Here is a 49,539-nt window from a genome sequence, read left to right on the forward strand (position 1 = left end):
TGATCGGAACAGCAGTGGAAACTCACCACATTTTTTTCCAGCGTGGTAGAATCATACCCGTTTATTAACAATGAATACCCTAGTTATAGTGAGTATATTATTATTCTATAATATTAACTTTGGTATTTTGAACACTAAGAACAATAAGGAACTGCTATGGGTTTCATGACCGGCAAGCGCATTCTAATCACTGGCGTCGCCAGTAAACTGTCTATTGCCTATGGAATTGCTAAGGCAATGCACGATCAAGGTGCTGAACTGGCTTTTACCTACCAAAATGACAAATTGAAACCTCGTGTCGAAGAATTCGCTGCTTCATTGAATTCGAATATCGTTCTGCCATGCGACGTGGCTAAAGATGAAAGTATCGACACATTGTTCGCTGAACTAGGTAAAGTATGGCCTAAATTCGACGGTTTTGTTCACTCTATCGGCTATGCACCTGCTGAACAACTTGACGGTGATTATGTCAATGCCGTCAATCGCGAAGGCTTCAAAATTGCACATGATATCAGTGCATACAGCTTTGTTGCGTTGGCAAAAGCCTGTCGCAGCATGCTGAACCCTGACTCGGCCCTGCTTACCTTAAGCTATTTAGGTGCAGAGCGTGCAATCCCTAACTACAACGTTATGGGATTAGCAAAAGCATCTCTGGAAGCAAACGTACGTTACATGGCAAACGCTATGGGTGCTGAAGGTGTTCGTGTTAATGGTATTTCCGCAGGCCCAATCCGCACTCTGGCCGCGTCTGGTATCAAAGACTTCCGTAAGATGCTGGCACACTGTGAATCTGTCACGCCTATCCGTCGTACCGTTACCACAGAAGACGTGGGTAATGCTGCTGCATTCTTGTGCTCTAATCTGGCTGGCGGTATTACTGGTGAGATCCTGCATGTTGATGGTGGGTTTAGCATCGCAGCCATGAATGAACTGGAATTGAAATAATTTCGGTAATTTGTTGATATAAAGAAATAAGTTCAGAGGGGGTATTATCTCTGAACTTATCTCTTCTTTCCTATTACTACAGCCGCAAGGAGAAATATTCTATTATAGTTTCCGTATGAGGGTACTATAATATCAATCAACAAATTGTTGTCATGATCAACCCTTCTATTGACTTCCTGCTGCAATATATTCTGTCATTATTGTATGATTCACAGCATATTTTGTCTGCCATGCTTTCGGATTGATCAAATAATGTTGCCGGAAACGTTTAGAAAAATGGCTTGGACTGGAATAACCTACCGCTGTAGCAACTTCAATAACACTCATCCCTTTTTTCAATAAATCTTCTGCTGTGGTCATACGAACATTTTCCAGATATTGATGGAAGGTACGAAAAACAACCGCTCGGAACCCCTCTTTTAATTTCCGCTCATTCAAACCTACTGCTCTTGATAATGATTTTATTGTCCAGGGATAATGATAATCGCTATTAATTATTTTTATTGCATTGTAAACAGCACGACGCTGTAAGTTGTTAATTGCATTATATTGGCAATCATAAACTTGAGCCGTCACACACGCGAGAATTTCTAACGCTTTTGCCTTTAAATAAACCTTGCGGACGTTACCATGTAATTGACATTCTTCTATTTGATTGACTATCTGCATAAATGGCGGATGAATAGGACCAGCCATCATTAATACGTTACTATAACTAACATTTTTTTCAAAACTAGTGGCTAATTTGGTAAAAGATGGCAATTCCTGAGATTCAATTTCGTTCAGAGAAAAACGAATATCGAGAATATGCCATTTTCCACTACCAAAGAAATTCATACCTCGTGTTTTTTTAGGTGAATAGAAAAATATCATTGTTCCCGGATTAATATCTAAAATATCCCCGTTTTCAATCGCCATTTTTCCTTTCCCACTTAGAATAAAAGCAATTGATACCGTTGGCGGTCCTTCACAATATTCTGTTAAATCTTTGTTAAGGTCGAGACGAATACGGTTTATATGAATTCCGTCAGATAATTCCTCCGTGAGTAATGGAGGATTTATATTATTTTCCACCATCGGTGGATGTGTGTAATTGCAATGACCAGCAGTGAAAATGCACAATTTCTCGCTATAAATCGTCTTCATGAGATCCCCTGTAAAATTAGCATCAGATTCCATTTCAAAAGCTATTTCCACAATAAAAACAGTATATTGTGCGTGCTAAATTCATTATACTTTTATTTTATATATACACATAATGTAAATATCACGCAATTTATCATTAATGATAATTATTATCAATAGTACTTATCGCGCTACTTTTGTCCCTATCCCGTTAGCCCTATTTCTCTACTCCCGTTAGTCTCCCTGATAAACTTTTTCGTTTTACCATACCTGATTTTTGTAAAACATGATTTGAAAGGGCATAACGAGTACTTATATGAAAAAAAAATATGCTAAAGCGTCTGTCTTATGTTGCTTAATTACACCCGTAGCCTGGGCTGAACATGCTTCTGAAGCGAAAAAAGATATTTTGATCGTGACGGCTAACAAACAGAAAGAAGCATTAAATAAAATTAATGGCAGCATTTTGGTTAAAACTGGCGAAGAACTTGAGCAAGCGGGAATTACCCAAGTGCAGGATCTTGAACGTGCTTTCCCTGGTTTACAAATTCGATCTCGCGGTAACCGAACCTATTCGGCAACAACAATTCGGGGTATCAGTTCACCTGATTATTATTCACCTTCTGTTCGAATTTATGTTGATGGTGTGCCGCAGGATCACCAATTCCTAACTCAAGAATTAATTAATGTAGAACGCGTAGAATTATTACGTGGACCTCAAGGCACTTTATACGGAGGAAACGCCCAAGCGGGAGTTATCAATATTGTTACCCGTTCCCCTAAAGAAGGCCCCTGGCTTAACTTGTCTGGTCATTATTCTAAATTGAAGCAAGGTGGTTCATTCAGCGGATCAACGCCCCTTATCGAAGGCATTCTTTATGGCAGTACGAGCCTACGCTGGGTAAAAGAACCAGGGCAAATTGATGCACCAAATCGTAAAAGCATTGACTCCAGTAAAACTTGGTTAGGTAAAGGCCAACTGACATTCGCACCAGATGATTCACCTTTCAGTGCTGAACTTAGCTTTGCTCACGAAGATCTCAATTCACATGAAGAGCTTTATTTAACCGACGAGCAATTCCGCCGGAAAGAGTACAATGACCCTATTCCTGATTTAAAACGGCGAGTCAACAGTTATGCACTGAAGGCTGAATATGATTTCGGTAACAGTGCATTAACCAGTGTCACTTCCTATCAGGATCGCGATATTTTCCGTAATTTCATCGGAGGGAAATGGAAAGAGAAACACCATGCCACCATCCAAGAATTGCGTTTAAATTCCAGCTATTCAAATGGAATAACCAGTGTTCTTGGCGGTTGGTTCTCAGATGAAAGTAGTAAACATCTGGTTGGTGCTTATCCTGGCTACTATAGCGATTCCCTAAACACAATTAAGACAAAATCACTGGCGCTGTTTAGTGAGGTTAAATTACCGCTGGCTTCTCAATGGGATCTGACCCTTGGCGGGCGTTTATCACATGAAAAATCGCAGATAACCTATTCAGGTCGTTCTGGCACGATGACAATCGACGCTTTTGATAATCAAGTTTCCAACAATGAATTTACACCTAAAGCGGCTTTGGGCTGGCAATTTACACCTGATACCCGTTTCTATGTTTCTGCCACTAAAGGTTATAAACCCGGCGGCTTCAATAACATTATTTCCTCTGCCGAGGATAGAAAACCTTACGATACCGAAATTTCAGACAATTATGAATTCGGCTGGAATAGCGCATTCTTTGATGATGCCGTGACATTAAACAGCGCGATTTATTATATCTATTCAAAAGACAAACAGATTTATGTTGGGCCCATTGGCATGCAATCTATTCGCAATGCCGGAAAAGCAGAAAGTAAAGGTATTGAACTGAGTAGCCAAATCAAGCCAATGCAGGGGCTCAGATTTTCTCTTGGTGGTAGCGTTGGTAAATCAAATTTCACTCATGCAACCGATACAATAACTGGCGTAAGTTACAATGGCAAACGTCTGCCTTATGCTCCAGATGTCATGCTTAATGCAGGTATCGACTATCTGATTAAACAGACATTCTTGCCAGGAAATCTCTATGTCAATGCTGGTGCCCGTCACTATTCAAAAAGCTACTTTGATGAAGCGAATACCCTTGAACAAAGGGCATATACTCTCTATGACGCCTCATTAAGTTTAGAGATGGCTCATGGTGTCAATATTAAACTTTATGGCGAAAACCTGGGCAATAAAAAGTACCGTGTTTCTAGTTTCTCGAAAGGTCATACGCTCAGTATGATGAGTAAGGGCTTGAATGTTGGGCTGGATGTGAGCATTGCATTATGACGCACAATATTTCAAATTCCCGTCATGTCTCGTTACTGCTTCTGACTTTGGCTGGTGTTTACACCATCCAAAGTACCATTGGTATGTTAACGTTACAAAGCATGCCTGCATTTCTGCGCAGTCATGGTGTAACACCGGATAAAATAGGATTACTTTATCTGCTAATGTTACCTTGGGCATGCAAATTCCTTTGGGCACCAATTGTAGAGCGTTACCGTAAATCAGGTTCAGGGGATACCAATCCCCGCCGCATCATGCTCTGCGGTAATATTTTAATTTTTCTTCTTTTCAGCTTAATGTCATTGGCAAAACCTGCCGAACATATGCCGTTAATTATCGCGGTACTATTTCTGATAACATTTTGCCTGACTGTCGTAGATACCACCACAGATGGTCAAGCCATTGATCGATTATCACCACAGCATCGCCCCTGGTGCAATGTGATGCAGGTTGGCGGCGGTTACCTGGGAGCCATTATCGGTAGTGGCCTGTTCTTATATCTGACCTCACTGTATGGATGGCACATTGGTGCAGGCGTATTAGCCATGGTGATTCTCTTGATGTCACTGCCTATTTTGTTTATCCGAAAAACGCAGGGGAAGAGAGAATCAGATGTTTCAAAGGCTACCGTTCCTCCATCCCTCAAGAGTGCATTTCGCCGTACTCCGGTTAAACAGGCACTGATTTTAATCCTGTTATGTATGATTGGTACACGCTTGTCACTCAGTATGCTCTCCCCATTCTTGGTCGATCGTGGAGTCGATTTAACTCAACTGGGCATTATTGCCGCCAGCGGTGGTGCATTAGCCGGATTATCAGGTGTCCTGTTTGGCGGTGTTCTGGTACGTAAATTAGGCGCCATGCAAACGCTACTGAGCTTTATGCTGCTTGAATGTATGGTGCTGATGGGGATTTTCTGGCTTGCCCAACAACCAGAATCCTCCGTATCTTTGCTTTCAGCCGCATATGTCTTCATCACGTTAATCACTGCGGCCAAATTTGTTGCCTTATACACTCAGATGATGTCTCTGGCAGCAAGCACTCAATCTGGTGTGGATTTTGCTTTGATGCAATCGGCAGACATGGGCATTGCGATCATCTGTTCAGTGGTCGGTGGGCTGATTGTTACCAAAGCGGGCTATTCTTCCCTTTTCGCTCTCGCATCGCTCTTCACCCTCGCTGGCCTATTCTGGACATTACGCAAATGCCACGATTTCCAAAAGGAAAACACCTATGTTCAGTAACGACTCATCTGTCCAGAATTCGCCAGAGCAACGTGCCGCTGATGCCGGTGTTCTTAAAGCATTGTGGAATATGATGCGCCCATACCGTGCTCTGAGTTATGTAGCTATTGCACTTGCCATTGTTTCCGCTGGCCTGCAAATTTTGCCGGCGGCGGTTGCCGGGTTAATTACTCAATCCATCTATGACGGGCAATATGACGCGCTCCTGAGTTACGGCGTCATATTATTAAGCTCTACTTTTGCCGCAATGCTGACTTTCAGCGCTTCAACGTTTGTTTCTCATTTAATCGCCGCCGACGTTCAGGCTGATGTTCGGCGTAAGATCAGTAATAAATTGAAGTCCGTTCCTCTGGGCTTCTTTATGCTAACTGACAGTACTGAAATCAAAAAGATGATGTTAGATGACGTCGAACAGCTCGAAGATGGGATTGCTCACATTATTCCAGAAATGTCAGCAACCTTGTTCGGCCCGCTGATCGCGTTGAGCGTCATGTTGACTATCGATTGGCGACTGGCATTGGCTGCATTCGCTCCAACTCTAGGCGCTTGTCTACTGTTCATCTATATTCAGATGAAAGTTCAAACCACAACTCAGCGCTTTTACGCAGCCCAAAATCGCATTGCATCAACGATGGGAGAGGTTATCAATGCAATCCCCGTGGTAAAAACTTATTCAAGCGGCAATATTGCGCTACAGCGTGCCGAAGAAGCATTTACCGCTCTGACACGTATTATTGATGTTTGGGTCGAAAAAGTGCAGGTCAAATCCAGCCGTTTTTTTGTCCTATCCAGTGCCAATTTACTGTTTGTACTCCCTTTGGCAATCTGGTTATTTAACCAACAAGAAATCTCGATATTTGAATTTACCTTCTTTATTCTGGCTGCCATGGCGTTCGGCAATATTGCTTCCTCCATGTTCGCTGTAATGACCCGCTTGCAACAACAAGAAGCATTAATCACACGTTATCACTGGTTAATAAACCAACCTGAACTAGCACCATGTTCTCAAAGCCATCCACCTGTTGATAACAGTGTGACTTTGCATAATGTCAGTTTCTCCTATCAAAATGGGCAGGACAATGCCTTAAATAACATCTCCTTTTCCGTACCAGCTGGAAGCTCAATGGCTCTGGTAGGCGCCAGTGGTTCTGGTAAATCCACAGTAGCCAGTTTAATTGCTCGTCTTTGGGATCCACAACAAGGCAAAATTACTGTTGGTAGTGTTGATGTTCGCAATATGGATGAACTCACCCTGCGCAATAACATCTCTTTTGTTTTCCAGCGGGTATTCCTGTTCAACGATACGGTAGCTAATAACATACGTTTGGCCCGTCCTAATGCTTCCCAGGCTGAGGTTGAAGCCGCAGCTATCGCAGCTCAAGCACACCAATTTATTCAACAGTTACCACAGGGTTACAACACAGTACTGAACAACGGTATCAGCTTGTCTGTGGGAGAAAAGCAGCGTATCGCCGTTGCCGCCGCTATCCTGAAAAATGCGCCAATTCTTGTCTTGGATGAAGCGACCGCCTATGCCGATCCAGAGTGTGAAAAAGAGATGCAACAAGCACTCAATGCACTATGTCATACACAAACAGGGCAGAATAAGACAGTAATTGTTATTGCCCATCGCCTGCCAACCATTCGCCATCTTGATCAAATCGTGGTTTTGGATAAAGGACAAATCATTGAACAAGGCACCCATGATGAATTGATCACACAGCAAGGTGCCTATGCCAAACAGTGGGCTGCTTGGCGGGGAGAAAATACCGGAACAGGAGTAAATTATCATGGGGTTATTTAATCGTCTCCAGCAACATTTGTCCCCGAAACTGCAACGGGTTTGGTTCATTGGCTTGTTATATAAACAGCTTGATACCATTGCAATCATTGCTCAACTTGCCATCGCAGCTTGGGCTATCACACATCTGGAGGATCGTCATCTGAAAGAAAGTGGCACTGATATGCTGCCGCTTATCACTCTAGTGTTATCGATTATTTTACTGTTGTTGCGGTTCACGTTTATGTCCCGCGCACTGCGTAAACTCACCATTGCCGCTTATGGATTGGGTATCGAGATCCGGCGCGCTCTGTTACAACGGCTTGTGAATATGTCGGTCGCGACAGTTCGAGGTTTAAGTGCCGGAAAAATAGCGCTGACATTATCCGAAGATGTGCAATGGCAAGAAAATCAGTCAGCCTATACTACCCCACAAATTACCTGTCAGATTATGATGCTGGCGCTCATTTATCTGGCTTTATTTTGGTTCGATTGGGTTGTAGCTGGCAGTGCGCTGTTGGTATTGATGGTTGGATTACTTATTCTGGTCGCGATCCGTCAAAAACTCAATGAAATCTTGCGACGACGGGCCGCTATGATGGCTGGCGTATCTGAAGCGATTGTAGAATATGCACAAGGTATGGCCTTTATCCGTGCAGCGGCGGTGACCACAACAGTAGAACAACGCTTTAACCAAGAAATTGAACAATTGCGTATTGCATTCCGCCGAGGAGTCTTCAAAAGCATACCACTATTGAGTCTGTTCTACATCGTCATTGATACCAGTGTAGTTATAGGGATACTGGCTGGAGCCCTGCGCTTCCACGCGCCGGAAACGCTCACCCTTTCCGAAATGCTCATCACAATCCTACTGCTGTTTGCCACGATAACCCCCTTGCGCGGGATTATTCCCCTGCTCAATGTAACTGCATTAACACAAGTGGGAGAAACACATATTGTCGAGATCGAAGCGGTTGCAACGCAAGTTTCTGGGCTATTAGCCTCTCCTGCTCAATATGATGTTGAAGTTAACAACATCTCATTTAGTTATCCGGGTACTAGTCAACCCGCTATCCAAAACGTTTCATTCCATGCACCACAAGGCAGTATGACCGCCATTGTGGGACCTAGCGGCAGCGGTAAATCTACGCTGGCTTATTTATTGCTCTCTTTCTATCAGCTAGACAAAGGTGAAATTCGTCTGGGTGGAAATCTCATCCATCATTACCAAACTCAGGCACTGTATGACACTGTCACAATGGTATTTCAGGAAACCGCACTATTTCAGGATACTGTCGCAAATAATCTCCGTTTAGGGGATCCAAATGCCACTCAGTTGGAATTGGAGCAAGCGGCTCGTCTTGCCAATATTCACGACACAATTATGGCTCTGCCACAAGGATACGACACCCTTTTAGGTGTAGATGGCGGTACATTATCCGGCGGGGAACGCCAGCGTCTTGCCATTGCTCGCGCTATCTTAAAACAGTCTCCTGTTTTATTCCTGGATGAAGCAACCGCTTCACTAGATCCTGAAAATGAGCGATTGATACAAAAAGCATTTTATTCTCTTACCGAGAATAAAACTGTCTTTGTTATCGCTCATCGGCTAAGCACGATAACTCGTGCTGATCAGATATTGGTCATGGATCATGGAACCCTGTGTGATAGTGGAACCCATGACGAATTACTACAACGTTGTCCCCTTTATCAATCTCTCTGGAAAAATCATCTTGGTTCAGAAGAGCATTGGCATTTACAACCAAAACATTTATCCGAGACATCCATCTAGAAATATTCATTCCAATAAATTGGAACTCCGTTTATTGATTTATTAGGTAACTGCCATTTTTATAGGATTTCTTCATGCACATGGACTTTCCCTCCCCAGATTCACTGCGCCAGCTTATTTCTGATCTGTTTAACCAAAAAAATATTTTGGTGGATGATAACGACGATTTAATTCGCAACGGACTGGATTCAATGCAAATAATGGCATTGCTAAACCAATTCAGACGTCAAGGATATCACGTCACTCTGCGTGAGCTTTACCAAAATCCAACACTGCATACCTGGAGCCAGCTTCTGCGAAGCCATGCACCAGTCCCTCAAACCGTTTCTCAGGATACAATGCCACTGCCACAGATTGCAGATGCTCATCCATTCTCATTAACGGCAGTACAACACGCTTATTTTGTTGGGCGTTCACCAGAACAAACGTTAGGAGGAGTTGGTTGCCATTTGTATCACGAATTTGATGGTATTGGGCTGAAACCTGAACAACTGGAAGCAGCAATTCATGCTCTGATCCAGCGGCATCCAATGTTGCGTGTACAATTTTTGCCAGATGGTCGCCAACAAGGAGTGGCTCATGCGTACTGGCAAAAATTAACAGTTCACGATCTACGTAACCTAACAGCCAATGAACAGCAACAAGCTCTGACTAACATACGTGAACAACTAAGCCATCGGGTATTACAAGTTGAAAAAGGAGAAACTTTTGATATTCAACTTAGCCTATTCGGTGATAATCAGCATCGTCTGCATGCGAATATCGATTTGCTAATCATGGATGCCGCCAGTTTCAGCCTGTTCTTTACTGAACTGGCGGCATTAATTGCCAAACGTAATTTGCCAGATATATCCTCTGACTATGATTTTTGCAGTTATCTAACGCAATATCAGGCTCAATTTAAGCAAGCCAGACAAGAAGCCGAAGCATTCTGGCGTAATCGGTTAGATACCTTACCACTTGCACCTCAGCTTCCTCTGGCCAAAGATCCTGCTCTAATAAAAAATGTTCGGGTTCAGCGCAGACATTTCTGTTTATCACCTGAGCATTGGGAACATTTTAAATACCTCGCGCAGCAAAATGGCGTGACACCAACCATGGCATTGGCAACCGCATTTGCTGCTTTATTGTGTCGCTGGAGCAGTACGATACAAAACAGCACAACACAAGATAAGGCAACACAAGATAGCACCACGCACTTATTATTTAACCTAACGCTATTTGACAGAGCTCCGCTGCACCCTGCAGTTGATAACATCTTGGCAGATTTTACCAACATTCTATTGTTGGATATTCCCGGTGATAATTTACCGTTTTGCCAACTAGCTCAGAATGCACAAGCAACATTTGCTGAAACATACGAACACCGTCATTGGTCTGGTGTAGAAGTACTGCGTGAGCTTAAAAAACGCGGCAACCACCCACACGGCGCACCAATTGTGTTCACCAGCAATTTAGGCCGACCTTTATATGGTGAGAATACCCACAATGTCCTGGGAAAACCAAGTTGGGGAATCTCACAGACACCTCAGGTATGGTTAGATTTTGTTGCTTTTGAACATGAAAGCACACTGAACATTCAGTGGGACAGTAATGATGAACTCTTTCCTGACGGTTTAATGGATACTTTATTCACTGTCTATCAAGGGCTTATTGAGAACCTGGCGGAAAACGCCGCACAGTGGAGCGAGAAACTCCCGGATTTGATGCCTGAGTCGCAATATCAGCTACGACATAAAATCAACAATACGGTTGAACCGCTACCAAACGCCTTGTTGCATGAAGGTGTGTTTACCCAAGCAGAGCGCACTCCCCATGCTGTTGCGTTGGTGACCCATCATAATGAAAAAATCAGTTATGGCGAACTCAGTCTGGCAGCCCGCCGATTAGCGGCCGTACTGCAAAAAATGTCGGTGATGCCGGGAGATCAGATTGCTATTAGCATGGAAAAAGGCATCGGACAAATCGTTGCTGTATTAGCTATCCTTTATGTTGGAGGTGTTTATGTTCCAATTCCGGTGGATCAACCATTAAACCGACGTCGTGCTATCTGCGAAAGTGCCGGCATCACTATCGTTGTCATTGATCCTAAACAACAACATCCAGATTGGTCACAAAATATATGCTGTATTTCCTGGCACCAAAATGATTCATTATTACCTTTGACTCACATGGCTAAACGTGCCGTAACCGATCCGGCCTATATCATTTATACCTCCGGTTCAACGGGTATACCCAAAGGGGTCGTCATCAGTCATCAAAGTGCATTAAATACCTGTCTGGACATCAACCGCCGTCACCAAGTTCAAAATTGTGATCGATTGCTGGCACTCTCCGCACTGCACTTCGACCTCTCTGTTTACGATATTTTTGGCATTCTCAGTGCCGGAGGAGCACTGGTACTCATTAATGAAGCACAACGCCGCGATCCATCAACCTGGGAAATGTTGATCGAACAACACAATATTACGTTGTGGAACAGTGTACCGGCACTGTTTGATATGTTGCTGACCTATTGTGAAGGAATGGAAGTCGATGCACCGAAAACGCTTCGTACCGTGATGCTATCCGGAGATTGGATCGGCTTGTCACTGCCTGAACGTTACCATGCATTCAATCCTGCAGGTGTACTCAGTGCCATGGGTGGAGCAACAGAAGCAGCGATCTGGTCAAATGAATATATCGTCAAAAAAGTTGATACACAGTGGTGTTCGATTCCTTATGGCTATCCCCTGGCTAACCAGCGTTACCGTGTCGTGGGTGAAGATGGCCGAGATTGTCCTGACTGGGTTGTCGGTGAACTTTGGATTGGTGGAGCCGGTGTCGCACTAGGCTATTTTAATGATGAAGAACGTACTATCGCTCAATTCGTCATCGATCAGGGAGAACGCTGGTATCGAACTGGTGATCTGGGTTGTTATCATCCCGAAGGCTGGCTGGAATTTATGGGACGCCGCGACAACCAGGTCAAAATTGGGGGATATCGCATTGAGCTAGGAGAAGTTGATGCTGCCCTTAATCAAGTAACCGGTATTCGTAAAGGCGTTGCTTTAACCAGTGGTGAAAAAGAAAAATCACTGGTGGCGTTCCTTGAATTGGAAGGCGATAGCTTATACCAACGCATAAATCGTGCCTCACAGTTACCGACAACCTACCGTGATCTGTTTCCTGCAATGCAGGCTATTATCGATAAAACAGATACAACTGATGACAACAGTGAACCTCAAGTTGCAACATTTTTGCTTGAACATCTGTCTCGTTACGGTATTACGTTTACTTCCCCCCAATCTCTCGCCAATTGCCTGAAAGATTACCAGCCCCAATCAGAATATCATGATTGGTTTGCCCGTATGCTGGCGTATCTTTGCCAATGCAATCTATTGGTTGAATCTGCACATCACGTATATCAGACTGAATTATTAACCTCAATATTCAATAACAAAGCTGAAACAGGATGTATTCCTGAGCGCTGGCATTCTACACTGCGTAGTATTCTGACCGGACAGCAAACCGCAGTCACATTGCTTGATGATCCGCAGTTCGCGCCGGAACAACAGCTCTTTGTATTGTCCGAAACTCAACAATGGTTGGCAGGTTTAAAACAGGTTATCGTTGCCCTTTCCCAACGGTTACAACGCTCTGTGACCGTGATGGAGTTCGATGCCCGCAGTGGTCTCTGTGCCCAGTGGCTGGCAGAACAGATTACCGATCAACATCTGTCCTATATCGGCTTTGAACGTTCTCAGGCACTCATTAACCAAATGCAAACTCGGTTAAGTGCTCACACGCATGTATCAGTGAAACGCTGGCCTGAGCAAATTCCTGAGTCGTTACAGCATCAGGCAGATATAATCTTGTTAAACAATGTATTACATCGAGAAAAAGATCCTGCAAACTGTATCAAGGCGTTGATGCCTTTAGCACAACCCGGTGCGTTGGTATTGGCAATAGAGTTGCACCACGCTTCATCTATCTCTCTGATTACCACTGAGTTACTCTCACCTCACGGTATTCAGCTACGCACTGCGTCACAATGGTTATCTCTTCTGCCACTACAGACAGAAACGCCAATTACCCTTGGCAACCTTAATGTGTTATTAATGCAAGCAAGTGACAACGTCTCCATACCTGATCGGGAAAAAATTAAGTCCATATTGGCACAATATTTGCCAAAATACATGATCCCACAACGCTTGCTTGTTATTCCTCATCTGCCTCTTACACCTAACGGAAAAATCGACCGTAACGCTCTGGCACAAAGCTTGCTGTCCACCACAAAAACCGAAACCGAGCCGCACCAGAATGACATGATTCTGTTGAATGCAGAGGAACAAACTGTTGCAGCCATTTGGCAACGTTTGTTGAATACTGAGCAGCCAGGCCGTAACAGCGACTTTTTCCAACTTGGCGGTGATAGCCTTTTGGCTACACGTCTGATCGGTGAACTGGCACAACAAGGCTTAAAAGGTGAACTAAGCCACCTTTTCCGTAACCCGCAATTAGCGGCATTTGCCGCGACACTTTCTCCTCTACTGGCTCCTCTGTCTGACATTTCATCAGATACCTATTTGATACCCAAAGAGCAAGATGAAGATAAATACCAACCTTTCCCACTGACCGAAGTTCAGCAGGCTTACCTGGTTGGGCGTCACCCTGGTTTTGCCCTGAGCGGTGTTGGTGCACATTTCTTTATTGAATACCGGATAGAACAACTAGATGTTCAACGCCTGAACCGAGTATTAAATCGCCTGATCCAGCGTCATCCGGTACTTAGAACGGTAGTTATTAATGGGCAACAACAAATATTGAAAGATGTCCCTTTCTTCTCAGTTAAACAGCACCAATTCACTGATATTACTGAAGCGGATTCATTACGTGAACGTTTGTCACATCAGGTATTAGATGCCGGACACTGGCCAGTGTTCGATTTTCAACTTGCGCAAGACAACAGCCCTGCATCCCGATTATTTGTCAGCCTGGATAATTTGCTATTAGATGGATTAAGCATGCAGATATTGCTGGCCGAATTAGAACAGCTATATCTCAACGAACAACACGAATTGCCACCATTGAACATCACATTCCGAGATTGTGTGTTACGTCAGCAACAAACGCCAGTGCATCAAAGTTCACTGCAATATTGGCAAGAACAGGTGAAAACATTACCACTGGCGCCACAATTGCCATTGCGTATTGTACCGGAAAACGTGCAATCCCCACATTTTGTACGTTATAGCGATCGGTTATCTGCACATGAATGGAAGCAATTGAAGCAATATGCTGCCCCACATCAGATAACACCTTCCGCGCTCTTGATTGCAGCTTATGCCACTGTTCTCTCGGCATTCAGCACCAGAGCGGCATTAACGCTTAATCTTACCCTGTTCGATCGTCCACACTGGCATGAGGACATCAATCGTATTCTGGGTGATTTTACTTCACTGTCACTTCTCGCCTGGTATCCAGAGAAAAATTGGTTATCAAGTGCACGGAGGGTACAACAACAGTTATGGCAGGATCTGGATCACCGCCATATTTCGGCGATCAGAGTAATGCGTGAGCTGGCACAAAATCGTGGCCCGGATGCAGCCACCATGCCTGTTGTTTTCACCAGTGCATTAGGAACTCATGAAGGGCAATTCCTTTCACGTTCATCATGGATGAAACCCGTTTGGGGCATCTCGCAAACGCCACAAATCTGGCTGGATAATCAGGTTTACGAATCTGACGATGAGCTTTGCCTGAATTGGGATGCGGTCGAAGCGTTATTTGAGCCACATCAGTTGCAAACCATGTTTAACAGCTATATTACGCTATTACGCACCCTCGCGGCACAACCAGAAAGCTGGCATTTAACGTTAGAACAACTGATGCCACGCCAGCAATGCCTGATGGTTGAAGATAACGCATCTGTTGTTATTGCATCATCACGCTCAGAAGGATGTGATCCACAGATATGCAATGAAATTCAACGTCTGTTTTTATCGGTAACCAATCACGCCATCAACGTTCAACAGAACTTTTTTGATGCCGGAGCCAATTCACTACAGCTAATTCAATTGCACGGCAAGTTACAACATGCAGGTTTTCACCATCTTGCTGTTACTGATTTATTCGCTTATCCAACTCCAGAAGCGCTCAGCTTACATTGCCGAAAAGATACTCAAGACGGAAATCAACCGTCGATTACTCTTCGTCAGCGTCAACAAAAAAAGCGTCTGCAACAACGGGAAAAACGTCATAAAGGAGCCGCACAATGACTGATTTAAAGCCTCACTACGATAATTGTGATCCCATCGCAGTGATTGGCCTTGCCTGCCGCTTTCCACAAGCACCAGATAGCGATACTTTCTGGCATAATCTGCAACAAGGGATTGAGTGTACTACCACACTTTCCCGCCAAACATTATTGGATGCAGGCATTCCACCTGAAGTTATTGATAGTGAAAACTTTGTCAATCAGGCAGCGATATTAGAGGGTGCAGAACAATTTGACGCCACACTGTTTGGCTATTCGCGTCAGGAAGCAGAAATGCTCGATCCTCAGCAACGCCTGTTTCTGCAAACAGCCTGGCATGCGCTTGAACATGCCGGCTATTCACCACGTAATGTGCGCCTGAAAACAGGCGTTTTCGCCAGTAGCCGAGTCAGCACCTGGCCTTCATGGTCACAATTCACTATGACCGATATCGGCAAAGTGAAAGGGCTACAGGCGCTAATGAGCAACGATAAAGATTATCTTGCAACGCGTACCGCCTATAAATTAAATCTGAAAGGTCCCGCACTGACAGTACAAACAGCCTGTTCAAGTTCACTGGTTGCCGTGCATATGGCTTGCGAAAACCTGCGTTCCGGTGAATGTGATATGGCGCTGGCTGGCGGTGTGGCGGTTTCTTTTCCACAAGAAAGCGGTTACTTGTATCAACCGGGAATGATCTTCTCACCTGATGGGCATTGCCGTCCCTTTGATAGTCAGGCAAACGGCACTTACGGTGGCAATGGCGTTGGTGTTGTTACGCTGAAACGTCTGAGCGATGCGTTACGCGATGGCGATCCTATCATGGCGGTATTACGGGGCAGTGCCATTAATAACGACGGCAATGAAAAAGTTGGTTTTACTGCTCCTTCGGTTAATGGTCAGCGCAGCGTGATTGCCGAAGCTCTACAACTGGCAGATGTCAGCATTGATGATATCGGAATGATTGAAGCACATGGCACAGGTACACCACTTGGCGATCCGATAGAAGTTGATGCGTTACGCAGCATATTCTCCGAACGTAGTGCGGTTGTACCGTCTTGTTACTTAGGTTCAGTGAAAAGCAACATAGGCCATCTCGATACTGCCGCGGGTATTGCCAGTTTGATTAAAACGGTTCTGTCAGTCTGGCATGGTTACATTCCACCAACTATCAATGTACAACACCCCAATCCGGCATTGCGGTTGGAAGAAAGCCCATTCAGGCTAGCAATACAAGGGCAACGTTGGACACAAGAATTACGTACTGCCGGCGTTTCTTCATTCGGTATTGGCGGCACCAACTGCCATATTGTGGTGCAATCATTGCCGAAAGAATTACAGCGTCCCCGTGTCAATGATTCGCAAGCCCATGCACAAAACACGCCTTTGTTGCTCTCCGCAGCGTCTGAATCTTCACTGCGTCAATTGGCACAACGTTACGCAACTGTGCTTACCTCAGGAAACCATGCTGATTTGGCCATAACAGCCTTACAGGGGCGCGATCTTTCATTCCCCTGGCGTTTAGCATTGGCACTGACACCACAAAATACAGCAAAAAATGCTGCGAGCTTATCCGCCTTTGCAAGCCATAGTCCAGCACCGGACATTTTTAGCAGACAAGTCAAGGGTGAAAGCAAACAACTGTGGCAATTCAGCGGTCAGGGTTGTCAATGGCCTGGTATGGGAAAAGCAATGTATGACAGCTCTCCTGTTTTTTCCGCTATGTTGGATCGTTGTTGTGCCGCTTGTATTTCTGAGTTGACACTGCCATTAAAAGCAGTGATGTTCGGGGAACATGAAGCCGCATTAGCTACCACTGAATATGCACAACCAGCAATTGTGGCACATCAAATTGCGCTGGCAACACATTGGCGAGCACTTGGCTTAAAGCCAGATTACATATTGGGACACTCCGTCGGCGAATTCGCCGCTGTCGTTATTGCCGGGATTTTCACGCCAGAGCAAGTAATGCCGATGGTCGCAGTACGGGGCAAATTGATGCAAAAATGTGCCCAAGGGGGCGCAATGTTGGCCGTTTTTGCCAAAGAAGAAGATATTCTTCCCCTTACGCATTCACTGGCATTAGATTTAGCGGTTTGCAATGGTCCACAACACTGGATTTGGGCTGGCACAAAAACTGAAATTGATATACTGACACAACGTCTGGAACAGCAGCAGATCCGTTTCCAGCACCTTAACGTTGCCTGCGCAGCACATTCAGCCATGCTTGAGCCAATTCTGGAAGAATTTTCTCAGCGTTTTTCCCTGTATGGTAGCCAGCTCCAGCCTGTATCGGGCGAAATTCCGTTAATTTCAACCCTGACAGCAGATATTGCAACTACCGAGCAACTAGGTTCACCAGACTACTGGCGTCACCATATACGTCAAACGGTGCGTTACCATCAAGCGATTGAATTTGCCCGACAACAAGGTGTGGCATTATTCGTAGAATTTGGTGCTGATGCACAACTAACAGGGATCGGGCGACGTATCAGTTTGCCACATGAAACCTGGGTTGCCAGTACACATCGTCAAAGCACCCCAGAAATGGCTCAGCAAACAGCACTTATGCAACTTTACTGTGCTGGTGCACATCTTGATTGGCCGCGTCTTTTCCCGGTTGCCGGGGCAAAATGCCATGCTCCGCTCTATCCATTTGATAAACAGCATTATAGCTTCTCTGCCACCAATGCCAGGCAACAGAATCTTGTACAACATTCGGCCGATACTAATACTGGGATTGATATCAATTTCCTGCTCGATCCTGCCATTGAGCAAAATACCAATGCAACAATACTTCGAGCGTTGTATACCGATGCACTAATCTATCAATGTCATGGGCCCAAGACTGAACAAGGTTTCAGTGCCATTGACACGATTCGGGCTGGCCGACTGCAACCTTGCTGGCGCCCTTTGCTGGAACAACTATTGAACCATTGTGTTCAGCAAGGCTATTACCAACAAATTGTCGGGCCAACAATCAGTAAAATGTATCGCCCTCACCGTGCTCTGCCATATGCCAAACGCCGCTTATTGGAAGCAAATTTACTCACAGATTTCCCTGCATTGATCTATGCTGGCGAACGTTTATTCGCATTAATGAGTGATCGGGCTGATCTACCTCGCCAATTGGCAACAACGCCAACAACGAGAAAGTCATGGCTTCTTACACCACAGCCATGTCCTGATACTCACTATGTTCTGCATTGGCGCACCATAACTACTGTAGATAAACCAAATACTGCGGGTAAACCAAGATCTTCAACGACGTATACACTTCGTCTATCAACAGCGAATGACACAATTGCTCAACATTGGCGTCAGGCAGGCATTAACTTACAGCCGGAAAGCGGAAATACACTATTACTGCTCCAGGGTGATGATGTTGTTGAATTATGTGATCAGGTTACTAGCGAATTAAAGCGTGATGAAACAACATCATTAACCGTTATAACTTGCTGCGCGCAACCTGAAAGCACCTTATCAAAAGAGGACATCAATCCCGCTCAATACGCTGTCTGGGCACTGTTGCGGGTTGCGGTTGAAGAGTATCCCCATTGCCATATTCAGGCGATTGATATCGCTGATATCAATGATACCGATGCTTTGTTATTAGCACTCGGTTATCTGAATGAACAACATCGCTGGCTGAAAGTACGCGGAAATCAAGTCTCTGTGCCGATTTTACAGCGTCAGCCACTTATGCTATCGCAGCAACCAATGTCGATTCCCCATCAGGGTTGGCACATCGTTACCGGCGGTATGGGAGGGATCGGGCAAATTTCTATCCGTTGGTTGCTGTCTCAAGGCGCTCGTAAAATTGCTGTGTTTGCCCGCCGCAAACATGAGGACTGGGATGCTTTTGTCCAAGCGCTGTCACTGAGTGACGAATGCGAAATACGCTGGATTAACGTTGATGTCACTGACACATCAACTTTATTAAATGCCGTGCAATCACTGGCACAAGAAGATGGTATTGCAGGCGCGATTCATGCCGCCGGTATTGCTGATCACACTCCGCTGGCAAAACTTGATCGTCAACATCTGTCGCAAATGTTATGCGTAAAAGCCCAGAGCGCGTCAACATTGCAAACGGTACTTCAGCAACAAAAGGCACAATATCTGTTGCTTCATGCTTCCGCTGCTTCAATGCTAGGTGCTCAAGGACAAAGCGCTTATGCCATCGCCAACGCTTATCTGGAATCTTTGGCACTGACCGCAACCGATCCGTCGATGACAAATACATTGATGGTAAAAACGTTAGTCTGGGGTGTTTGGGGTGGCATTGGCATGGCCAGCGATCGACGATTAGTGGAAAAACTAGCGCAAGATGGCATGTTACCATTCAGGGCCAATGAGGGAATCTGGCATCTCAATCAATCCCTGCGTACTGCTTCTCCTTGCTATCTGGCAATGCGGTTAGATGAGCGTCATCCTGGCATTTTACGGCGTTTGCAGGCTGACATCCCCCATACCACTACAACGCCGACATCTGCACTCTCTACTGATAACGCACTCTATCAGGATAGTAAACAACGGCTTCATTGGCTATGTCAGCATGTTGCAACATTATTGCGCTTAGAACAGCCTGAACGTCTGGAGCCACAACAAGATCTATTACAATTTGGTTTGGATTCCCTACTGTTCCTTGAACTAAATACGGTGATCCACCAGCAATTTGGTTTCAGATTAACTGCTGAATTGGCCTATCAGAATATGACTCTGGAGGGGCTTAATGCGCTTATTGGCGACGCATTACCTGAACAAGCCTCTGTACCCACTCAACCTGAGATCATTATTGACAGAGTCCAACACCATGAACCATTTCCTCTGACGCCAATTCAGCACGCTTACTGGGTTGGTCGTACTCAGGCTATTGATTTTGGTGGTGTGGCGTGTCACGTTCTGTTTGAATGGGATCTGGCACTAAGCAGCTTTGATATCCCACGTTTTGAAAAGGCATGGAATGCCTTAATTCAGCGTCATGGCATGTTACGCATGATCGTTGATGAAGATGGCCAACAGAGAATTCTATCTGAAACGCCTTGGTATGTTTTATCACAGGATGATTTGCGAAAACTGAACGATACAACCTGCGAACAAGCTTTGGCTCAGCGTCGTCATACTCTTTCTTATCAAGTGCCGCCTGCGGAACAGTGGCCACTGTTTGAAGTCTCTGTTTCCCTGCTGCCGAATGAGCGTTGCCGCTTACATATGAACCTGGATCTGTTGCAGTTTGACGTACAGAGTTTCCGGATCATGATGGACGATCTACAACGAGCTTATCACCAGCAACAACCACTCGCTCCACAAATATTTACTTTCCGCGACTATGTGATGGCAGAACAAGCACAACGTGAAAGTAAAGAGTGGCGCGCATCATGGGCATACTGGCAGGAACAATTATTTTCATTACCTCCAGCGCCAAGATTACCATTGAACCCACAATTACCTCAGCGTAGCCAGCCACAATTCACAACTTATGAAGGCCGGCTGGCGCAATCTGACTGGCAAGTACTTAAACAAAGCTGGACAAAATGGGGAGTCACACCTTCCGCGGGTCTGCTCACACTATTTGCCCATACGCTTGAATGGTACAGTCGCCATCCGCTATTTACCCTCAACCTGACATTTTTTAATCGCCAGCCTTTCCATCCAGAGGTTCAAGAGCTGATTGGTGATTTTACCTCCGTCATGCTGATGGATTTTGATTTACGCAAAACGACCTCCCTGCGTGCCAGTATGGAAAAAACCCAGGCCTTGCTCTGGCAGCGACTAAGCCATAGTCATGTCAATGGGGTTGAAGTACTGCGGGAATTAGGTCGCCAGCAATCTGATGAAGCCCAAAACAGACAACCTCTGACGCCGGTCGTTTTCACCAGTATGTTGGGAATGGCACAAGATGGTATTGCAATAAAACAATCCATCACTCAATTACTGGGTGATCCAGTCTTTGTGCTGAGCCAAACGCCACAAGTCTGGCTGGATCACCAGGTCATGGAAGTGGATGGTGATATGCTGTTTAACTGGTATTGCATGGACGATGTACTGGAAGCGGGAGTCATTGAAGCACTATTTACTGCCTATAACGCGCTATTAGTACAAGTTGTACAAATTTGCCGCCATCCTGAACGTCTGGAGCATTATGATCTTCATACACCACCTGCCGGTCATACTCGTTATAAATTCTGGTCACAACACCCTGCATTGCATCAGGCTGAACAATATCTGCGTTCTCAGCCTGAAATACGATTAGCAGAAATTCAGCCGCGTCAGGACGATACTCAAAGTTATAATTTATGGTTGGTAGCAGAAGATAATTTGTCACTATCGTTGCCAAAACCATCGTTTTCAGAACCCTTGGTGATAAATACTGGAGTCTTACCGCTTCCTACGTTAGCGGAACAACAAGAATTTGAATGCTCTTGGCAATATATTGAGCAACAAGCGTTATTGGGTCTGGGCCAGACCTTACTGCGCCATAACCTGTTCACGTTTTCACAACAATACCACTCTCGTGAAGAGATTGAACAACGCTTACAACTGGCACCACGGTATCAACGCTTGCTTACCCAATGGCTGGAATTATTAAGTAAGCAAGGATTTATAGAAAAAATCGCTGGTGGATACCGTTGCCTGCAACCACTCAGCCAGATCCCTGCTCCTACCACAAAACTGGCTGATGCCATATGGTGCCAAACCATCAGCCGTTATGTTGCAACCTGTATCGACCAACATGACACCCTGCTTGCCGGGCGTGGAAATGCATTAGAACTGCTGTTTGCCGATAAACAAACTACAGCCAGCCTTTACAGCGAAAACCCTGCATTACGTTGCCTGAACCAGACTGCCGCTGAAATTGTCCGACAATTGAGCCAGACAGCCGAACATTTCACTGTACTGGAAGTCGGCGCAGGCACAGGCGCCACATCAAAAACAGTGCTTAAACAGAATGCTCAATCCATTGAAAGTTATCACTTTACTGACGTTTCACCGCTATTTTTGGATGATGCTCGCCAGTCATTTAATCACTATGGCGAAACCGTAAAATTTGCTCTGTTCGACATTAATCGGCGTATTGATTTTAGCCAGCATCCTGAATCTGGTTATGACCTGATTATGGCAGTTAATGTCTTACATGATGCCATCCATCTAAGGAACACCCTGAAACGTCTGTCCCGGTTACTAAAAGCCGGTGGGTGGCTGCTGATTATTGAATCCACTAAGCGCGAAAGTGCTATGCAACTCGCCAGTGTCGGATTTATTGAAGGTATTAATGCCTGGGCCGATGATCGCGGTGATGATCAAGGTAATAGCGCATTGCTGGAGCTTGCAGACTGGCGTAACTGTCTGGAGAAATCCGGCTATCAGGTTTCACTGGAATGGCCAGGACAAGATGGGCCAGAATTGCATCAACAATTGATTCTGGCGCGATCCGAACAGCAAGCACGACTCAATGTTGGTGAAATCACGGCACAATTTTCTACCTTGCCTTACTCATTGCATATTCAACAGCAAGAGCAGTTACCATTGGCAGCATTACCAACAATGACCATGAAAGATAGCATAGCACAGTCGGTCACGGTGGAAGCTCGACAACCGGAAACAGCAGATGATCAACTTCATGATATTGAACAGCAAGTCATTGAGCTCTGGAACTCACTGCTTCCTCAGACAATTCAACGTTACAGTGACTTTTTCCAAAGTGGTGGTGATAGCTTGATTGCTACCCGCATGGTGGTGCAACTACGTCGCCAGGGTTACGAACAAGCCAATCTTCAACAACTGTTTGAACAGCCTAAATTGAGTGAATTCTGTCGTACCCTGCGGGTTATTGGGACAAATTCAACAACACTGGTTAAACCACATCAAACAGAACCAGCATCAGAACAGATTCTGCCACTCACCGCTCTGCAATATGCTTATTGGTTGGGAGAGAGCCAATTGTTTCAGTTTGGCAATGGTATTGCTCACTTCTATGCCGAGCTAGCTATTGACGGGCTTGATCTTCCTCGTTTTACTGCCGCCTGGAACCAGGTGATAAGTCATCATGGGCAATTACGCGGTTACGTAAAAGAGGGGCAATATCATATTCTGCCAGAAGTGCCCTGCTATACGCCGACAATTATTGATTGTCGTGACATGACACAAGGGGAGTGCGAAACACAACTGAACAACGCCCGTAACACGTTGCGTACTCAAGGCGTTCCTAGCGACAACTGGCCGTTATTTGATTTGACGCTGTACCATACCGATGACCGGACACACTTATTACACCTGACAATTGACCTACTGGTCGCAGATGGCAAAAGTCTGACCTTAATCTTGCGTGACTTACACCATTGGTATCAGGAACCTGACTGGCAACCAGAACCATCGGCAATAACTATTACTGACTATATTCAGACACTGGAGAATGAGAAAACCGGAGAAGCCTGGCAACAAAGTCGGCAATACTGGCTTGATCGCTTACCTTCAATTCCTGATGCGCCAGTGTTACCACTGAAAGATCATCAGTCACAACTACTCGATCAACAGTGCCTGACAGGATATATCAGCGCCCAACAATGGCAGCGCTTGCAACAACGAGCGGCAGAACACCGGGTATCACCTTCACAAGTTATGCTCACGCTATTTGCCCATATTCTGTCGGTATGGAGCAACAGCGAACATTTCACTATCAATGTCCTGCATGGCAATCGTCTGTTAATGCCACAGCATTGCGATATGTTAGTCGGCAATCTATCTACCACATCACTGCTGGAAGTGGATTTACGCAATACCACCGGCTTCAGTGATGCAGTAAGCCGGATACAAAAACAATGGTTAGCTGATCTTCAACATGCGCTGTTTGATGGGCAATTGGTACTCAGGGAGAAAAATCAGCATCGCCACAACCTGAATGCCGGTATGCCGATCGTATTCAACGATACAACCGGTACTGCGGGCAAAGGGCCATCAGGGTTAGGGACACTGAATCTCTTTGGTGCGCAAACACCACATGTTTATCTCGACTGTATGTTAATTTCTGGCACAGAGGGTGGGGTCACCATACAGTGGGCAATCTTACCACAACTGTTCCAGCCTCAAGTTGCAGAAAACATGTTTGATCATTATCAAGCCAGTATCGTTGCACTGCTCGAACCGGATTACCAATGGAGTGCCCCACTTCCTGACTGGCTCCCGGCAAGTGATCGCACTTTGTGCCAGAACAGCAATGCGACAAAAAATATTTTTCCGCCTCATACACTTTGTTCGTTGATTGAACAAGCAGTAAATTGTTATCCACAACATATCGCCGTTGTCGATGCTTGTTGTCAGCTAGACTATCGCACTTTGTGGTCACAAAGCCTGACACTGGCGGTTCATCTGCAAGCACAAGAAAATCAGACTTCGCCTCTGGTTAGTGTGGTGATGGAAAAAGGCCGGGAACAGGTTATTGCAGTTATTGCCATTTTATTAGCAGGACGCGCTTATCTGCCTATTGATGCCAGCTATCCGCAACAACGAATTCATCAGCTATTAGCATTAGGGGAAGTTGATACCGTACTGACTCAACCTAAGTTCGCTCAACAGTTGAACTGGCCCGACAATATCCAGATCATCTCTCTGGATGAAACATTACTCAATAACTTGCCAACCACTAACAAACCGAGTTTATCCGTACGCCCTGAAGATCTGGCTTATGTCATCTTCACCTCAGGTTCTACCGGAACACCAAAAGGCGTAATGATTGATCATCAAAGCGCAGTCAATACTATTCTCGATATTAACCAGCGCATTGCACTCAGTGAGCACGATAGTGTACTGGCAATCTCAGAGTTAACCTTCGATCTCTCCGTTTATGACCTGTTCGGCACGCTAAGCTGTGGAGCAAAACTGGTAATGCCCGCTGCGGGTGACAATCGGCAGCCGGACAAGTTATTAACATGGTTACAACAAGAATCGGTGACTGTCTGGAACTCCGTTCCTGCATTTGTGCAACTGCTTGAGGAATATGCCCGTAGCTATCCCCATTCCCTACATAACCTGCGTTGGATATTGATGAGTGGTGACTGGATACCAACCAATTTGCCGGCCAAATTACATACGCTTCACCCTGAGTTAAACCTCCTTAGTTTAGGAGGTGCAACCGAAGCATCAATCTGGTCTATTGCTTATCCTATCGTACAAGTCGAACCAAATTGGCGCAGTATTCCATATGGTAAACCTTTGTCTAATCAGACTTTTTATGTGCTTAATACAGCACTTTCATCTTGCCCTGTTTGGGTAATCGGTGAGTTGTATATTGGTGGACAAGGGCTGGCACTGGGTTATTGGGCCGACGCTGAAAAAACGAAACATGCCTTTATCACACATCCTCAAACAGGTGAGCGACTTTACCGTACAGGTGACTTAGGACGCTGGCTTCCAGATGGGAATATCGAATTTCTGGGGCGCAATGATCACCAGATTAAAATCCGTGGCTACCGAATTGAGTTAGGCGAAATTGAGCACCTTTTATGTGAACATCCTGCGATACAACAAGCGTTAGTATTTGCTCATACAACGTCAACCGGCGCATTGCAACTAGTTGCGGGCTTACGTTTAACTGACAACGCGCCGCTATCCAGCGAACTTTTACCAATGCTGCCTCACTGGTTGCAGCAAACCTTACCGATTTGGATGTGTCCGCAGCGATTTATCATTCTCGATACAATACCTGTATCCGACAACGGTAAAATCGACAGACGCACATTAGTCACTCTGGTTGAAGAAACGCAAGAAGTTAATTCAATACCATCGGCGGTGACTCTTAACACAACAGGACAAGCGGTATTAAGCCTTTGGGAATCGGTATTAGAGCAACAAGATATCAACGTACATGAGAGTTTCTTTACTCTTGGAGGAGATTCTCTGGCAGCAGTACGGTTAATGGTGAAAATCAACCAGACATTCAATCGCCAGTATCCACTCAGCCTGCTGCAAACTTACGATACGGTGCATTCATTAGCTGAATTTATTGAACATCAACCGGAAGATACCTACCAAGGGGTAATCTTAAACGAAGGAGGCACTGAAAAACCTGCTTTATTTATCGTCCATCCTATTGGTGGACATCTGCTGGGATATCGTCACTTGGCGGCTAATTTCGGCGATCAGCGCCTGATTGGGTTAGCATTTGCCCCAGATAACCTGAATACCGATAGACCTGCCGTTGCAGCGTTGGCGGCTGACTATATCAACCAAATCCGTAGTTTCCAGCCTAAAGGGCCTTATACACTGGCAGGTTGGTCTTTTGGCGGATTGGTAGCCTATGAAATGGCGCATCAATTACGCGCTGCGGGTGAAAATGTTTCTCATTGCATCCTGATTGATAGTTTCGCACCAAACGTACGCCCTGATCTGATTTTAGATAATACATTTTGCCACCGTCATTTCCTGCTCGATTTACAAGGGCAATTCCCAGAGTTGGCGCTGGATAATCGCACTATTGCGGCTAATACCGAGACATTCCTGCAAACACTGCATGAGGCCCTGCCACAATCTGCAAATATTGACAGTTCTCTGACTGAACTCTACACCATATGGCGCCATAATCTGCGTGCATTGCTTGATTACTGTCCACCACGGACTTCACAGCCTTTCGTCCTTATCCGGGCTGCACAGGCGTTACCTGATTTTATGGATTATCTCGACCCAACAACAATCACCTCAATGGAGCTCGGCTGGCAAGTTTTCGGGCCCGTCAATGTGACACAACTTGATGGTAATCACTACAGCTTATTCCAACACAAACATGTCAGCTCTCTGGTTATTTGTCTGAAAAACATCCTGAATTCAACCCTAACTATTGAGCCAGTTAAGGAGAACATATGATAAAGCCACGGCGGGTTCTAATTGTCGGTGCCAAATTTGGCGAACTGTACCTTAATGCATTCCTGCAACCTCGGCCAGATCTGGAGCTGGCCGGTATTCTGGCGCAAGGAAGTCCTCGCTCGCAGCAACTGGCCCGTGATTTCAATGTGCCACTATTTCGTTCATTGGATGAATTGCCGGACGATATTGATATTGCCTGTGTGGTCATACGCGCAGAAATCATTGGTGGCAAAGGTGATCAATTAACCCAAGCATTATTGGCACGAGGTATTTCTGTTATTCAGGAACACCCCCTTGATGCAGACGCCATTAAACGGCACCAATCAGCCGCTGAAAAACAAGGGGCTATATTTTGGGTAAATAGTTTTTATAGCCAATGCCATGCTGGCAGAAGTTGGTTACATGCGGCGCATCAAATTAGCCAATTATCACAGCAACGTCCGATAAATGGCTATCTGACAACCAGCCGTCAGTTACTGTTTTCTGCTCTTGACCTGTTGCTACAAGCCTGTCATTGCCCTGAACAGATAGAAATAGCCTATGTGGGACAACGGAGTAATACATTTCATTGCTTTGAGCTGCGTTTGGCAGGGACAATCATCGCGTTAGACGTTCAATCCTATCTCGATCCGAAAGATCCCGATATGCATAACCTTGTCATGCACAAGATGACGCTGGTTTGGCCTGCGGGTTACCTGACGCAGGAAGCCAGTTATGGGCCGGTGATCTGGTCACCGGTTCTTCATGCCCCAAATCATCTGAATAGTAATCAGAGTCTCTATCTGACTGCCAGTCAACCGGATGGTACTTATCAACACCAAACAACATCACAAATTCTTTGTCCGGCAAGCAAAGACTGGATGACGGCATTTGAATGTGATGGTGCTGAAGGCGTGGCATTTTTACTTAGCACCTTAGGTTCTGTATTGAATGGTGCTCTCTGCCCTCCCGCCTTTAGTGACGACTATCAACGACGGTTGGCAAAATTGTGGCAACAAATTCTGCGTATGATGGGAGAGCCTATTACTCAGGATTTACAACCTCCAGTCTGGATTGATCCCACTCAATTGATGCTGACTACTAATGTTAATGATGATGTTAGTTAAGGAAGAATACTGATGAAATGGACACTCCCTGTACATCCAATGGTTCGCCCGTGCCTGACACCTCATGACGAACCCAAATACACTCTATTAATCTGCCCCTTTGCCGGGGGCAGCAGCAGTGCATTTCGCCAATGGTCTACTCTGGAAAATCAAGATATTGCCGTTTCGCTGGTGATTTATCCCGGACGTGACAACCGTATGAATGAACGTGCGGTCACCAGCATTGCACCATTAGCGCAATCACTTTCTGAGCTGCTCGTGTCACTCACACCTGCTCAGAGAGAAAACCTGATACTAGTCGGTCACAGCATGGGAGCTCAGGTCGCTTTTGAAACTTGCCAACGCCTTGAACAACATGATTGTTCTCCTAAGGCACTGGTGCTTTCGGGGTGTCATGCCCCCCATCTTCAATCCCGCCGTCAATTGAGTGGATTATCTGATCATGAATTTATTGAGCAACTCATTGATATTGGCGGTTGCAGCCCGATGTTACGCGAAGATCCCGGATTGCTGGCACTGTTTTTACCCATGCTACGTGCTGATTTCTGGGCTACGGAACATTATCATCAGGTTATTCCATCTGGATCAGTAAAACTGCAAACACCAACCTTGTTGCTTTATGGCAATGAAGACAAAGAGGCTTCTGCTCTGGAAGTTCAGCAGTGGCATCACTGGCTTGCCGGTGACATGCAAAACCTTTCGCATTGCTATCAAGAGATTGTCGGCAACCATTTTTATATCACGCAAAAACCTCAAAGTTTTCTTCGTCACATTACACAATTTATGCAATATGTTTATCCACAGGAGTTCGCATAATGGCATCTTATTCAATCCCAGGAAGAAATTTTACTATGACGCCAGACTATCTTTGGAATGGTAAAACCATAGACCAACAGCTTACCGGCTGGTCGAAAACCTGGGGGAATAAAACAGCGCTGATCTATCAAGAACAACATCTGACTTACCATGACCTCCATCAACTTGTGGAAAGGCTGGCAAGTGGGTTATCTCAGCGGGGAATACGTCATGGTGACAACGTCATGGTGCAATTGCCTAACTGCATCTCCTTTGTTGTCACCTGTTTTGCTCTGTTTAGATTAGGTGCTCATCCAGTATTATTAATGCCGACACAACGGGCCCATGATGTTCATGCACTTTGCCAGATTGCCCGTCCGGTGGCTTACATTATCCCTGATTGTATCCATGGTTTTGATTACCGAGAAATGGCACGGGAAGTGGCAACGTCTCGTCCTGAGATGAAACATATTATTGTTGATGGGGAAGCAGAAGAATTTACTGCTTTATCCTCCATTGATGGTGAACCACTCGATCTCTCTGTTTCTGGACCATGTTACGGTGATATTGCTGTACTCCTGCTTTCCGGAGGAACAACAGGCACACCGAAATTAATTCCACGCACTCACGATGCCTATACTTATGACTTTGTGCTATCAGCTCGCTTGTGCTCAATGAATACCGAAAGCGTTTATTTAGCAGTACTGCCTGTTGCACATAATTTCACCTTAGGCAGTCCCGGTATTCTGGGCACACTTTCTCAAGGAGGATGTGTCCTCTTAAGTAATACCGCCAGTTGTGATGAAGCCATGCCATTGATTAATCAGCATAAGGTGACACATACTGCGTTAGTTCCAGCGCTTGCACGACTCTGGGAACAGGCTCGTGACTGGGAACAAAGCGATCTTTCCTCTCTGCGTTGTTTACAAGTCGGTGGAGGCAGACTTACACCAGAACTGGCAAAACAGGTGATGACACGACTTGGTCCTTTGCAACAGGTATTTGGCACCGCAGAAGGATTACTTTGCTATACCCGACTGGATGATCCTTATGAGGTCATTATTAACACCCAAGGTCGCCCACTATCAGAAGAAGATGAGATAAAAATTGTTGACGCCAATCTGCAATCTGTCCCCTCCGGTGAAGTAGGCGAATTGATTACACGAGGCCCTTACACCATTACGGAATACTACCGCGCTGAACAACATAATACCATCACCTTCACCACTGACGGATTCTATCGTACCGGCGATTTGGTTCGTATGAGAACAGATGGCAACCTGATCGTTGAAGGACGCATTAAAGAGCAGATCAACCGTAGTGGCGAGAAAATTTCAACACAAGAAATTGAAACATTACTGTTGCAACATTCAAATATTGATGACGTAGTTGTTATCGCTGTTCCTGATGAACTCTTGGGTGAACGAATTTGCGCTTGCATACCAAAGAATATTAACCAACCAGAACCTATACAGATACAGTCATTTTTACATCAGAAAGGTGTTCAGCGCCATAAGGTCCCTGATCAATGGTTGTTTGTGGCATATTGGCCATTAACCACAGTAGGGAAAATAGACAAACGTCAGTTGGTACAGATGGCACAAACAGAACATACGAAACAAGCAGAAGAAAATAACAACCCAATGCAGCAATATCATGAACACACTATCGCTATTACCAGTACTCCATTAGATCTGGTCACTCATTTAATTGCAGATCTTACAGATAATAATACACAACCTTGTACCCTCTACGAGATCAAAGATGAATGGTCATTGGGGATTGGCTGTGCAGCCACTATAAGTGTAAATGCATCTGGACAATTGATTGATTCAAAAGGTAATCGACATCCATACGATATCAGTACGTTAAGCCAAAAACTTGAGCAGGTCCTCAACGACCTTTCTATCAAAGACTGGCGTGCTTATGGCAGAACATTGTTTGAGTTTTCTCATATGGCATATGAGATACCATTAGCTTCATCATTAGAACAACAAAATGAAGCATTAATAAAAATCACGGTTCCGCAGCATGAATTACGCATAATTCAAGGGCAAGTTCTGATACGAACACTTGAAGAAAATCAGCTCACTATATTGAGCGAAAAAATCAGACAAGCTGATCAAGTCGGTACACCAACTTTCCCATATACAAAAGAGCTGGAAATTATCAACACAGCAGACGCGGAAAGAAATTATCAAGATAACGTAGCGAATGTGGTTAAAGATATTGTCACAGGCCATTACCAAAAAGTGATCCTCTCACGCAAAGTTCAGCTTGGTTCAAATATTGACATGACACACAGTTACTGGTTGGGCCGTCAGGCTAATACCCCTGCCCGCTCTTTCTTCTTACGGGATGAAGAATTTTCTGCTTACGGTTTCAGCCCGGAAACCGTGGTTGAGGCAGATGGTACTGGTTGGGTCAATAGCCAACCATTGGCGGGCACAAGAGCATTGACACATGACAAAGATCAAGATCAAAAGCTGCGGGCAGATTTACTTTCTGATACGAAAGAAATCGCTGAACACGCGGTGTCAGCCAAACTCGCATTAGAAGAATTGGCCCCGATTTGTCAGGCAGACACGCTTTGTGTATCAGAATTTATGGCTATTCGTGAACGTGGTTCGGTACAACATTTAGCATCACGCGTAAAAGGATTATTACAAACAGGAAAAAATCGTTGGGATGCATTCATTGCCTTATTCCCAGCAGTAACAGCTTCAGGGATACCGAAAAAAACTTCTTTACAAGCTATTTCACATTTTGAAAAAGAACCTCGTCGGCTTTATAGTGGTTGTGTCATGTTATTGGATAGCTCAGGTAAGTTAGACGCAGCACTGGTATTACGTTCTCTTTATCAGCATAAAGAACACTGTTGGCTACAGGCTGGTGCTGGACTGGTCAGAGATTCGAAGCCAGAAAGAGAATGGCAGGAAACCTGCGAAAAACTTGAGTGCATTATTAAATATGTTCGCGCGTATTCCAACAAAAAAGACTAAGAGTCTATTAAATAAGCCATAATGCTCTAGTAGCAATACCTCCGGGAAAGCCAGAGTCATATCTGGTTTTCCCAGGATGAGCATGAACAATACTGGCTGTTTTTATACTTAATCAATTTGCACGGCACTGAATTTATGGGTCGGGGTTACCATCTTGTCCTGAGCAGCTACAAGCTGTAACTCAAACTCTCCTCTTTTTTGCGTTTCCAGCATGACTTCATAAACTCCTGCGGTAACATGTTCCAACGCAGCCTGCAATGCTGAATTTGTTAAAGACGGGCTTTTCAGTAGGTTAACGAGGAATAAGCCGCTGGTTAAATCACCTATTCCAACGGGTTGACGTTCACCGGTATCGATCAATGGTCGGCTGATATGCCAGCTATTTTCTTTAGTTACCAGCAACATTTCGAAATTATCTTTTCGGTAGCCTGCACGACTAAGATGTTTAACCAAAACAATTTTAGGGCCTTTTTCACACAGTAAACGGGCTGCGGATATTGCTTGTTCTACCTCTTTGATTTCCCGCATAACCAGTGTTTCAAGCTCCAGTAAATTAGGGGCAATGATATCACTGACAGGTAACGCCTTTTCAGTAAGGAATTCGGCCACTCCCGGAGCAACAATGCATCCTTTTTCCGGATGTCCCATAACAGGATCACAGAAATACCATGCCTCAGGATTAGCTTGTTTAACCTGTTTCACGATATCAAGGATATAGTTTCCCTGCTCCGCCGAACCAATATAACCACTCAGTACGGCATTACAGGATGCTAATTTATTAATTTCACCAATTCCCTGCACAATTTCAGCCAGATGCTCCGGCGGCATCACACAACCACGCCATTGTGGATATTGAGTATGGTTAGAAAACTGAACCGTATTTAATGGCCATACGTTCACTCCCATACGACACATCGGAAAAACAGACGCGCTGTTTCCTGCGTGACCAAAAACAACATGAGACTGAATTGAAAGAATATTTTTCATGATAAGGCCTGGTTTATTATTTTAGGAGCGATGCTTAAAAACCATGTTTAAGAACCATAAGTGGCTTAACAGGCAGATATTTTAAGGGCAACAGTACGTTGCCCTTTAGTAACACTTTTATGGATTATTTCCAATTAATGAGGCAGTAATGTTTTTTACCACGGCGCAGTAAAGTATAACGTCCAAACAGACGGTCATTATCGGTAAACACATACATAGGCTCAGACTGTTTTTCACCATTAACGGAAACCGCATTGGAGCTGATCATGGTCCGCGCCTGCCCACGGGAAGGAACAAATTCAGCGGTCACCAGAGCCTGTTGCAAATCAGCATCCTTCTCAAGTTCAATTGCCGGCATACCATCCTGCGCTAATTGTGCAAAATCATCTTCGGTCAAATCGGCGACAGCGCCAGAGAACAAGCTTTCAGTAATGCGTTTCGCCGCAGTAAGACCCGCTTCACCATGTACCAGTCTGGTAACTTCTTCGGCCAGAACATACTGAGCTCGCGGAGCTTTACTGCTGTTCTTATCTTCTTCTTCCAATGCGTTGATTTTCTCAATGCTGATGAAAGTAAAAAATTTCAGGAAACGATACACATCAGCATCTGCTGTGTTAATCCAGAACTGATAAAATTTGTATGGGCTGGTTTTCTTAGGATCCAACCAAACTGCGCCACCTTCTGTTTTACCGAATTTGGTGCCATCAGATTTAGTAATCAGAGGTACTGTCAAACCAAATACTTGTTTCTGATGTAAACGGCGTGTCAAATCGATACCTGACGTAATATTGCCCCATTGGTCTGAACCACCGATCTGCAATTCAACACCGTATTTTCCATTCAGGTTAGCAAAATCATAAGATTGTAACAGGTTATAAGAAAACTCAGTGTACGAAATACCAACATCATCACGGTTCAGGCGCTGCTTCACCGCTTCTTTATTGATCATCTGGTTAACGGAAAAGTGCTTGCCTATATCACGCAGAAAAGTCAGTACATCCATTTCGCCAAACCATTCATAATTGTTGGCTAATTCTGCACCATTCTCACCTTCAAAATCGAGGAATGGTGAAACTTGTTTCCGAATTTTTTCAACCCACTCTTTGACAGTTTCTTCTGTATTTAATTTACGCTCCACAGCTTTAAAGCTCGGATCGCCAATCAGACCTGTCGCTCCACCTACTAACGCTATCGGCTTATGCCCTGCCAGTTGGAATCTTTTTAAACACAGCAAGGGAACCAGATGGCCCAAATGCAAGCTGTCAGCGGTAGGATCAAAGCCGCAATAGAGAGAGACCGGACTTTGCGCCAGTCTTTCCGCTAACGCTTCTTCATCCGTTACCTGGGCAATAAGGCCCCGCTCTTGCAGTTGTTTAATCAGGTTATTGCTAGACATCAATGACTCCATCGGTTTGTATTCTGTAGTTATACCCTTTGTCTTTCAAGTTGCAGGCTTTATCGATTATGTTCACTGATTGCTGCACTGCAACTTGCAACCTATTAGGCATATATAATTGTCACAATTTGCTATAAATCGCGCGCTATAGCATAAAACGCCAGTAATATAAGTGCCAGTATTAAAAATGGTAATTGGTACAGTTAAGGCGCCAGACGATCAATATGCCACTCATCTCCTTCACGTTGGTACAGAAAACGATCATGAAGACGACTAGCACCTCCCTGCCAAAACTCTACTGAATCAAACTCAACCCGGAATCCCCCCCAGAAACTGGGTAACGGCACTTCGCCATTCTGAAATTTCTGCTTAAGTTCTAAGAACTTACTTTCTAAAATACTTCTGGCCGAAATACGAGAAGATTGTTGTGAAGCCCAAGCTGCAATCTGACTATCTTTCGGACGGCTGTGAAAATATTTCACCACTTCAACAGGTGATAAACGTTCAGCTTTTCCCAGGAAACTAACCTGTCGCTCAAGCTGATACCATGGGAAATGGAGACTGATACGGTTATTTTGAGCTAAATGTTTTGCCTTCCGACTGCCAAGATTGGTATAAAACACCAGACTACGGGTATCAAAGTGTTTTAATAAAACAATACGCTGATAAGGCTGACCATGCTCATCAACCGTCGCAATACACATTGCCGTTGGATCGCTGAGTTTGGCTTCACAGGCCTGTTTGAACCACAGTTCGAACAAATCCATCGGCTCTTTAGTAAGATCTTTCCGCCGTAATCCGCCACGCATATATTCGCGGCGCAATTCTGCTATATGAGTTTCATTATGCTCTGACATTTTTAGCTCTCGATTCCTGAATGAGTATCAGCATAACATTGTTATCTATCAGCAACAGGATAAATTGCTCCTAAAATCGTTGCCCTGTCGGCACCAGTTACTGATGGTAAGTTACCCGGCAGCCCAGATATTGTACGGAATGCCAACCAAGCGAATGCTAATGCTTCCATATCATCACCACTCAATCCATATTTATCTGTTGTAGCAACTTCAGTATCAGGCAACAAAGCAGACAATCGGTGCATGATGAGCGGATTTCTGGCACCACCACCACAAACCAACAAACGTTCACAACCATCATTCAGTAATACCTGCTCGGCAATACTAACTGCTGTCAGTTCAGCTAGAGTGGCTTGCACATCCTCTGGTTTGACATCAGGAAAATCAACCAATTGTTTTTCCAACCATGCCATATTGAAGTATTCACGCCCCGTACTTTTCGGCGCAGTACGTGCGAAGTAAGGATCAGACAACATTTTCTGTAGTAAATCCTCGTTGACGTTCCCTTCATCCGCCCATTGTGCATCTTTATCATAAGGCAGTTGTTTATGACGCCATGTCCAGGCATCCATCAGCATATTCCCCGGCCCGGTATCGTATCCTTTGACAGCAGAATTTGGCAGAAGCGCAGAGATATTGGCAATACCACCAATATTAAGAATCACACGCCTTTCTGCCGGATGCCCAAGTACCGCCATATGGAATGCGGGAACTAAAGGTGCTCCCTGACCACCATACGCCATATCGCGGCGGCGAAAATCTCCTACAGTTGTAATGCCCGTTAATGCTGCTACACGGTTATTATCACCGATTTGTATGGTAAAAGGTTTTTCGCCGTCCGGTTCATGCCATACAGTCTGACCATGACACCCAATCGCTGTAATATCATTTGCAGTTAACCCGGCTTTATCTAATAATCCTTTTACTGATTCAGCAAAAAGCGTCCCCAGTTCATAATCAAGCTGCCCAACTATTGATAATGTTGTCTGCTGCCCCTGACAAATAGAAAGTAATTTTTGTTTAAGTTCCTGAGGAAATGGATGGCTATAACTTTCCTGCTGTGTAACCGCCTTATCACTAATCTCTGCTAAAATAACATCAACCCCATCCATGCTGGTGCCCGACATCACACCAATATAACGTCCTGACTTCATAAATATTCTCCTATTTAAAGAATGGATTACATTTGTAAATAAATTCCGTGTAACTATAAAACACATTGATTTGGACTATATATGCTTAACAAGCAATATAAGAGATAAAATCTGAGTTTTGGAGGACTCTTCACAAAACATGCTAAACTTTTGGTCAGGAATTATTCCTATTGGAGTTCATCGAGAAATTTATTATATATTTAGAGATAAGCCATTAGTGTATAGAATAAGTAACTCGCAAAATTATTATGCTTGTTACTGACCATAGTAGCTGAATGCTTGGTTGTAGGTTTATTATCAGTTTTCCCCCGTAGCATTAAAATTAGGAGTAACTATGTTCAAACGTTTCCTGGTTGGTGCAGTTGTAGTGACAACATTATCCGGATGTGCTGACATGGGAGCACTTTCCAGCGACACCTACTCGATTGGTCAAGCCAAACAAATTCAAAACGTTGCCTATGGCACTATTCTGTCCGTCCGCCCGGTGACTATTAAAGGTGGTCAGTCTGGTGACCCGAATGTACTGGGTCTGATTGGTGGAGCTGTTTTAGGTGGATTATTAGGAAATACCATTGGTGGTGGTTCTGGTCAAAAGCTTGCAACAGCCGCAGGTGCTATCGCTGGTGGAATGGCAGGTCAAGGAATTGAAGGTGTTCTCGATAAAACAAAAGGTGTTGAATTGGAAATTCGTACTGATAGCGGAAGGAATATCGTTGTGGTACAGAAGCTGGATCAGGTTGTATTCAATAAAGGGCAACGAGTTAAAATCGTCGATAGTGGCGACTCGACAACGGTATCACCTATTTAACATTGTTCAATGTATATTTAAACAGAAAATCGCGGAACTAAATCTCGGTAATCCGTGATTTTCTGTTTATCGATTGATTTTTATATTACCTGTTTATGTAATTGGTTAATATTTTTTTCGATTTTTTTTATTACAGAAGCAAGCAGAATTAGCTCATCATGAGTAATTCCCTCCAAAATTTCTTTCCTCGTCAAACCAATAACACTATCCACTTCTTTGATAAAATTTTCCGATTCTTCGGTTAATTTGATTCTTTTGGCACGCCGGTCATTAGCACATGTGTGCCTTGTAATGAGTTTTTTTTCTTCTAATTGATCTAAAGTTCTTACCAAGGACGGTTGTTCGATACCAATAGCTTTCGCAAGTTGTATCTGTGACTGCTCCGGTGGTAACAGACTAATATTATACAGAGTAACCCAATGTGTTTGAGTTAATTTCAACGGCTTCAAACGATGATCAATTAAAGCGCGCCAAACACGAACTAAACGTGCCAGGTCTGATCCCAATGTCAATTCCAATTACCCCTCCTTATAATTAGAGACTCATATAACATCAATGAATTATCCAATCAGTTTATTCATATGAATAATGGATACGCATCCTATATCACGCTCACATAAGTAAAGTCAGATATTTCGCTAATTACTTAATTAGTGTCGCGTTGGCGTGTTACTTACGTTTCACAAACAAAAAATAAAGTTGACATCTTCGTTGCCCTAAAAAGCGAAGTTTTACGGCACATCGAATAAAATCGCGCATTAATCCACCAACGATATAAACTGTATAAAATAATCCTTCAACTAAACTATTAAAATTTTAAATATCAACGAAACAAATACAAACTCTAAAAAATAGATACAGCACCACTCGGCTAAAGTTCTATAAGAATAACCGCCATCCAAATACTAATCTATATATTTTTACATTAATATCATTTTTCTCTTACAGTTACAGCCAATAAAAAGACAAAAATCATTAAAAACAATAAGATAAATAATTAGCGTGATTATTGTTCAATAATTGATTATTTGATAAGAAAATTTTACCGAAAGACTTTAATTAGTCAACTGTTATAATATTTTTTAATGACCTATATCAAATAAAAGACATGTAATATGAATAAAATATCATTTTATTACAGTAAAACTTCCTAACCTTATGGGAAATATGAAATATTATTCATATAAACAATTTTCATTAACAGTTAAGACGGAAAATCAAAATAATCCAAGCTGTTTTGATGGTTCACCTTCATCATGTTCTTTATTCCTTCTCATTCGCAGATATCTATCACGACATAACCGCAATACTTCTCTTTTTTGTCCATCTGATAATTTCATCCACATAAATCGCTCCTCCCTACTGCGATAACATCCCCGACAGAAACCACGAGTATCAGATTCACAAATTCCTTTACAAGGATTCGGAATAGCAAAAAACTCTAATTGCTCAGCCATGTCATCCTCCTGTACTCAGAGTTACCTAAATAATATCTATGACAGAATTGCAACATTACCCAGATTAAGTTCAAGCCAAATATTGAACTACAAAAATAGTAATGATTAGAAACAAAATAGATGAAAGGACGAATTGAATTACTTTATCTTTACCATATATAGTTAATCAAACATATGCAGTCAGAGCGCGAAATTTCACCACTACGTTATTTCGCGATATCGCCATTTGATTATAAGACCATAAATTCAAGAGGTAATCATGCGTCTACTTCATACAATGATCCGTGTTGGCAATATGCAACGCTCGATTGATTTTTATACTAAAGTGATGGGTATGCGTCTACTTCGTACTAGTGAAAATCCAGAGTATAAATATTCCCTCGCTTTTGTAGGTTATACCGATGAAAGTCAAGGTGCTGTCATCGAACTGACCTATAATTGGGGAGTTGAAAACTACGAAATGGGAACCGCATTCGGTCATATCGCCTTAGGCGTTGATGATGTTGCAGCAACTTGTGAACGTATCAAACTTGCTGGCGGGAAAGTCACTCGCGAAGCAGGGCCAGTTAAAGGTGGAACAACTATTATTGCTTTTGTTGAAGATCCTGACGGCTATAAGATCGAGTTAATCGAAAACAAAAGTGCCACCAGTGCATTAGGGCGTTAATTATTCTTCTCTACAAAAGGGCATCTTGCATGCCCTTCATTTCTCAACTGGATAAATATTACTTCTGCAAGACAACGTAAATTTTGTCATAATATCCGCTATCCTGAAGTTAAGAACAAAATCAGATGTCTAATACAAAAGATCAAAACATACTAAGCGGACGTTTTCGTGGCTATTATCCCGTTGTCATTGATGTAGAAACTGCTGGTTTTAATGCACGGACAGATGCTTTACTCGAAATCGCTGCAATTACTTTAAAAATGGATGAAGAAGGTTGGCTGGCACCTGCTGATACGCTACATTTCCACATTGAGCCCTTTGAAGGAGCCAACCTTGACCCGGCAGCTTTAGCATTTACAGGTATCGACCCTACCAACCCATTACGGGGAGCTGTCAGTGAATATACAGCGTTACATGCTATTTTCAAAATGATCCGCAAAGGCATGAAAGACAGTCATTGCAACCGCGCAATTATAGTTGCCCACAACGCCAGTTTTGATCACAATTTTGTTATGGCGGCAGCAGAACGCTCTGGTTTAAAACGCAATCCATTTCACCCTTTTGCCACTTTTGATACTGCCGCATTAAGTGGATTAGTGCTAGGCCAGACAATTCTGGCTAAAGCTTGTATTACAGCAGAAATACCTTTTGATAATAATCAGGCACATAGTGCTCTGTATGATACAGACCGGACTGCCCTGCTTTTCTGCGAATTGGTTAATCGCTGGAAACGGCTTGGTGGTTGGCCGTTGGCTGTGCCAGATCACAATAATGAAACCTGATAAACTGAGCGCCTTAAGATAGGCGCTCAGTTTATAACTCTATAACGATTATCACCCCATACCTGTTGCCACAACCTAACATTGCCATGGAATATTACCGTCAATAAATATGATTATTCATGCTAATTGTGTATGGGGCTTTGTTGATTCAAAACTTTACTGAGACAACAAATTACTGACTGTCTTCCTGCTCACGGTATTTATCCGCAGTCTCTTTGAGCAGAACCTGTAATTCACCACGTTGATACATTTCAATCAGAATGTCACATCCCCCAATTAACTCACCTTCAACCCAAAGCTGAGGGAATGTTGGCCAGTTTGCATATTTAGGCAACTCTGCGCGGATATCAGGGTTTTGCAGAATATCTACATAGGCAAAACGTTCACCACAAGCAGACAAAGCTTGAACTGCCTGAGCAGAAAAACCACAGCTTGGCAGTTTTGGTGAACCTTTCATATACAGCAGGATTGGGTTTTCTTGAATCTGGCGTTCGATTTTCTCAATTGTCGTCATTTTTACTTCCTTAAACGGCAGGCGCTGTTTATCAGCATCAGAAAAGATTGATTCAGAATACCACTTTCTGATGCTGATTTGCTACCGTGAACACACTCCTGCAAATTTTTTGTTCTGAACAATAGGTTGTAACTAGTTGATATTTTCATCCTTAATAAATATTAAAATCAGTAAAATTGAATGCTTCTACGTCAAATCGCCACTAAATAACATCATTTCCCCTGTTATTTAGCAGAAAAATTGTTAAGATAATTACCAAACAAAATAGCAACATGATAATAAGCTAAAATTTGCTCTATCCATGATTAATACGCTACAAGTCATGGTTTATAAAGCCAAAAACCCGATATTAAAAGGAGTATGCAATGTCTTTTGAATTACCAGCATTACCTTATGCTAAAGATGCCTTAGAACCTCACATCTCAGCAGAAACTCTGGAATATCATTACGGTAAACACCACAACGCTTACGTTGTAAACCTGAATAATCTGATTAAAGATACTGGGTTTGCCGGAAAATCACTGGAAGAAATTATCAAATCCTCTGAAGGTGGTATCTTTAATAACGCAGCACAAGTCTGGAACCACACCTTCTATTGGCATAGCCTGTCACCAAATGGTGGTGGTGAACCAACTGGTAAAGTTGCAGAAGCCATCAATAATTCTTTCGGTTCTTTTGCTGAGTTTAAACAGCAATTTACTGATGCCGCACTGAAAAACTTCGGTTCTGGCTGGACATGGCTGGTTAAGAAAACCGACGGCAGTCTGGCTATCGTCAATACCTCCAACGCAGCAACTCCATTGACTGGTGAAGATAAACCAGTTCTGACAGTTGACGTTTGGGAACATGCCTATTACATCGATTACCGCAATGCACGTCCTCAATATCTGGAGCATTTCTGGGCTCTGGTTAACTGGAAATTTGTGGAAGAAAATCTGGCTTAATTAATTCACCAGTTAAAATGACAAGGGTAAGTTTTTCCGATTCAACACACTTAATTTCATTTAGTAAGTGCCCTTTGAGTAGTGAAAAACTTACCTTTACTTGCCTTAAAGTAAAACAGACAGCATTTCACCTTGATATTGTTTCCCGACCTTGATTAGATCAGGCAAAGTCCCCCCAGAAAAACAATCATGATTAATGCACTACAGGCAGTCAATAATCCCAATTTCAGATCTGTATCCATAAGCCATCCTCACCATGAAAATTAAGACTCAGCGACACCATAAATTTTGTTTGGCTATTTACCTCAGAGGTTAAAAAAACCACACTGTGATATTTAATGCATATACTTTATAGCATTGATTACTACTTTCACTTTTGCGCTAGATCAGACAAAATTCAGGGTTTATCGCTAAATTGTTGTCAGTTATCTTCCTATATATAAATATAATACTGGCAAATGATTAACAAAGATCTATATCCAGATGAAGGGTATACAAATTTAGACCTAAGGTCAGGAGTCCTTTTTATCATGGCAACGATTAAAGATGTGGCCAAACGCGCTGGTGTTTCAACCACAACCGTATCCCATGTTATCAATAAAACCCGTTTCGTCGCCGAAGATACAAAGGCCACAGTGTGGGCTGCCATTAAAGAACTGAATTATTCCCCCAGTGCTGTTGCCCGTAGCTTGAAGGTTAATCACACCAAATCTATCGGATTACTGGCAACATCAAGTGAAGCACCTTATTTCGCTGAAATCATAGAGTCTGTCGAAAATAGTTGTTATAGCAAAGGTTATACTTTGATTTTATGTAATTCCCATAACAATCTCGACAAACAAAAAGCTTATCTCGCTATGCTGGCACAAAAACGCGTTGATGGTTTACTGGTTATGTGTTCTGAATATCCTCAACAACTGTTGGGAATGCTGGAAGACTATCGCAACATCCCCATGGTAGTCATGGATTGGGGTGAGGCCAGAGGGGATTTCACTGATGCAATTATCGATAATGCTTTCCATGGTGGTTATTTGGCCGGTCGATATCTGATTGAACGTGGTCACCGTGATATTGCTGCTATTCCCGGATCATTAGCCAGAAATACCGGAGGCGGACGTCATCAAGGTTTCCTCAAGGCGTTGAAAGAAGCCAATATCACTATTCGGGAAGAATGGATTGTTCAGGGGGATTTTGAGCCTGAATCCGGTTATCAGGCGATGTATAAGATCTTAAGCCAAAAACACCGCCCTACGGCCGTGTTTTGTGGAGGAGATGTCATGGCAATGGGGGCGATCTGTGCTGCTGATGAGATGGGGTTACGTGTTCCACAAGATATCTCTGTCATTGGTTATGACAATATTCGCAATGCCCGTTATTTTACACCAGCGCTGACAACGATTCATCAGCCTAAAGAGCGTCTGGGGCAGATGGCTTTTTCCACGTTACTTGATAGGATCATTAATAAACGTGAAGATGCACAAACTATCGAAGTCCATCCGCGCCTTGTTGAACGGCGCTCTGTTGCAGATGGCCCTTTCATTGATTATCGTCGTTAACAATTAATCCTCTTGTAGCCATTCAGCGTTGAGTGTTGCACTATCTCCAAGATAATCAAGCAACCAGCTTAATGCAGGTGAATGGCTTTTTTGCGACCATGTCAGGCAACATGGGCTATCAGGTAATGGTTGCTCAAGTTCAAGCAAGCTGAGTTTTCCTTGACGAATGAGCGGCAAAGCACGATGTGTGGGCACCATTCCCACACACAGTCCATCCATCAGGCAAGCCAACCCCGCATTCCAATCAGGAACAACTAACCGCCGTTGATTATCCAAAGCCCATGTATTACGTTTGGGCAAATTGCGTGAAGTATCTTCAAGGCACAAGCTAGGATAAGCCCTCAATTGGTCATCATTTAATCTTTCTGTTATAGAGGTTAACGCATGCTCAGGACTGGCAACACATAACCACGGCATGAACCCCATATCCCTGAAACTATACCGTTCCCCGACCGGAGAAGCGCGAGTGGCGCCAATAGCAACATCAACGCGCCCATCCACTAGCGCATCCCATACCCCATTAAAAACCTCAGGATAAATAAATAACTCGATATCCGGAAAATGGCGGTAAAAATCCAGAATAAGCTGGCGTGTCCGTTCTGGTTTCACCACTTGATCAACAGCGATACTGAGTTGCCCACGCCAACCATTCGCCACTTGCTGGCATTGATGACGAGTATGATACATTTTTTTGATAACAGAACGCGCTTCCTTTACGAAGATAGCCCCTGCCCCGGTTAATTCCACATCGCGATGACGACGTTCAAATAAAGGCACTGCCAACCATTCTTCAAGTTGTTTTATTGTATAACTGATGGCAGAAGGTACGCGGTGAAGCTCTGATGCTGCTGCACTGAAACTTCCTGTTCTGGCTACAGCATCAACAACTTCCAGAGAATATTCAGACCACATATTTCTTCCTTTTAATTTTTTTCACAGCATTATGCAAATAATACCGTTTCACAAGCAAAAATTACGCCATATAAAATAAACCGTATATTCTCTTATCAATTATCACATCGATTTATTGACACAATGACTACAAATAAAAATTCCATACCATTTATGCTTTATCTCGCTGGCCTAAGTATGCTTGGCTACTTAGCTATTGATATGTATCTGCCCGCTTTTGATGCCATGGCAAAAGACTTAGGTACATCAGAAGGGGCTATTAGTGCAAGCCTCAGCGTTTTTCTTGCTGGTTTTGCAGTTGCTCAGCTTTTATGGGGACAATTGTCTGATCGTCTGGGAAGAAAACCTGTTCTGCTTATCGGCTTGTCTCTGTTTTGTCTTAGCTGTTTAGGAATGCTTTGGATAACAGATGCAACTCAATTACTTATTCTGAGATTTATTCAAGCTGTGGGTGTCTGTTCTGCTGCTGTTTCCTGGCAAGCTCTAGTCGTTGATAGGTATGACTCTGAACGCACAAAACGTGTTTTTGCCATGATTATGCCACTGGTCGCACTTTCCCCTGCCCTTGCCCCTTTACTCGGTGCATGGTTATTGTCACATACAGGTTGGAGAACTATTTTTCTTGTTTTAATGGCTGTCACACTAGTTCTGCTTGTACCCACATTTTTACTGGCAAGTAAACGCGCACCTATTATTGACACCAACATTAATGAAAATAAAGTTTCTTTCTTCACCTTATTGAAGTCTTCAACCTTCAGCGGAAATGTGTTGATTTATGCTTCCTGTAGTGCTGGTTTTTTTGCCTGGCTAACGGGTTCACCAACGATTCTTATCAATATGGGTTATGATGCCACAGATATTGGCTTAAGCTATATTCCACAAACTTTGGCATTTATGCTCGGTGGATATGGTTGCCGCATTTTATTGGAAAAAGTCAAAAGTGAAACCATATTTCCAATTTTGCTGATAGGCTATGCTGTAAGCATGGTACTCATCTATTTAATTGCCCGAATTTATCCTTCTTTCATGCTTATTCTTATTCCTTTCTGTTTTATGGCCGTCATGAATGGTGCTTCTTACCCTATTGCTGTGGCAAATGCACTTTCTGTTTACCCAAAAGACGGCGGTAAAGCGGCCGCATTACAAAATGCTTTACAGTTGGGTCTTTGCTTTATTGCCAGCATGTTTGTTGCTACGTTTATGAAAAACCCGCTTCTGTCTACTACAACAGTGATGGTTTCGACCATTATCCCAATGATAATAGGTTATTGTTTACAAAAGAAAAAAGTAAACGATAATCATTAGTCATATATTTAAAAATTACGCCGAAAGATAATAACTAAGAATATTCTCATATAAAGGCCATACCATAATATGGCCTTTAAATTATTGTTTAAATATTATTTCACTCATATACTCATACAGATTCATTATTCTAAAAAACTCGGAATTTGAGGTTTCTAAAGGCAATGAAGCTCTCTTTAATTTCAGGATGAATTGGCATCTCTGCCTTTGAAACATTTTCTGCTTAATTTCAAGTCAATCCATTTTTGTTTTAGGATAATAAATAACCTATCACAAAGATATACCTCAAAATTCCATCAAACAAATGTTGGAGAGTCTATGAGTTCATCTTTCGTTGAAGGAAAAAAAACCATTACTGACCAGTGGCATAGGATCGCCAATGACTTGCTTCAAGAAGCGGATGTTGAAATCAACGGCAAGCGTCCTTTTGATATACAAGTCAAAAACCCTGATTTCTATAAAAGAGTGTTAAAACAAGGCTCTTTGGGATTGGGTGAAAGTTATATGGATGGTTGGTGGGATTGTGAACGTTTGGACATATTCTTTTATAAAGTCTTAAGAGCGGGCCTGGAACATAGCATCCCTAAAAATATCAAAGATATCTTGAAGGTTATTGCCTCCCGCGTGTTTAATTTACAATCTCCCAAACGAGCTTGGATCGTGGGTGAAGAGCATTATGATTTAGGTAATGACTTATTCACGCTCATGCTTGATCCCTACATGCAATATTCCTGTGGTTACTGGAAAGATGCAAATACTCTGGAAGAAGCTCAATCTAATAAGCTCCGGTTAATTTGCGAAAAACTACAGTTATCACCGGGCATGACTCTTTTGGATATCGGATGTGGATGGGGTGGGTTGGCCGCCTATGCTGCCAAACACTATAATGTCTCCGTTACTGGTGTTACCATTTCTGTAGAGCAACAGAAATACGCTCAAGACCGCTGTAAAGATCTGGATGTTAAAATCATCCTTGAAGATTATCGTGACCTGAATCTACAGTTTGACAGAATTGTTTCCGTTGGCATGTTTGAACACGTTGGCTATAAAAATTACGCCAATTATTTCGATATAGTACGTAAGAACCTGAAACCTGATGGGCTTTTCTTACTTCATACTATTGGTTCCAATCAAGATAAAATCAATGTCGATGCATGGATCAGCAAATATATTTTCCCTAATGGCCACTTACCATCAATTGCAAAGATCGCCAAAGCCAGCACTGGAAAGTTCGTTATGGAAGATTGGCATAACTTTGGGGCTGATTATGATCGTACCCTGATGGCATGGTATGAACGTTTTATCAAGAACTGGAGTAAGATAGAAAATAACTACAGCCCTCGTTTCAAACGAATGTTCAGCTATTATCTGAATGCCTGCGCTGGCGCATTCCGTGCCAGAGATATTCAACTATGGCAAGTTATGTTCAGCCCGCATGGAATTGAAAATGGGCTGAGAGTTCCTCGATGATATTGTTTACAACAGCTTTCTAAAGCTGTTGAAAAGCTACAGTGAATACCTCTGTAGCTTTTTTCATTAATATTTTTTAATATAAGCAACGTTAACTACTCTTCCAATTGGGATAATACTCTTTCCTGTTCTTTTTGCGCCATGAACCGTTCAACAGTATCTACAATTGCTTGTGTCTGTGGGTCAATTTCAATATTTACTTTTTGACCAATGCGTTTTTTGCCCAGTGTCGTACGTTCCAACGTTTCTGGAATCAAATGAACACAGAAACGATTATGCACGACATCTCCAATCGTCAGGCTGATCCCATCAATACCAACAAAACCTTTATGCAGGATATATTTCATTAACTGCTTATCATAAATACGGAACCATATTTCATGGTTATTTTCCGAAGTAAAAATTTTAGCAATTTCAGCCGTTGTGATGACATGACCGGACATCAAATGCCCACCAATTTCATCACCAAATTTTGCTGCTCTTTCCAAATTTACTAAATCGCCAACTTTAAGCTCACCGAGATTAGTCAAACGCAGTGTCTCTTTCATCAAATCGAAACTAATCAAATCGCCATCTATTTTGGTGACAGTCAAACAACAGCCATTATGGGAAACGGAAGCTCCCGTTTCAATTTCGGGTAATAATTCAGCCGGAAATTTAACTATATGAGTCCGAAAGTGTGTTTTTTCTTCAATAGCAACTATAGGCGCTTTTCCCTGGACAATGCCTGTAAACATGGGAAACCTCTTTCATCGTTTTGCATGATAAGTTAGTGTAACGTACTCATCTCTTTTAGACACTATTTCGGTTGAGAGTTATTTTCGATTTGGTATAAATATCGTGCAATGATTGGTTTAATAAAATGAGTCCTATACAATACTTGAGTTAACAAGAGATTACTTTTCAAACAACTTCGTTTGCTCGCAGAAATATTCCTTGTTCTTCTAATTAATTTTTAATCAAAAAAGGTGTAGTACGTGCAGAAATATTTAAATGAAGCGCGTAGTTTGCTCGCTCTGGGGATCCCCGTCATCATCGCTCAATTTTCACAAACTGCGATGGGTTTTGTAGATACAGTTATGGCTGGTAAAGCCGGCGCAATCGAGATGTCTGCGGTTGCTATCGGGACATCAATTTGGCTGCCAGCGATTCTGTTTGGTCAAGGCTTGTTGATGGCCTTAACACCAATCGTTGCGCATATGAATGGCTCAGGCCAGAGAAAAAATGTCGCCAGCCAAATCCAACAAGGTTTTTGGCTGGCAACGTTCTTGGCTATTTTCATTATTACAATTTTGTATAACTGCCGCTTCATTATAGAAGCGCAACATAATGTGGATCCTATTCTGGCACAAAAAGCTGTAGATTTTATTCACGCTATTATGTGGGGAGCGCCTGGTTGTCTGTACTACCAGGTTTTACGCAGTCAGTGTGAAGGGCTGTCAAAAACCAAACCAGCAATGGTTATTGGTATCTTAGGATTATTGGTTAATATCCCCGTCAACTACATTTTCATTTACGGTAAATTCGGTGCTCCGGAACTTGGTGGTGTGGGTTGTGGTGTTGCGACAGCAGCCGTTTACTGGGTAATGTTCCTGTTACTACTTGCATATGTCAAACACTCACCTTCTCAGAAAGATATCCATACGTTTGATAATTTTACCCGTCCTAACTGGCATGCTCAAAAACGCATTACTCTGCTTGGCTTGCCCATCGCTCTGGCTATGTTCTTTGAGGTTACGTTATTTGCTGTTGTATCCCTACTGATCTCTCCTCTCGGCGTAATTGCCGTTGCAGGGCATCAAATTTCTCTCAATTTCAGCTCATTGATGTTTATGTTCCCGTTGTCATTTGGCATAGCGGCAACTATCCGTGTAGGTTATAACCTTGGGCAGAAATCAACCGAAGGCGCTAAAATATCAGCTTATACCAGCCTTGTTGTTGGCTTGGTAGTTGCGTGTATAACAGCAACCTTCACGATTCTATTCCGTGAACCAATTGCAATCATGTACAACAATAATTCTGAAGTTGTCACTTTGGCATCTCATTTGATGCTGTTTGCAGCTATCTATCAGCTTTCTGATTCAGTTCAGGTGATTGGTTCCGGGGTATTGCGCGGATATAAAGATACACGTTCTATTTTCTTTATTACTTTCATCGCATATTGGGGTTTCGGATTACCTAGTGGTTATATACTAGCATTAACCAACTATGTGACTGAACCAATGGGGCCACAGGGTTTCTGGATTGGATTTATTATCGGATTAACTGTAGCGGCAATCATGATGGGTAGCCGGATTTGGTGGTTACAAAAACAACCTGATCATACTGTTCTGGCATATTCTACTCGTTAATTCAGTGTATTAGATTATCATCTCAAGGGGAAAAAGTTATAAATTCACACTGATAGATGTAAATGCGAGCAATCGAACACGAATTTACATTTTTCCCCTTGCCAGACAGCTCAGTGATCGTTAATATTCGTCCCCGTTGTCAGCCACTGAAATTTAGATTGCGTCCGTAGCTCAGTTGG

General features: G+C 43.5%; 27 protein-coding genes and 2 pseudogenes. 19 read left to right on the forward strand and 10 right to left on the reverse strand.

Features of this window, described 5'->3' with window-relative positions:
* Window positions 1-156 precede the first annotated feature (156 nt).
* Window positions 157-945, forward strand: a complete 789-nt coding sequence (gene fabI / locus AAC147_RS12245; RefSeq protein ID WP_047681383.1) for an enoyl-ACP reductase FabI — start codon at window positions 157-159, stop codon at window positions 943-945.
* Window positions 946-1,110: 165 nt separating this feature from the next.
* On the opposite strand, the gene AAC147_RS12250 is transcribed toward fabI, so the two are convergent.
* A complete protein-coding gene (locus AAC147_RS12250; protein WP_047681454.1) occupies window positions 1,111-2,091 on the reverse strand; it encodes a helix-turn-helix transcriptional regulator in 981 nt (326 codons plus the stop codon).
* A gap of 295 nt (window positions 2,092-2,386) precedes the next feature.
* Here AAC147_RS12250 and AAC147_RS12255 point away from each other — a divergent pair, with 295 nt between their 5' ends.
* From AAC147_RS12255 to AAC147_RS20145, 10 genes and pseudogenes are all read left to right on the forward strand, one after another.
* A complete protein-coding gene (locus tag AAC147_RS12255; protein ID WP_052189526.1) occupies window positions 2,387-4,384 on the forward strand; it encodes a TonB-dependent receptor in 1,998 nt (665 codons plus the stop codon).
* Complete coding sequence (locus tag AAC147_RS12260) at window positions 4,381-5,628, forward strand: MFS transporter (protein WP_047681386.1); 1,248 nt, start codon at window positions 4,381-4,383, stop codon at window positions 5,626-5,628. Before AAC147_RS12255 ends, AAC147_RS12260 begins: the two co-directional genes overlap by 4 nt.
* Entirely contained in the window at window positions 5,618-7,432 is a 1,815-nt protein-coding gene (locus AAC147_RS12265; RefSeq protein WP_047681389.1) for an ABC transporter ATP-binding protein, read from the forward strand. Before AAC147_RS12260 ends, AAC147_RS12265 begins: the two co-directional genes overlap by 11 nt.
* Window positions 7,419-9,200 (forward strand): ABC transporter ATP-binding protein, encoded by a 1,782-nt coding sequence (locus tag AAC147_RS12270; RefSeq protein ID WP_047681391.1) that lies wholly within the window; start codon window positions 7,419-7,421, stop codon window positions 9,198-9,200. Before AAC147_RS12265 ends, AAC147_RS12270 begins: the two co-directional genes overlap by 14 nt.
* Before the next feature lie 74 nt (window positions 9,201-9,274).
* Window positions 9,275-15,460, forward strand: a complete 6,186-nt coding sequence (locus tag AAC147_RS12275; RefSeq protein ID WP_047681394.1) for a non-ribosomal peptide synthetase — start codon at window positions 9,275-9,277, stop codon at window positions 15,458-15,460.
* Entirely contained in the window at window positions 15,457-27,297 is an 11,841-nt protein-coding gene (locus AAC147_RS12280; protein WP_047681397.1) for a hybrid non-ribosomal peptide synthetase/type I polyketide synthase, read from the forward strand. Before AAC147_RS12275 ends, AAC147_RS12280 begins: the two co-directional genes overlap by 4 nt.
* The gene (locus AAC147_RS12285) at window positions 27,294-28,403 is read left to right on the forward strand and encodes a Gfo/Idh/MocA family oxidoreductase (RefSeq protein ID WP_047681400.1); all 1,110 of its coding nucleotides are present in this window, start codon (window positions 27,294-27,296) and stop codon (window positions 28,401-28,403) included. Before AAC147_RS12280 ends, AAC147_RS12285 begins: the two co-directional genes overlap by 4 nt.
* Before the next feature lie 39 nt (window positions 28,404-28,442).
* Window positions 28,443-29,219 carry a thioesterase II family protein gene (locus AAC147_RS12290; protein ID WP_047681460.1) on the forward strand — a complete coding sequence of 259 codons (777 nt, stop codon included), beginning with the start codon at window positions 28,443-28,445 and terminating at the stop codon, window positions 29,217-29,219.
* A 35-nt stretch (window positions 29,220-29,254) separates the two neighbouring features.
* Window positions 29,255-30,826 (forward strand): annotated as a pseudogene (locus AAC147_RS20140) ((2,3-dihydroxybenzoyl)adenylate synthase); the annotation flags it as partial.
* Window positions 30,827-30,910: 84 nt separating this feature from the next.
* Window positions 30,911-32,200, forward strand: a pseudogene (locus AAC147_RS20145) (salicylate synthase); the annotation flags it as partial.
* 108 nt (window positions 32,201-32,308) lie between these two features.
* Here AAC147_RS20145 and pdxY read toward each other — a convergent pair.
* From pdxY to anmK, 4 genes are all read right to left on the reverse strand, one after another.
* Window positions 32,309-33,187, reverse strand: a complete 879-nt coding sequence (gene pdxY / locus AAC147_RS12300) for a pyridoxal kinase PdxY (RefSeq protein WP_047681405.1) — start codon at window positions 33,185-33,187, stop codon at window positions 32,309-32,311.
* Window positions 33,188-33,311: 124 nt separating this feature from the next.
* Window positions 33,312-34,583, reverse strand: coding sequence for a tyrosine--tRNA ligase (gene tyrS / locus AAC147_RS12305; protein ID WP_047681408.1), 1,272 nt, complete (start codon window positions 34,581-34,583; stop codon window positions 33,312-33,314).
* Between the two features lie 203 nt (window positions 34,584-34,786).
* Entirely contained in the window at window positions 34,787-35,440 is a 654-nt protein-coding gene (gene pdxH, locus AAC147_RS12310; protein ID WP_047681411.1) for a pyridoxamine 5'-phosphate oxidase, read from the reverse strand.
* Between the two features lie 41 nt (window positions 35,441-35,481).
* Complete coding sequence (gene anmK, locus AAC147_RS12315; RefSeq protein WP_047681414.1) at window positions 35,482-36,594, reverse strand: anhydro-N-acetylmuramic acid kinase; 1,113 nt, start codon at window positions 36,592-36,594, stop codon at window positions 35,482-35,484.
* A 334-nt stretch (window positions 36,595-36,928) separates the two neighbouring features.
* On the opposite strand from anmK, the gene AAC147_RS12320 reads away from it, so the two are divergent.
* Window positions 36,929-37,402, forward strand: coding sequence for an outer membrane lipoprotein (locus tag AAC147_RS12320; RefSeq protein ID WP_047681417.1), 474 nt, complete (start codon window positions 36,929-36,931; stop codon window positions 37,400-37,402).
* A gap of 80 nt (window positions 37,403-37,482) precedes the next feature.
* Here AAC147_RS12320 and slyA read toward each other — a convergent pair whose 3' ends face one another.
* Both slyA and AAC147_RS12330 read right to left on the reverse strand, forming a co-directional pair.
* Window positions 37,483-37,920, reverse strand: a complete 438-nt coding sequence (gene slyA / locus AAC147_RS12325; protein ID WP_047681420.1) for a transcriptional regulator SlyA — start codon at window positions 37,918-37,920, stop codon at window positions 37,483-37,485.
* A 699-nt stretch (window positions 37,921-38,619) separates the two neighbouring features.
* On the reverse strand, window positions 38,620-38,859 hold the full coding sequence (locus AAC147_RS12330; protein WP_047681423.1) for a DUF1289 domain-containing protein: 240 nt from the start codon (window positions 38,857-38,859) through the stop codon (window positions 38,620-38,622).
* A gap of 259 nt (window positions 38,860-39,118) precedes the next feature.
* Here AAC147_RS12330 and gloA point away from each other — a divergent pair, with 259 nt between their 5' ends.
* Both gloA and rnt read left to right on the forward strand, forming a co-directional pair.
* Window positions 39,119-39,526, forward strand: a complete 408-nt coding sequence (gene gloA, locus AAC147_RS12335; RefSeq protein ID WP_047681426.1) for a lactoylglutathione lyase — start codon at window positions 39,119-39,121, stop codon at window positions 39,524-39,526.
* 125 nt (window positions 39,527-39,651) lie between these two features.
* On the forward strand, window positions 39,652-40,308 hold the full coding sequence (gene rnt / locus AAC147_RS12340; RefSeq protein WP_047681428.1) for a ribonuclease T: 657 nt from the start codon (window positions 39,652-39,654) through the stop codon (window positions 40,306-40,308).
* Between the two features lie 172 nt (window positions 40,309-40,480).
* On the opposite strand, the gene AAC147_RS12345 is transcribed toward rnt, so the two are convergent.
* Complete coding sequence (locus AAC147_RS12345) at window positions 40,481-40,822, reverse strand: Grx4 family monothiol glutaredoxin (protein ID WP_047681431.1); 342 nt, start codon at window positions 40,820-40,822, stop codon at window positions 40,481-40,483.
* A 365-nt stretch (window positions 40,823-41,187) separates the two neighbouring features.
* Here AAC147_RS12345 and sodB point away from each other — a divergent pair, with 365 nt between their 5' ends.
* The gene (gene sodB / locus AAC147_RS12350; protein ID WP_047681434.1) at window positions 41,188-41,766 is read left to right on the forward strand and encodes a superoxide dismutase [Fe]; all 579 of its coding nucleotides are present in this window, start codon (window positions 41,188-41,190) and stop codon (window positions 41,764-41,766) included.
* 530 nt (window positions 41,767-42,296) lie between these two features.
* Window positions 42,297-43,322 carry an HTH-type transcriptional repressor PurR gene (gene purR, locus AAC147_RS12355; RefSeq protein WP_047681436.1) on the forward strand — a complete coding sequence of 342 codons (1,026 nt, stop codon included), beginning with the start codon at window positions 42,297-42,299 and terminating at the stop codon, window positions 43,320-43,322.
* 3 nt (window positions 43,323-43,325) lie between these two features.
* Here purR and punR read toward each other — a convergent pair whose 3' ends face one another.
* Window positions 43,326-44,234, reverse strand: coding sequence for a DNA-binding transcriptional activator PunR (punR, locus tag AAC147_RS12360; RefSeq protein WP_047681439.1), 909 nt, complete (start codon window positions 44,232-44,234; stop codon window positions 43,326-43,328).
* 123 nt (window positions 44,235-44,357) lie between these two features.
* On the opposite strand from punR, the gene punC reads away from it, so the two are divergent.
* Both punC and cfa read left to right on the forward strand, forming a co-directional pair.
* Window positions 44,358-45,539, forward strand: a complete 1,182-nt coding sequence (gene punC, locus AAC147_RS12365; protein ID WP_047681442.1) for a purine nucleoside transporter PunC — start codon at window positions 44,358-44,360, stop codon at window positions 45,537-45,539.
* A 318-nt stretch (window positions 45,540-45,857) separates the two neighbouring features.
* Entirely contained in the window at window positions 45,858-47,009 is a 1,152-nt protein-coding gene (cfa, locus tag AAC147_RS12370) for a cyclopropane fatty acyl phospholipid synthase (protein WP_047681445.1), read from the forward strand.
* Between the two features lie 95 nt (window positions 47,010-47,104).
* On the opposite strand, the gene AAC147_RS12375 is transcribed toward cfa, so the two are convergent.
* On the reverse strand, window positions 47,105-47,746 hold the full coding sequence (locus AAC147_RS12375; protein ID WP_047681448.1) for a riboflavin synthase: 642 nt from the start codon (window positions 47,744-47,746) through the stop codon (window positions 47,105-47,107).
* Between the two features lie 240 nt (window positions 47,747-47,986).
* Between AAC147_RS12375 and AAC147_RS12380 the strand changes: the two genes are divergently transcribed.
* Entirely contained in the window at window positions 47,987-49,360 is a 1,374-nt protein-coding gene (locus AAC147_RS12380) for an MATE family efflux transporter (protein WP_047681451.1), read from the forward strand.
* The last annotated feature ends 179 nt before the right edge of the window (window positions 49,361-49,539 follow it).

The sequence above is a fragment of the Xenorhabdus sp. NBAII XenSa04 genome, assembly GCF_963866145.1.
In the GTDB taxonomy this organism is placed as follows: domain Bacteria; phylum Pseudomonadota; class Gammaproteobacteria; order Enterobacterales; family Enterobacteriaceae; genus Xenorhabdus; species Xenorhabdus indica.

Excerpts from the sequence above, each read along its gene's own strand:
- AAC147_RS12280 (WP_047681397.1), top strand. The coding sequence starts at position 15,457 with ATGACTGATTTAAAGCCTCACTACGATAATTGTGATCCCATCGCAGTG.
- pdxH (WP_047681411.1), bottom strand. The coding sequence starts at position 35,440 with ATGTCAGAGCATAATGAAACTCATATAGCAGAATTGCGCCGCGAATAT.
- AAC147_RS12260 (WP_047681386.1), top strand. The coding sequence starts at position 4,381 with ATGACGCACAATATTTCAAATTCCCGTCATGTCTCGTTACTGCTTCTG.
- tyrS (WP_047681408.1), bottom strand. The coding sequence starts at position 34,583 with ATGTCTAGCAATAACCTGATTAAACAACTGCAAGAGCGGGGCCTTATT.
- AAC147_RS12255 (WP_052189526.1), top strand. The coding sequence starts at position 2,387 with ATGAAAAAAAAATATGCTAAAGCGTCTGTCTTATGTTGCTTAATTACA.
- AAC147_RS12375 (WP_047681448.1), bottom strand. The coding sequence starts at position 47,746 with ATGTTTACAGGCATTGTCCAGGGAAAAGCGCCTATAGTTGCTATTGAA.
- gloA (WP_047681426.1), top strand. The coding sequence starts at position 39,119 with ATGCGTCTACTTCATACAATGATCCGTGTTGGCAATATGCAACGCTCG.
- punR (WP_047681439.1), bottom strand. The coding sequence starts at position 44,234 with ATGTGGTCTGAATATTCTCTGGAAGTTGTTGATGCTGTAGCCAGAACA.
- punC (WP_047681442.1), top strand. The coding sequence starts at position 44,358 with ATGACTACAAATAAAAATTCCATACCATTTATGCTTTATCTCGCTGGC.
- AAC147_RS12270 (WP_047681391.1), top strand. The coding sequence starts at position 7,419 with ATGGGGTTATTTAATCGTCTCCAGCAACATTTGTCCCCGAAACTGCAA.
- AAC147_RS12265 (WP_047681389.1), top strand. The coding sequence starts at position 5,618 with ATGTTCAGTAACGACTCATCTGTCCAGAATTCGCCAGAGCAACGTGCC.
- sodB (WP_047681434.1), top strand. The coding sequence starts at position 41,188 with ATGTCTTTTGAATTACCAGCATTACCTTATGCTAAAGATGCCTTAGAA.
- purR (WP_047681436.1), top strand. The coding sequence starts at position 42,297 with ATGGCAACGATTAAAGATGTGGCCAAACGCGCTGGTGTTTCAACCACA.
- pdxY (WP_047681405.1), bottom strand. The coding sequence starts at position 33,187 with ATGAAAAATATTCTTTCAATTCAGTCTCATGTTGTTTTTGGTCACGCA.
- AAC147_RS12250 (WP_047681454.1), bottom strand. The coding sequence starts at position 2,091 with ATGAAGACGATTTATAGCGAGAAATTGTGCATTTTCACTGCTGGTCAT.
- anmK (WP_047681414.1), bottom strand. The coding sequence starts at position 36,594 with ATGAAGTCAGGACGTTATATTGGTGTGATGTCGGGCACCAGCATGGAT.
- AAC147_RS12285 (WP_047681400.1), top strand. The coding sequence starts at position 27,294 with ATGATAAAGCCACGGCGGGTTCTAATTGTCGGTGCCAAATTTGGCGAA.
- AAC147_RS12320 (WP_047681417.1), top strand. The coding sequence starts at position 36,929 with ATGTTCAAACGTTTCCTGGTTGGTGCAGTTGTAGTGACAACATTATCC.
- AAC147_RS12275 (WP_047681394.1), top strand. The coding sequence starts at position 9,275 with ATGCACATGGACTTTCCCTCCCCAGATTCACTGCGCCAGCTTATTTCT.
- fabI (WP_047681383.1), top strand. The coding sequence starts at position 157 with ATGGGTTTCATGACCGGCAAGCGCATTCTAATCACTGGCGTCGCCAGT.
- cfa (WP_047681445.1), top strand. The coding sequence starts at position 45,858 with ATGAGTTCATCTTTCGTTGAAGGAAAAAAAACCATTACTGACCAGTGG.
- AAC147_RS12290 (WP_047681460.1), top strand. The coding sequence starts at position 28,443 with ATGGTTCGCCCGTGCCTGACACCTCATGACGAACCCAAATACACTCTA.
- AAC147_RS12345 (WP_047681431.1), bottom strand. The coding sequence starts at position 40,822 with ATGACGACAATTGAGAAAATCGAACGCCAGATTCAAGAAAACCCAATC.
- rnt (WP_047681428.1), top strand. The coding sequence starts at position 39,652 with ATGTCTAATACAAAAGATCAAAACATACTAAGCGGACGTTTTCGTGGC.
- AAC147_RS12330 (WP_047681423.1), bottom strand. The coding sequence starts at position 38,859 with ATGGCTGAGCAATTAGAGTTTTTTGCTATTCCGAATCCTTGTAAAGGA.